The 57,671-nt window shown below is 44.4% G+C and carries 47 protein-coding genes and 2 CRISPR repeat arrays (1 of these 49 running past the window's edge); of the genes, 31 read left to right on the plus strand and 16 right to left on the minus strand.

What is annotated here, in order from left to right; translation table 11 throughout:
- The 4 genes from ACZ5QV_RS01890 to ACZ5QV_RS01905 form a co-directional block, all read right to left on the minus strand.
- Nucleotides 1–909, minus strand: the 5' portion of a protein-coding gene (locus ACZ5QV_RS01890; protein ID WP_464600973.1) for an S-layer protein domain-containing protein. The gene continues 174 nt to the left of window position 1, outside the view; 909 of the gene's 1,083 nt are visible here — the first part of the coding sequence; it begins with the start codon at nt 907–909; its stop codon lies beyond the left edge, outside the window.
- Between the two features lie 726 nt (nt 910–1,635).
- Nucleotides 1,636–2,052: a 5-(carboxyamino)imidazole ribonucleotide mutase gene (locus tag ACZ5QV_RS01895; RefSeq protein WP_464600974.1), complete on the minus strand. Its 417-nt coding sequence runs from the start codon at nt 2,050–2,052 to the stop codon at nt 1,636–1,638.
- Nucleotides 2,053–2,069: 17 nt separating this feature from the next.
- A complete protein-coding gene (locus ACZ5QV_RS01900) occupies nt 2,070–2,357 on the minus strand; it encodes a chorismate mutase (RefSeq protein ID WP_464600975.1) in 288 nt (95 codons plus the stop codon).
- A complete protein-coding gene (locus ACZ5QV_RS01905) occupies nt 2,354–3,235 on the minus strand; it encodes a shikimate kinase (RefSeq protein ID WP_464600976.1) in 882 nt (293 codons plus the stop codon). Before ACZ5QV_RS01905 ends, ACZ5QV_RS01900 begins: the two co-directional genes overlap by 4 nt.
- A 613-nt stretch (nt 3,236–3,848) precedes the next feature.
- Between ACZ5QV_RS01905 and ACZ5QV_RS01910 the strand changes: the two genes are divergently transcribed.
- The 8 genes from ACZ5QV_RS01910 to ACZ5QV_RS01945 all read left to right on the plus strand — a co-directional run bounded on the left by ACZ5QV_RS01910 (nt 3,849) and on the right by ACZ5QV_RS01945 (nt 10,944).
- The gene (locus ACZ5QV_RS01910) at nt 3,849–4,490 is read left to right on the plus strand and encodes an Era-like GTP-binding protein (RefSeq protein WP_464600977.1); all 642 of its coding nucleotides are present in this window, start codon (nt 3,849–3,851) and stop codon (nt 4,488–4,490) included.
- Between the two features lie 5 nt (nt 4,491–4,495).
- Complete coding sequence (locus tag ACZ5QV_RS01915) at nt 4,496–4,855, plus strand: DUF2073 domain-containing protein (protein WP_464600978.1); 360 nt, start codon at nt 4,496–4,498, stop codon at nt 4,853–4,855.
- Between the two features lie 539 nt (nt 4,856–5,394).
- A complete protein-coding gene (locus tag ACZ5QV_RS01920) occupies nt 5,395–5,880 on the plus strand; it encodes a hypothetical protein (protein ID WP_464600979.1) in 486 nt (161 codons plus the stop codon).
- Between the two features lie 492 nt (nt 5,881–6,372).
- Nucleotides 6,373–6,996 carry a 6-phospho-3-hexuloisomerase gene (gene hxlB / locus ACZ5QV_RS01925; RefSeq protein WP_464600980.1) on the plus strand — a complete coding sequence of 208 codons (624 nt, stop codon included), beginning with the start codon at nt 6,373–6,375 and terminating at the stop codon, nt 6,994–6,996.
- Between the two features lie 208 nt (nt 6,997–7,204).
- Complete coding sequence (locus ACZ5QV_RS01930; RefSeq protein ID WP_464600981.1) at nt 7,205–7,384, plus strand: RRXRR domain-containing protein; 180 nt, start codon at nt 7,205–7,207, stop codon at nt 7,382–7,384.
- Nucleotides 7,385–7,490: 106 nt separating this feature from the next.
- Nucleotides 7,491–8,606: a pyridoxal phosphate-dependent aminotransferase gene (locus ACZ5QV_RS01935; protein WP_464600982.1), complete on the plus strand. Its 1,116-nt coding sequence runs from the start codon at nt 7,491–7,493 to the stop codon at nt 8,604–8,606.
- A gap of 759 nt (nt 8,607–9,365) precedes the next feature.
- Complete coding sequence (locus ACZ5QV_RS01940; RefSeq protein WP_464600983.1) at nt 9,366–9,755, plus strand: hypothetical protein; 390 nt, start codon at nt 9,366–9,368, stop codon at nt 9,753–9,755.
- Nucleotides 9,718–10,944, plus strand: a complete 1,227-nt coding sequence (locus ACZ5QV_RS01945) for a cytochrome c biogenesis CcdA family protein (protein ID WP_464600984.1) — start codon at nt 9,718–9,720, stop codon at nt 10,942–10,944. Before ACZ5QV_RS01940 ends, ACZ5QV_RS01945 begins: the two co-directional genes overlap by 38 nt.
- A gap of 505 nt (nt 10,945–11,449) precedes the next feature.
- Here ACZ5QV_RS01945 and ACZ5QV_RS01950 read toward each other — a convergent pair.
- The gene (locus tag ACZ5QV_RS01950; RefSeq protein WP_464600985.1) at nt 11,450–12,466 is read right to left on the minus strand and encodes an NOG1 family protein; all 1,017 of its coding nucleotides are present in this window, start codon (nt 12,464–12,466) and stop codon (nt 11,450–11,452) included.
- Nucleotides 12,467–13,071: 605 nt separating this feature from the next.
- Between ACZ5QV_RS01950 and ACZ5QV_RS01955 the strand changes: the two genes are divergently transcribed.
- Entirely contained in the window at nt 13,072–13,947 is an 876-nt protein-coding gene (locus tag ACZ5QV_RS01955; RefSeq protein WP_464600986.1) for a CBS domain-containing protein, read from the plus strand.
- A 217-nt stretch (nt 13,948–14,164) separates the two neighbouring features.
- Here the strand turns inward: ACZ5QV_RS01955 and hisE are convergent, their stop codons facing one another.
- From hisE to ACZ5QV_RS01970, 3 genes are all read right to left on the minus strand, one after another.
- The gene (hisE, locus tag ACZ5QV_RS01960) at nt 14,165–14,476 is read right to left on the minus strand and encodes a phosphoribosyl-ATP diphosphatase (protein ID WP_464600987.1); all 312 of its coding nucleotides are present in this window, start codon (nt 14,474–14,476) and stop codon (nt 14,165–14,167) included.
- 38 nt (nt 14,477–14,514) lie between these two features.
- Complete coding sequence (locus tag ACZ5QV_RS01965) at nt 14,515–15,777, minus strand: 3-isopropylmalate dehydratase large subunit (RefSeq protein ID WP_464602146.1); 1,263 nt, start codon at nt 15,775–15,777, stop codon at nt 14,515–14,517.
- Between the two features lie 331 nt (nt 15,778–16,108).
- On the minus strand, nt 16,109–16,612 hold the full coding sequence (locus tag ACZ5QV_RS01970; RefSeq protein ID WP_464600988.1) for an amino acid-binding protein: 504 nt from the start codon (nt 16,610–16,612) through the stop codon (nt 16,109–16,111).
- A gap of 523 nt (nt 16,613–17,135) precedes the next feature.
- Between ACZ5QV_RS01970 and cas6 the strand changes: the two genes are divergently transcribed.
- Genes cas6 through ACZ5QV_RS02025 form a run of 11 tightly spaced genes read left to right on the plus strand, consistent with a single transcriptional unit; the run spans nt 17,136 to nt 28,215 of the window.
- Nucleotides 17,136–17,933 carry a CRISPR system precrRNA processing endoribonuclease RAMP protein Cas6 gene (cas6, locus tag ACZ5QV_RS01975; RefSeq protein WP_464600989.1) on the plus strand — a complete coding sequence of 266 codons (798 nt, stop codon included), beginning with the start codon at nt 17,136–17,138 and terminating at the stop codon, nt 17,931–17,933.
- Nucleotides 17,926–20,262: a Cas10/Cmr2 second palm domain-containing protein gene (locus ACZ5QV_RS01980; protein ID WP_464600990.1), complete on the plus strand. Its 2,337-nt coding sequence runs from the start codon at nt 17,926–17,928 to the stop codon at nt 20,260–20,262. The genes cas6 and ACZ5QV_RS01980 overlap by 8 nt, the downstream gene beginning before the upstream one ends.
- 3 nt (nt 20,263–20,265) lie before the next feature.
- The gene (locus ACZ5QV_RS01985) at nt 20,266–20,952 is read left to right on the plus strand and encodes an RAMP superfamily CRISPR-associated protein (protein WP_464600991.1); all 687 of its coding nucleotides are present in this window, start codon (nt 20,266–20,268) and stop codon (nt 20,950–20,952) included.
- Nucleotides 20,949–22,043 carry an RAMP superfamily CRISPR-associated protein gene (locus ACZ5QV_RS01990; protein WP_464600992.1) on the plus strand — a complete coding sequence of 365 codons (1,095 nt, stop codon included), beginning with the start codon at nt 20,949–20,951 and terminating at the stop codon, nt 22,041–22,043. Before ACZ5QV_RS01985 ends, ACZ5QV_RS01990 begins: the two co-directional genes overlap by 4 nt.
- Complete coding sequence (locus ACZ5QV_RS01995; RefSeq protein ID WP_464600993.1) at nt 22,040–22,540, plus strand: hypothetical protein; 501 nt, start codon at nt 22,040–22,042, stop codon at nt 22,538–22,540. The genes ACZ5QV_RS01990 and ACZ5QV_RS01995 overlap by 4 nt, the downstream gene beginning before the upstream one ends.
- Nucleotides 22,537–23,058 carry a hypothetical protein gene (locus ACZ5QV_RS02000; protein WP_464600994.1) on the plus strand — a complete coding sequence of 174 codons (522 nt, stop codon included), beginning with the start codon at nt 22,537–22,539 and terminating at the stop codon, nt 23,056–23,058. The genes ACZ5QV_RS01995 and ACZ5QV_RS02000 overlap by 4 nt, the downstream gene beginning before the upstream one ends.
- Before the next feature lies 1 nt (nt 23,059).
- Nucleotides 23,060–23,815 carry an RAMP superfamily CRISPR-associated protein gene (locus ACZ5QV_RS02005; protein ID WP_464600995.1) on the plus strand — a complete coding sequence of 252 codons (756 nt, stop codon included), beginning with the start codon at nt 23,060–23,062 and terminating at the stop codon, nt 23,813–23,815.
- Complete coding sequence (locus tag ACZ5QV_RS02010; RefSeq protein WP_464600996.1) at nt 23,802–25,154, plus strand: RAMP superfamily CRISPR-associated protein; 1,353 nt, start codon at nt 23,802–23,804, stop codon at nt 25,152–25,154. Before ACZ5QV_RS02005 ends, ACZ5QV_RS02010 begins: the two co-directional genes overlap by 14 nt.
- Before the next feature lie 12 nt (nt 25,155–25,166).
- Nucleotides 25,167–25,658 (plus strand): hypothetical protein, encoded by a 492-nt coding sequence (locus ACZ5QV_RS02015; RefSeq protein WP_464600997.1) that lies wholly within the window; start codon nt 25,167–25,169, stop codon nt 25,656–25,658.
- A gap of 14 nt (nt 25,659–25,672) precedes the next feature.
- Nucleotides 25,673–26,725: a PIN domain-containing protein gene (locus ACZ5QV_RS02020; protein WP_464600998.1), complete on the plus strand. Its 1,053-nt coding sequence runs from the start codon at nt 25,673–25,675 to the stop codon at nt 26,723–26,725.
- Nucleotides 26,722–28,215 carry a TIGR02710 family CRISPR-associated CARF protein gene (locus ACZ5QV_RS02025; RefSeq protein WP_464600999.1) on the plus strand — a complete coding sequence of 498 codons (1,494 nt, stop codon included), beginning with the start codon at nt 26,722–26,724 and terminating at the stop codon, nt 28,213–28,215. Before ACZ5QV_RS02020 ends, ACZ5QV_RS02025 begins: the two co-directional genes overlap by 4 nt.
- A 160-nt stretch (nt 28,216–28,375) precedes the next feature.
- Nucleotides 28,376–29,509: direct repeats of the CRISPR family, unit length 37 nt; unit sequence GTCGAAGAGCAACCCGAGAAGAAAAGGGGATAGCAAC.
- Between the two features lie 712 nt (nt 29,510–30,221).
- Here ACZ5QV_RS02025 and ACZ5QV_RS02030 read toward each other — a convergent pair.
- Entirely contained in the window at nt 30,222–31,886 is a 1,665-nt protein-coding gene (locus ACZ5QV_RS02030; RefSeq protein ID WP_464599431.1) for an IS1634 family transposase, read from the minus strand.
- A 183-nt stretch (nt 31,887–32,069) separates the two neighbouring features.
- A CRISPR array of direct repeats spans nt 32,070–32,474; the repeat unit is 37 nt.
- Between the two features lie 2,247 nt (nt 32,475–34,721).
- Nucleotides 34,722–35,276 carry a hypothetical protein gene (locus tag ACZ5QV_RS02035; RefSeq protein ID WP_464601000.1) on the minus strand — a complete coding sequence of 185 codons (555 nt, stop codon included), beginning with the start codon at nt 35,274–35,276 and terminating at the stop codon, nt 34,722–34,724.
- A 151-nt stretch (nt 35,277–35,427) separates the two neighbouring features.
- On the opposite strand from ACZ5QV_RS02035, the gene ACZ5QV_RS02040 reads away from it, so the two are divergent.
- Both ACZ5QV_RS02040 and ACZ5QV_RS02045 read left to right on the plus strand, forming a co-directional pair.
- A complete protein-coding gene (locus ACZ5QV_RS02040; RefSeq protein ID WP_464601001.1) occupies nt 35,428–37,005 on the plus strand; it encodes an aminoacyl-histidine dipeptidase in 1,578 nt (525 codons plus the stop codon).
- A 134-nt stretch (nt 37,006–37,139) separates the two neighbouring features.
- Entirely contained in the window at nt 37,140–37,424 is a 285-nt protein-coding gene (locus tag ACZ5QV_RS02045) for an acylphosphatase (RefSeq protein ID WP_464601002.1), read from the plus strand.
- Between the two features lie 790 nt (nt 37,425–38,214).
- Here ACZ5QV_RS02045 and ACZ5QV_RS02050 read toward each other — a convergent pair.
- Complete coding sequence (locus tag ACZ5QV_RS02050; protein ID WP_464601003.1) at nt 38,215–39,744, minus strand: alkaline phosphatase family protein; 1,530 nt, start codon at nt 39,742–39,744, stop codon at nt 38,215–38,217.
- A gap of 712 nt (nt 39,745–40,456) precedes the next feature.
- On the opposite strand from ACZ5QV_RS02050, the gene ACZ5QV_RS02055 reads away from it, so the two are divergent.
- From ACZ5QV_RS02055 to ACZ5QV_RS02090, 8 genes are all read left to right on the plus strand, one after another.
- A complete protein-coding gene (locus tag ACZ5QV_RS02055) occupies nt 40,457–41,338 on the plus strand; it encodes a damage-control phosphatase ARMT1 family protein (protein ID WP_464601004.1) in 882 nt (293 codons plus the stop codon).
- A gap of 150 nt (nt 41,339–41,488) precedes the next feature.
- On the plus strand, nt 41,489–41,692 hold the full coding sequence (locus ACZ5QV_RS02060; protein WP_464601005.1) for a CooT family nickel-binding protein: 204 nt from the start codon (nt 41,489–41,491) through the stop codon (nt 41,690–41,692).
- Between the two features lie 247 nt (nt 41,693–41,939).
- On the plus strand, nt 41,940–43,250 hold the full coding sequence (gene iscB, locus ACZ5QV_RS02065; protein WP_464601006.1) for an RNA-guided endonuclease IscB: 1,311 nt from the start codon (nt 41,940–41,942) through the stop codon (nt 43,248–43,250).
- Nucleotides 43,251–43,659: 409 nt separating this feature from the next.
- Nucleotides 43,660–44,664, plus strand: coding sequence for a type II glyceraldehyde-3-phosphate dehydrogenase (locus tag ACZ5QV_RS02070; RefSeq protein ID WP_464601007.1), 1,005 nt, complete (start codon nt 43,660–43,662; stop codon nt 44,662–44,664).
- 162 nt (nt 44,665–44,826) lie between these two features.
- Nucleotides 44,827–45,633 carry a bifunctional fructose-bisphosphatase/inositol-phosphate phosphatase gene (locus tag ACZ5QV_RS02075; RefSeq protein ID WP_464601008.1) on the plus strand — a complete coding sequence of 269 codons (807 nt, stop codon included), beginning with the start codon at nt 44,827–44,829 and terminating at the stop codon, nt 45,631–45,633.
- 1 nt (nt 45,634) lies between these two features.
- The gene (locus ACZ5QV_RS02080; RefSeq protein ID WP_464601009.1) at nt 45,635–46,462 is read left to right on the plus strand and encodes an NAD(+)/NADH kinase; all 828 of its coding nucleotides are present in this window, start codon (nt 45,635–45,637) and stop codon (nt 46,460–46,462) included.
- Nucleotides 46,463–47,006: 544 nt separating this feature from the next.
- Nucleotides 47,007–48,233, plus strand: coding sequence for a homocitrate synthase family protein (locus ACZ5QV_RS02085; RefSeq protein ID WP_464601010.1), 1,227 nt, complete (start codon nt 47,007–47,009; stop codon nt 48,231–48,233).
- A gap of 905 nt (nt 48,234–49,138) precedes the next feature.
- Nucleotides 49,139–50,047, plus strand: coding sequence for a TIGR00269 family protein (locus tag ACZ5QV_RS02090; RefSeq protein WP_464601011.1), 909 nt, complete (start codon nt 49,139–49,141; stop codon nt 50,045–50,047).
- A 102-nt stretch (nt 50,048–50,149) separates the two neighbouring features.
- Here ACZ5QV_RS02090 and ACZ5QV_RS02095 read toward each other — a convergent pair whose 3' ends face one another.
- Nucleotides 50,150–50,566, minus strand: coding sequence for a hypothetical protein (locus ACZ5QV_RS02095; RefSeq protein ID WP_464601012.1), 417 nt, complete (start codon nt 50,564–50,566; stop codon nt 50,150–50,152).
- Nucleotides 50,567–50,651: 85 nt separating this feature from the next.
- The gene (locus ACZ5QV_RS02100) at nt 50,652–51,569 is read right to left on the minus strand and encodes a DUF7847 domain-containing protein (protein ID WP_464601013.1); all 918 of its coding nucleotides are present in this window, start codon (nt 51,567–51,569) and stop codon (nt 50,652–50,654) included.
- A gap of 527 nt (nt 51,570–52,096) precedes the next feature.
- Here ACZ5QV_RS02100 and ACZ5QV_RS02105 point away from each other — a divergent pair.
- Nucleotides 52,097–52,636, plus strand: a complete 540-nt coding sequence (locus ACZ5QV_RS02105) for a hypothetical protein (RefSeq protein WP_464601014.1) — start codon at nt 52,097–52,099, stop codon at nt 52,634–52,636.
- Between the two features lie 1,770 nt (nt 52,637–54,406).
- Here ACZ5QV_RS02105 and ACZ5QV_RS02110 read toward each other — a convergent pair.
- The 3 genes from ACZ5QV_RS02110 to mobA form a co-directional block, all read right to left on the minus strand.
- Nucleotides 54,407–54,700: a hypothetical protein gene (locus ACZ5QV_RS02110; protein ID WP_464602003.1), complete on the minus strand. Its 294-nt coding sequence runs from the start codon at nt 54,698–54,700 to the stop codon at nt 54,407–54,409.
- 116 nt (nt 54,701–54,816) lie between these two features.
- Nucleotides 54,817–55,992 carry an RNA-guided endonuclease TnpB family protein gene (locus ACZ5QV_RS02115; protein ID WP_464601015.1) on the minus strand — a complete coding sequence of 392 codons (1,176 nt, stop codon included), beginning with the start codon at nt 55,990–55,992 and terminating at the stop codon, nt 54,817–54,819.
- Between the two features lie 573 nt (nt 55,993–56,565).
- Nucleotides 56,566–57,198, minus strand: a complete 633-nt coding sequence (gene mobA, locus ACZ5QV_RS02120; RefSeq protein ID WP_464601016.1) for a molybdenum cofactor guanylyltransferase — start codon at nt 57,196–57,198, stop codon at nt 56,566–56,568.
- Between the last annotated feature and the right edge of the window lie 473 nt (nt 57,199–57,671).

Consider the following 57,671-nt stretch of genomic DNA (forward strand, 5'->3'; position numbering starts at 1 on the left):
CCAGGCGGGAGCGAACCTGAGGGTCTCGGAATCGGCCACTTTAAGCCGGAGGCTGCCCATTATGTCAATGGTGCTTCCTTTATCAAGGAATATGTCGTCCTCATTTTTCAGCTTCATTCCGGTCGAGCTGATTGATTTCACTTCCATTTTCCCGAAGGTATCTCCATTTTCGATTTCTATATAATAGTTTGAAATCTGGAAAATCCCTTCAACAAATACTGCACTGGTCTCCTGTCCTGCAAAGACGGTCCCGAAATGGATGATGATGATGGGTACATCTTCAGAGTTTCCCAGGTCAGTCTCATAGACAAAATCGTCCCCTGAGGAAAGGAACTGGTCCTCCACAACGTCTCCATCCTTTTCAAGCTGGACCCAGACAGTATCTCCGTTTACGTCAACTTCCACGATGTTCAGAGAATAACCTTTCTCAAGAACCAGAGATGAGCCTGTGTATACGGATTCTTTATTGTCGCTGTCCATGAGGACTTCGGCAAGTATGCATTCTTCGATAAGGCTGATATCGGTATCCAGGAGCTCTGTGGAATCTGCCTCGTAGCCTGCAAAGTAACTCTCTCCCATAAAACCGATTAGCTGGTAAGATCCCCAGTTACTGTATTCAAAATCAGATTCAACAGGTGTTGAGACATATTCGAGATCCCCTTCGTCTATGTTTCTACCTATATTTTTGATGGTCAATTTTTCCGAGAAATCCCCTGTGTCAAGGTCGTAGTAAAACCCCGAAAAGCTCAGAGCGTTCCAGGTATAGGTCGTATTAAGCCCCAGATCCTCATCCCAGACCAGGTTGCCTGTTGAAGAGTTAACTGTTGCATTTGCAGTTCCAGGCAGTAATACTGTTAAAAATAATATAGTTCCAATAATTAGTACATTTTCAGAATACCTTAATTTCATCAAATTCTCCCCCCCTCCTGTAAAAAATTTCTAGATGACACTGTTTGTGTCATAAATATTAAAATGTTTCTAAAAATAGGGGTGCGTTCAAAATTATAAAAGTATACGATTAATAATTATAAAATGTAACCCCCTTTAAACTCCAGGAATTTCAGAGGATTTTGTAACGGATTACTTAAGAATTCCTTATCATGGGAACTGGTTTAGGATCTTGCCGAACCTTGTTCACATCGTTTTTATAAGAACGCAGCAGAAAACCCCTGAGTCCTTAGCTCAGGGGATGAATGCACCCACTTCCCCACATTATCTTATTATTGATCCTGTAAAATTATATTCATATTGCAATTAATATACATTATTGGTGATTAAAAGGGCATTCAATATAAGAAGGCTCTTCGCTATTTTGTAGGGGTTGCAAATAATTTATTAGTTACAAAGTTGACATGTTAGAGAGATAAACATCGGTCTTGAGTGTGGTTTTGCACAATAAATGTTTTTAAATTTTAGATATGTCCCTCTCACATTTAGGAAGTGAATATAACTTACCAACTCGAAACAGCGAAGAGCCCACATTATATATTTGAGTCCAAATTCCAAAACCGCAATCAATGAACATCAGAAATTTGTGGAAACATGGATATGCGCTTAAAAGTTGGGAACTAAGGTTTCAAGGGGAAAAAGTAGAGCCTGAAAATAAAAAAAAGAAGGGTAAAAACCTGTTTTTCTTCAGGCTTCTTTCAGGTTTCTTTCAGGCTCCTCAAACAGATCAAGGATGCGGAGCGCAAGATGGGCTCCATTTGCCCCGTTATCGATTCCCACGCTTGCCACGGGAACGCCCGGAGGCATCTGGGCAATGGAAAGGAGAGCGTCAAGGCCTCCGAGTTTTGCGCTGACGGGGACTCCTATTACCGGTTTTTTTGTCCTGGATGCAACCACTCCGGGCAGGGCTGCCGAAAGGCCTGCGATTGTGATAAAGACCTTTGCGTCACAGGTGGAAATGTAATCGTCAAGTTCGGTGGGGTTGCGGTGGGCCGAGATTACCCTGACCTCGTAGGAATATTTACTTTTATCCAGGACTGCGGTCGCCCTGTTCGCAATTGCCCGGTCAGACTCGGAACCCATTATCAAAGAAATGTCTACCATTGTTTACACTCCAAAGCTTAAGGGAACTTGCTCCTGCCGCTTAGTTCTTCCTGCCGTTCGATACTCATTATTATAAGGGTTTCGAAGATCGCTTTTATAGATCCAGGGTCCAGGTTAAGCTCGGTTGCGGCTTTTACGGCGCGGTCAATTACTACATGGTTTTGCCCCGGGTCCAGGATAGGGGCTCCGCTTATTTTTTTGGATTCAAGGACCTTTCCTGCAAGCTCGATGCGCCTGTCAATGAGGGAAAGGATTTCCCGGTCTATTTTTTCAATTTCCCTTCTAACAGCTTCAAGTTCGCTCAATTGGATACCTCTTTGCTTAAAGTTATTGCGTCTTTGTTATTAATACTGGTCTCTATTATATGGCCTTCGTGCCCGCAGGCTTCCCAGGCATCTCTCAAGACTCCGGCCTGTTCGGCGTTTACCAGGGCAGCATAGGAGGGGCCGGTTCCCGAAAGGCTTACTCCGCCTACCCCGCATTCCAGGGCCTGCAGCAGGTACTCGGTATCAAAACCAAGCGCCCCGCAGTAAAGAAAACCGTTTAAAGTCATGGCCTTTTCGTATTCCCCGGCCAGGGCGAGTTCATACGCCAGGTCCACATAGGGGGCAATCAGGCGGGAGCGCCCTATATTGGTCTGGGAACTGAAAACTTTTTTATCCGGGACAAAGATCAGGACCTTTGATTCATACTCCTCTCTTCTAACGAGCTGCATTTCCCGGTTATCCGTGAGCACGATTCCTCCGAAAAACGAAGCGCAGGCGTCATCTAAAGCCCCGGTTACCGTGACTCCCACCTCTTTTGCGGCCCGGACCCCGAGCTTTACGGCCTCAAAGGGGGGCAGGGTCTCATCAATTGCCCGGAGGGTTGCAAGCACGGAGGCGTTTGCAGCGGCGCTGCTGCTTTTAAGCCCGCCTGCAAGGGGAATCTCACTGCCTGTCCGGACAGTGCCCCCGAGGGAAAGCCCGAAATGATCGAGTACCAGTTCAACACAGCGTTCAATTAACCGGGTGTCTCCTTCCGGCATGTCCTCAATCGAGCCGCACACCTTTTCTTTACTCTTGCTGAGGCAGACCTCGGCAGAGGTCTTCAGGCCTATCCCGAATGCGGCCCCTTTCAAGGTAGCAATTGCATTGATTATGGTGCCCGCTCCGAAAGCGCAGGCATACCCTTCGTATCTCATTACGCCCCAAAAGGGGCTGCCCTTTAATATTCTTTATCACTGTTTTTCCGAACTCAGGATAAAAATAGATAGGAAAGGGAGAATAAACAATCATCTTAAAAATGGACAGGGTTGAGAAATTAATTGGGTGAGCTGAGACACAGTATTTAAAAGAGTTAAATGCATCAAAGGGGAACGCCTGGTGGAAAATAGTAAATAAGCCAGTGGATAGCAAAAATATCATATACATCTAATTCATTAATTTGGGAGTTAATAGTAGTATTCAGGAATTTTTAAAGTGTCACCAATTGATACACCAATTTATTAATACTCTGATTGATATAATTTTAATTCGTAAAGTTATTTTATTAAGAATTCAATAAGTTTTTCAATTAACCAGACTTTTAATATTTCGTAGCATGTCCTGAAATTTGCTCCGAAGTATTTTGTAGTAAGCCTAGGATCCCCCGCCTCCCGCAACAAATGAAAATTATTTATACCCCCGGTTTAATAAGCAGAAGAAATACAATCTTGACATAGAAAAAATATATGAAAAACACATGCTTTACTTGTAAAAAATCGCACTTGGAGTATCCCTAAAAGAACATTATACTTTTTCCCAGGGAGGGAACTTATGAGTATGATAAAACGATTTAAATCGAGTTTTTCAAAGATCTTTGCAAAATTGTTTAAGAAAAAAGGTGCATGTATCGGAATTTATGGTCCTCCCAACGCCGGCAAGACGACCCTCAGCAACCGAATTCTCAGGGACTGGGTGGGAAATGAAGAGACCATGGGTTCGATATCCCATATCGCACACGAGACGAGGCATGCAAAACGCAGAAACAGTATATCCATTGAGGCCAGGGGCCATTTCATAAACCTCGATATCGTGGACACCCCGGGGCTTGCCACAAAAATCGATTTCCATGATTTCATGGAAGAGGGTATGAGTGATGCCGAATCTAAAAAAAGGTCAAAGGAAGCCACTGAAGGTGTGATTGAAGCCGTAAAATGGCTGGAAGATCTGGACGGAGTCATCCTTGTGATGGATTCCACCGATAATCCCTACACACAGGTCAATGTAACGGTAATCGGAAATATGGAAGCCAGGAGCCTCCCGCTTTTAATCGTTGCAAACAAGGTTGACCTGCCGAACGCAGACCCCGGTGTTATAAAAGAGGCATTCCCCCAGCACCCCATGGTTCCTATCTCAGCCCTCGAAGGTGTGGGAATGGATTCTTTTTATGAAGCACTGGCAAAGCAGTTTGGGTGATCTATATGCAGGGAATTCAAATGGACCTGATATCCGAAGCCAAAATGTCTCAGATGGCTTCGACGGAAAAAGTCCGATACATTATTGATGAAGTCAGGAGAGGCAAAATCCTGGTGCTCGAAAAAGGCCTGAACCCGATGGAAGAGGCAAAACTGATTGAGATGACAATGTCAATAATCCAGCCGGAAGTGTTCTCTGGAATAGAGATGCAGAGCTACCCCTCCGGGGATGATCACTCAATCCTGGGAAAAATATTCAAAAAACAGATAACCAAACGGCTCACCGTGATCGGGCCTGCAAACCAGCTAAAAACACTTAAAAAAGATAGGAACCTTATCAGCGCACTTGTTTCCGCAAGTAAATAAGTCAACTACCCCTCCCTAAAATCTTAGCCCTCAGGCTAAGATTTTAGAGTATTGCTATCTGCTGCAAGGACGGGCAAACGGTAAAGTTGGATAATACGGTTTATCACAAAAAACACGTTTCTGCCGGGGACTTCCAGTAAACCAAAGGTGCTAAATCAGAAAAGAAGATTCCAACCGGTAAAATATATAGAATTAGAAAATTTGATCATGTAAAAACAGTTAAGATGGAAGGATTTGTAAAAGGCAAACGAGCAACCGGCTTCTTTGCCATTCAAGATATTTTTGGTAATGTAATATCAAACAGTGTCAATGTAAAGAAAAACTGTACTTGCCTAAGTGCGAGAACTACAACTTTAATCCAGGCGGTGAATGTTTGAACACATTCCTCCCCCCACCTGCCAGTTCCGCCAAAGCCGGAACTGTCGTGTTAAACCCTTAGGTTTAACAGGAGTTTCTAATTTTCAATTAGAAACATCGAGGAAGGAGTCTCCTGCTGTCTGAGATGAGTGAATTCAAGGTGTACGCAAAAAATCCTTGACATGGAAAAAATAAAAATCACATCTCCGCAGTCCATCAATTCTCTGGAAATGGGGAAAGAAGACGTTCATGTGGTTTGTACCTACGGAAAGATCGCCGTGTGGTTCGGGAGAAAAGTTCCTGACTACGTGATAGCTCAGGTGATCATAGGGATTTCAAAAGTGGACTCTTCAGCCGTAAATGAATTCGAGATCATCTGTGACTTCGATGATATCACGGAATATGAAAGTAAAGGTTACACCCTGGTCTCTTACGGAAAAACCACTGGCGGATACCGTGTCAACTACAGCATCCCTTTTTCAAGTAAAAAAGCCCTCTTTCACCTTTCAAAGAACATTCTTCAGGAACTCGGGCTTGGAGATGTGAGGAAAGATATATATTGGAACGGGAACGATTCAGACATCCACAGACTGTACACGGAACTCAGCAATAACATTGAAAACTGGAAGCTGAAAGCCGTTAATTATAAAGAAGGGACTGCAAATTAAGTCAATTTCAGTTAAATAAATTCATGATATCTAAATCCAGATTAACTAAACCCCGGTTAAGTCAACTACCCCTCCCTAAAACCTTCGCCTAATGGCTCAGGTTTTAGAGTAAGGGGCTTGCTTCGGTAAGCCCTAGTTGAATAGCCTTTCGTTATACTGGTCATGATATTCGAGGATACTCCACACGTTCTCGGAGATTTCGATTTGGATTAAACATCCCTGAGAGGTAGGGGAAGTGTTCAGGTCATTAACAAGCCAGTATAACAGTGGCGACGTGGACCCACTCCTGCAAAGGAGGACAGAACATAAGGTCACTGTCAAACAACATTAAGGTCCCCTGTTAAACAAAAAATGGGGGCCTTAGTCTCGACGCATTAATCTCCCACCTGCCAGTTCCTCCAAAGTCGGAACTGTCGAGGAAGGAGTCTTCTGCTGTCTGAGATAAATTCATGTTAACTATTTTGATTCAAAATATTCATTTGGAGAACTTTTATGTTTAAAGGCCAGATAACCGACTGTGAAGACGTTTTACTCTCAATGAGATTAATAGTAGAACAGTTAAATGACGTGATGAAGAAGCTGAACGAAGATGACATAAAAGACATGATCCAGAAAATCCTTGACGCTGAAAGGATCTACGTGATGGGAGCTGGACGCTCGGGACTTGTAGGTAAGGCCTTTGCCATGAGACTCATGCACCTCGGGTTTACCGTCTACGTGGTAGGTGAAACCACGACTCCAGCCGTGAAAGAAGAAGATATCGTTATTGCGATATCGGGTTCAGGAGAGACACGTTCCATATCAAACCTTGGAAAAATAGTGACGGATATAGGTTCTACCCTTATTACGGTGACTTCAAAGAAAAACTCAACCCTCGGCAAGCTTGCCAACACATCCGTGATCCTCCCGAGCAAGACCAAGGCGGACCCATTCCAGGACAGCGGAGGCGACCTTGAAAGAAACATGCGTGGGGATTATACAAGAAACCTGCCCCCTCTCGGAACATCCTTCGAGATCACGGCCCTTGTCTTCCTTGATTCTATTATCGCCCAGCTTATAGCCCTTACCGGAGCTTCGGAAGCTGAACTTAAGTCCAGGCACACGAATGTGGAATAAGCTTTTTGTGAAGTGAAGGGCTTGCTTTGGTAAACTTTGCTTAAATAGCCTTTAGTTATGCTGGTCATAATATTCGTTGATACTCCACACGTTCACGATTTTGACCTGGATTAAACATCTCTGGGAGATAGGAGAAGTGTTCAGCCCATTGACAGGCCAGCATAACAGTGGCGATGTGGACCAACTCCTAAAAAGGAGGACAAAACAATTGAAAGTATTTGTCATAAGTGTTAACGATAAAACATTAATGCCAACAACCCCGAGAAAAGCAAGAAAATTGCTCGAATCGGGCAGGGCAGAAATGGTAAAGAGAGACCCATTCACAATTAAGTTACTTTACCCTTCGGGAACTTCCACTCAGGACCTGCCTCTCGATATTGATTCCTGATGCCTTAACAGGTAGTTGGATCAATCACTTACGGAAAGTATTTAAGACTCAAAAATCCGGAAAAAATAAGGGAACAAAAAGAGAAATAATTTCAGGAGGGCATTACTTGGAATTTACTAAATTTTCAGAAAGAGTATCTCGCATTGATATCTCAGGGATCCGTAAGATTTTCGAGGCTGCCGGTTCGGACGCCATAAACCTGGGCCTGGGCCAGCCGGACTTTGACACGCCGGAACACATCAAGGAGGCCGCAATCGAGGCCATCCGGGAAGGCTTTACAGGTTATACAGTTGGCTCGGGCATCCCGGAGTTAAGGGAAGCCCTGAGTAAAAAGTTCGAAGAGGAAAACAATTTCCAGGCCGCGCCCGGGGAAATTATCGTGACCTCCGGGGCCTCGGAAGCTCTGACAATTTCTCTTGCAGCCCTCCTGAACCCGGGCGACGAGGTCCTGATCTCAAATCCGGGTTTTGTTTCCTACAATGCTCTGGTGGAAATCCTGGGTGGAAAAGCGATAAGTGTACCCCTCGCAGAGGACCTTACCGTAAAACCCGAGGCAGTTCTTGAGAAACTGGGCCCGAAGACAAAGGCTCTCATTCTGAATTCCCCTTCTAACCCGACCGGAACCGTGGCTGATAAAGCCGATATCAAAGCCCTTGCGGAAATTGCCGATGACCACAACATCACAATAATCTCGGACGAGGTCTACGAGTACTTCGTATATGAAGGAGAACACGTAAGCCCTGCCTGCTACTCGGACAACGTCATCACTGTAAACGCAACCTCCAAGAGCTACGCAATGACCGGCTGGAGGCTCGGCTATGTTGCAGCCTCAAAAGAGTACACCGGGCAGATGATCAAAGTGCACCAGTACATCCAGGCCTGCGCAAATTCCATAGCCCAAAAAGCCGCATATGCAGCTGTTTCCGGCCCGAAAGATTCGGTTATCACGATGCGGGACGAGTTCCGAAAAAGAAGAGACGTGCTTGTAAAGGGTCTGAATGACCTCGGAATGGAATGCGCTCTTCCTAAAGGGGCCTTCTACGCTTTCCCGAAAGTCGAAAACGCCGCGGAAGTTGCGGGCAAACTGATCTCAAACGGGGTCGTCGTGGTCCCTGGAATCGCTTTTGGAAGCGAAGGGGCGGATTATATAAGGATCTCCTACGCGGCCTCCATGGATAATATAAAGCGGGCCCTTGAGATCATGGAACGTGTTCTGCAATAACGAATTTTGTTCAGGTTTCCTCCCTGTTCGGAGAAATGGGAGGGTTCTGTCCAAATATTTTTTTTTGATTTTATACAGTCTTGCAGGCGATTATTCAGCGTTTTCGGACAGTTACTGAATCAGGAAAAGTCAACTACCCCTGAGCTAAAGACTCAGGGGTTTCCTGCTGCGTTCTTATGAACGTTTTAAAAATAAACGGATTTATAATTGCGGGGTTTTATAATAAATTCGATAAAGTTATAACGGGACCTGTTAATAATTAAGGAATGAGTCAAATATAATATCAAGTATTTTTGTTTACCATTCCTTAACCACGGAAAAGCACGGAAGGACACGGAAACCGGCCTGATGGCCGGTGAGTAAGTTGGATATTTATGTAATAGGATTCAAAAAATGCCCTGGATTCCCCGAGTTTCGCTTCGGGATCGCAGTAAATCAAAGATTTACTGGGAGTTGCACTGCAAGTGCAACAGCACGAGGTCCGTTTCGCTCGCTTTGCGAGCTCAAGCGGACTAAAAAACGCCAGAACAACCATAAATATCGTCTTCCTGCCGTCTTTTTCCGTGTCTTCCGTGTGTTCCGTGATTTGAATGCACACACACCAAACACCCCCTCACACAAAAACACAACATGTATGAGTATGAAGCAACTCCCAAAATAAAACATGAAGTTATATTTTCACCATTCCTAAGCATGAAGCAGACCCTATTTTGTACTATTTTTGCAGTAATTTCCGGGATTGGGGTCCTTATTGGGGAGATGTATTTTGCAGATTGTTTCAAGGCCCGGGAAAAAGGGGCAATGACCCTGTCGGTTAACGCTTCAAATGCCATCAAAATCGTTGCCAAGGATTCAAATGTTTCCAGTTATATATCGGACAATTACGAGATGCCGGACTGGAAGGTCGTCAGGGCCACTCTTATTTATGAGAGTGTGTATGAGCTCAATGGCAGTAAGGTTCTGGATGGGGAAAATATCCGGAAAGTCGAAATCCTGGAAAGGACCTGTGCCTGTTCAAGTGTAAGTGAGCTCTATGTCGTGGAAGGGTATGTATCTGCAAGTACGGGCGAAATTCTGGGGATAGAAAAGAAGCTTGTTTCAGAGAAAAATTATGAAAACGCAACATTCTCAAGCACGGTATGCCACTGAAGGAACGTTAAAACCATTTCTGTCAATTAATTATCTATTAATCCTTTTTTTCTTTTTTCTGCTAAGCCCCACCCCCACTCTAGCAGTCGAAGCCATAACAGGAGCAAGCATAGCTCAGGAAAACTATTCCGAAATTTCGGTGGAATTTTTCTATGAGGATGGCTGCCTGAAATGCGAGCAAGCCCGGCCCCTGATAATCAAAGTTGTTGCAGAGTATCCCGAACTCAATTACTCGGAACAGGAAATAATGATATCCTATGTCCGGATGAAGGATTACGGGATTGGCACGGTCCCGACAGTTATGGTTAACGGGAACACGGCCATAACATATTCGGACTACGAAGGCAACGGCACAAGGCTTGTAGCCCTGCTAATGGAAACTATTGAAAACGCCCCTGGCCTTTCAGCGAGAGGAGTCTCCAAAAAAGAAATATCAGATGATGGAAGCGAAAGTGGAAGTGGAAGTGGAAGTGGAAATGAAATTAACAGTGATAATAAAACACAGTATGGGATAAGCCCCCTTATCATCCTGGTAGCGGGCCTGCTTGCGGGTTTCAACCCCTGCCTGCTTGCCGTGATGGCCTTTTTAGCTTCGGTCACCCTCTCCTCGGGGGGGAATAAAAAAGAGATGCTGAAAATCAGTGCAGGTTTTTCCGCAGGGATTTTTGTCACATACATGCTTGCAGGGTTAAGCATCCTTGGTACGCTCAGATTCCTGCCTGAAAGCCAGGGAAGCCTCACTTCTTTCCTGGTGGGGATAACCTTTTTTCTGGGCCTCTGGCATATCTATGACGCATACCTTCTGAAAATTAGGTTAAAGTCAAGCTTCAAAACCCCCTCTGTGCTAAAAAAATTTATGAGTGAAATGAATGGCAAAAATCTTCTTTCCCTTTCCTTCGTGGCAGGAGCAATTTTTTCCCTTGTAAAAGCCCCCTGTGTGGGGGCTGTCTATATCTCCATCCTGAACCTGCTGGTCACAAAAACCAGCGTTTTTGAGGGAGCCGGCTACCTGGCTCTTTACAATTTCGGGCTGGTGTTGCCCGTAGTCCTTCTCGGGGCTCTGCTGGCCTTTGGGCTGGACCCCGAAACGGTTACGAAGTTCCGGAAAAAAAAGAGGGCGGAAATCCGGCTAGTGACAGGGCTCACCCTGATTGCACTGGCTCTGCTCCTCCACCTCAAGCTTATTTGAAACTTATTTGAAGCTTAGAAATGGCTGAAAAATAACTGGCTCTTCGCTGTTTCGAGTTGGTAAGTTATATTCACTTCCTAAATGTGAGAGGGACATATCTAAAATTTAAAAACATTTATTGTGCAAAACCACACTCAAGACCGATGTTTATCTCTCTAACATGTCAACTTTGTAACTAATAAATTATTTGCAACCCCTACAAAATAGCGAAGAGCCAAATAACTTCATATTTTCAGTCAGGAAATCATTTTATACCCACACAGGTTGTATTTTTGTTGATTGATACATTTGGTGTGTGCATCCAAACCACGGAAAAGCACGGAAAAGCACGGAAAAAGAATGCAGGAAGACGATATTTAAGGTTGTTCCGGCTTTTTTTGTCCTCTTGAGGGGGCGTAGCTCCCGAAAAGGACCCCGTGCTCCCGAAGCGGAATTCGGGTGGTTAAGAAATGGTAAACAAAAATACTTGATGTTATATTTGACTCATTCCTTATTCGAAATTTGTTTATTGATAACCCTGATCGGTTTCAGACTGTGAAAAGGTATCAGCTTCATCGACCACTACTTTGGGTTCGGGGATCAGCTCAATCAGTTTCTCAATAACCTCTTCTATACCTTCTCCTGTTATGGTTGAGATGTTCATTTCCACACCTTCCAGTTTCTTAAACTCAGGCCTGTCGGCCTTGTTAGAAACCACCAGAATGGGCATGTTGAAATGCTCTTTGATCTCTTCTAAGAGGTTTAGCTGGTCCTTGAGTTCATACCCACAGCTTTCACTGGGATCCATAATGAGCAGGAGGGCCGCGTCCAGGTGGTTGATAGCGGTTATTGCCTGGAGTTCAATAGCGTTTCTCTCCGACATGGGCCTATCCAGGAGCCCGGGGGTGTCCATGACCTGGTAGCGGACGTCGTCCCTGAAGAAATGCCCGATCGTAACCCCTTTCGTGGTGAAGGGATAGGCTGCAACTTCCGGACTTGCCCCTGTAATTTTTGAGACAAAGCTGGACTTGCCCACGTTAGGATAACCCGCGACAATGATTGTGGGTTCTTCCCCGACTTCGGGGAGTTTACGCAGGATATTCCTGGCCTTGTTCAGGAAGATCAGGTCCTTATCGAGGGACTTGATAATAGAGGCAATCCTCCCGAAAGCCTCTTTTCGGACGGAGTCCGGGTTATCGGTTGCCCGCATTTTTCCGACATACTCTCTCCCGACATCGTGGATTTTGCGGCTTGCCCAGTCCAAGGAACCCAGGGCCATCTTCAGTTCCTCGACTCCAACCAGGATATCCGTGAGTTCGTAATAAAAAGGGGAGAGGTTGCCGAAACTCGGAAAACGGCGGACGACATTTGACAGATTGTCGGTGAAAATGTTTGCGGCGGTCAGGAGCATGGACTCATTGGCACTGAGCCGGGTATCTTTTCCGGTAATGGTCTTTCCGGACATTGCCCGGGAGGCTCGTTTGAAGGCTTTGTTGATTAGTTCCTCGGAAGTGGGAACAGTGTGAATTTTCTCAAATATCATGATTTTCAGACCTTTTTAAAACTCCGGTAAATTTCATAAAACCTCAACAGGAAACCCCTGAGTTTTTAGCTCAGGGGTAGTTGACTTGAATCCTTTATTTTTGCCAGAAAAATAATCCTTTGTCCTCTACTTAAATTATCGGCTAAATTGTGCAGGTACATCCAAAATAGCCGGTGATGAATGGTGCTGGAGTGAGGAACCCACACCGAGAAAAGGCCGGTATTGGTAGCTGTGTTCTGCCCTTAATTAGTGAACTATCCCCCCCTGCCAGCCTTCGGCTGTCGTGTTAAACCATAGGTTTAACAGGAGTTTCTAATTTTCAATTAGAAACATCGAGGAAGGGTCTTCCCGCCTGAAGAGATAAATTGTAGTATGACCGGCCTTCTTTAAGATTTGTAATGACAGATTTATAATTTGACACATAAAAAAATTTACAACTTTGACCCCTGGAGTCAGATGAAATGATAGGGAGACCGGACTCTATTTATATTTGTAATTGTAATGTATGATATTAATTTGTAATCATTAATTATGCTAAATAGCAACGGTGCTGTAATGAGATATACAACATCAAATTATAGGTATATGAAATTGATGGTGGTTATATGGAACTTACTTCGATTCAAAAAGACATTATTATTACGTTAATCAATTTACAGAGGCAAAAAGACAGGGCAATCAAGGGAGAGGAAATTGCCGAGGTAATCCAGCGGAACCCCGGGACAATACGCAATCAGATGCAGCTTTTAAAAGCCCTCAGCCTTGTTGAAGGAGTACCCGGCCCGAAAGGGGGATACAAACCAACGGGAGCCGCCTACGACGCTTTACGTATCCAGCAGTTAAAAAACGAGTCTGTTGTACCGATCTACAGGAACAACGTAATCTTAAACGGGGCCACAGCCGCGGAAATCAGTTTTACGACGGTCCGGAGTCCTGAGATGTGTAACGGGACAATCAAGGTACTCGGAAACATCAAGAACTTTGCGATGGACGACAAGATCCAGATCGGCCCGACTCCGGTAAACCGGCTTATCATCCGGGGAGAAGTTACAGGCAGGGATGATACCAACAATTCCATCCTTTTCGACATCAATGAAATGGTTTCCCTTCCTAAAAAACATGTCAAGCATTACATGAAATACCCCCCAGTGCTTGTCAATGTCAACGCCAGCATCCAGGAAGCCACAAGGGTACTGATCCGCAACAATATCCACGGGACCCCTGTGGAGGATAAGGGAAAGATCGTCGGGATAGTGACATATACTGACATAGGCCATGCGATTGCCCAGGGAAAGATGAACCTCAAGGTCAGAGATCTCATGACAAAGGAACTGATAACCGTGGACGGGGACATGCAGCTCTACGACGTTGTCAAGCTCTTCCATAAATACAACGTGAGCCGCCTCATCGTAACGATCAACGGGGTCGCTAAAGGTACACTCTCAAAGACCGATGTCCTGAACGAGCTTGCAGTTTACTGATTTTAAAGAATTAATCAGAAAATTCAGAAAAACTTGAAGAATTAATAAGAAAGTTCAGGAAAAACTTGAAGAATTAATAAGAAAGTTCAGGAAAAACTTGAAGAATTAATAAGAAAGTTCAGGAAAAACTTGAAGAGTTAATAAGAAAAAAAAGTGTGGGGAAAGGAAAAAACCCGACCCACTTCTGTCTCTTTAGTCTCTTTAGTCTTTTCATCGATTATCTTTTCATTTTCTCATGGCGGGCGCTGAGTTCGGCTGCGATTTCCTCAAGAGTAATATCATTTGCGGCCAGCATCACCAGAAGATGGAAGATCAGGTCCGAAGTCTCGTATACGATTTCGTCGTGGTCTTCGTTTCTTACGGCGAGGATCGTTTCAGTGGCTTCCTCCCCTACTTTTTCAAGAATTTTGTTTACACCTTTCCGGTGGTTCAAAAGTTTGCATACGTATGAATTTTCATCAAAGTTCTCTTTTCGATCCAGGATAATGTCATACACCTGGTTTAAAATGGATAGATCAGTATCTGCCATGTTAAAACACCTTTTTAAAAAAGGAAAAGGAAAGGTTTTCAGACCTTCCTCGGGTCGGTGATTTCTCCTGTCAGGGCCGAAGCTCCAGCGGTTGCCGGGGAAGAAAGATAAACGAAAGACTCGGCGCTTCCTTCCCTGCCCTTGAAGTTTCGGTTAGAGGTTGCAAGCCCCACCTCGCCTGCTCCGAGCAGCCCGAAGGAGCCGCCCATACAGGGTCCGCAGCAGGCCGATTCCACGATTGCTCCGGCATTCATCAGCTTTTCAATGTAGCCTGCTTTCATGAGTTTCATGTACTCGGTCCTTGAGGCCGGAACCACCAGCAGGCGGACACCTTTTGCAACGGGTTCGTCGCCCATGATGTCGGCCAGGATCTTGATGTCCTCAAACCTGCCGTTCGTGCAGGAACCCATGAAGATCTGGTCGAGCTTTGTACCCTCGACTTCGCTTACGGGTTTCACGTTGTCCACGTTGTGTGGACAGGCGATCTGGGGTTCGAGGTCCGAGACGTCGTAGTGCCTGACCTCGGTATAGCTGGAATCCTCGTCGGATTTCCAGTAGGAATCGAATTCGTAGCCCGGAACGCGCTCTTTGAGGTATTCTGCGGTAACGTCATCTGCTTCGATGATTCCGGCTTTTCCCCCCATCTCAATGCCCATGTTGGACATGGTCATGCGCTGGGAAATGGAAAGGTTTCGCACGGTCGAGCCCGCAAACTCGGCGGCCATGTACCTGGCCCCTTCGACTCCGACGTCTCCTATCAGGTGGAGAATGAGGTCTTTTGAATAGACCTGGTCAGGCAGTTTGCCTTCGACCTCGAAGCGCAGGGTTTCCGGAACTCTGAACCAGAGTTTCCCCGTGGCAAAGACTGCGGCCATGTCGGTCGAACCTACGCCGGTAGAAAAGGCCCCCAGTGCCCCGTAGGCGCAGGTGTGGGAGTCCGAACCCACAACAAGGTCTCCGGGCAGTACGTGCCCTTTCTCGGGCAGGACCTGGTGGCAGACCCCTTCGTAAACGTCATAGTTTAAAATGTCCTGCTCTTTTGCGAACTTCCTCAGCATGATGTGGTTTTCTGCGGCATGGATGGAGTCCGCAGGGACCTGGTGATCAAATATGATCACAATTTTTTTAGGGTCCCAGACTTTTTTCTCATCCTGCTCATTCATAATCTCATAAAAGCCCTGAACAGCCAGCGGACCTGTAATGTCATGAGTCATTGCCAGGTCTATGTCTGCCAGCACGAAATCCCCTGCTTTTACAGGCTTTCCGGAGGCTTTCGAAAATATCTTCTCCGAAACGGTCATCGGATGCTCGTCTCTACCGGGCATTTCGGTCATGGGGATTAACTCACCTTTATAATAAATAAACTTAATTGACGACCCGAAATATGTAAAATTAAATGAGCTTATCTGCAAACGGCCCGATACAGCCAAAAATAAAGAAAAACAGGGCAATAACGGGGCAATAACGAGACTCCTGAATCCTGTCCAATCCCTCTCTCCAGCTCTCCGGATATTCCATAAGAAACCCGACACTCCCCAAAAAGCCCCGCAAAAGTCCCGCAAAAGTCCCTAAAAAGTCCCTAAAAAATCCCAGAGAACTCCGGGAAAATCTTCAGGAGATTTTAACAAAAATTCAGTAGATGCTTACCCCTTTCACGGAAGATAGTTTCAAAATATCGTCCACGAGATCACCCGGAATTTTCTGGTCCGTGATAATGGTAAGCCTAGCTTCATCCGTAAAGCAGGGGTCGTCCGAGACGGCCTGCCGGATACTCAGGTCGTGTTCTGAAACGAGGGCTGCAACCTCAGCCAGGATGCCCACGTCTGCGGCAGCATTCGGGATGATTATAATTACACCAAGCCCGAGAGAAGGGGCCACATCCCTCAGGAAGGGGATAGAATGAACATTCTTAAAAATTGTACTCAGGAGTTCATCGGAAACGATGGTCTTCGTGGTGGAATCCACGACTCTCCGGTCAACCCCGACTTCCTTCGCAAGCTGGGTATGCGCAATCTCAATGCTGCCAGAGGTCACTTTTCCTTCTTCGTTTATCTGAAACCCGCGTTCGAAGAGTAATTTCAGCACCTTTGCCTGGGCCGGGTATTTTTCAAATTTCTTCAGTAACATCTGCCACATATAAACTAAAGTTTAACCCATCAGCGGGATATAAAACTTCTGATGCGGCCGTCATTCGAGTTCCGCTTCAGGATCCTAAAAATCTTTAATTTTTCATTTAGTTGCGACGAAATCGCAATGGCACGAGGTCCGTGATTCTGTTTTTTGAAATTTTTGATAATTGAAGGCCCGAACTATCTCATACAAATGAAAAAACGGACTTTCGGACAATATATAGATATTGACCTGAGAAAAACGAGATTTAGGTTTTGGGCCTGTTGAGGTCCTTAAATAATGGGGGGCGAAGTCTGTAAAAAATAACGGTTTTCAGAACGCTGGATGCGGCAGGTTCAGGCAGTTTGTGATTTTTTGTGGACCTGTTAATACATTTTAAAAATATTAAGACCTAGTATTATGAAACGAATACTCAAATGTTGAGCTCAAAAAACACCAGATTCTTTCAAACCCTGAATTATTTCGTATTTTATGGACCTTCAAACAGAATAAACTATATACGCATGACTTTACTTAATACTACAATAAAATGTTATCATCAGTTATACAAATAGACCTTCAAACTGAGGGAGAATTGAATTCAAATTTCGTAGGAAGTATTTTCCGTGGCTGGTTAGGTTTTGTTTTAAAATGTGACCCTCAGGCTTCATGTTCTGGATGCGATGAACACTCAAAATGTCCATATTTTATGGTATTTAAAGAAAATAATTCGATCAAGCCTTATTCCTTACTCGTTTTCAAAGACAAAAGCAACATACGATGTTTTATAAAAGTATACGGAGACAGACGAAAATTTGTGCCTCGGATGCTCTCCGATATCGAAAGTAAAAAAAGTAAAACTCATTTTGGGGGCCTGAAATATAAAATTGAGTCAATTAAGGCCAAAAACATAGAATTTAGAGCTCTTGAGCTGGGAGATAAAACAAAAATTGTAACTACGTCACCCCTACACATTATAAGAAATAATAGGTTTGAGGTTATCCCTTCACTTAATACAATTCTAAGGTCCTGCGTCCGAGCATATAACAGGGTAACAAAATATTACGATTCTGAAAACTATCCATATCATGTTCCCGAAGGTACAATGGATTTTGATACTGAGATTCTTGATTTTGATGTGCGTACCGTTGAATATGATCACATCAACATGTATAAAAAATGTATAAAACTCAAGGGCATTGAAGGCTGGATTGAGTACGACACCTCGAATATTCCCAAAGAAACCGGATATATTCTTGGCATGGGTGAAGCTCTGCAGATTGGAAAACGCACTACATATGGTTTGGGGGGTTTTATGACAGTTGGGAAGGTGGAGAATAATGAGTGAAATAAGTGTAGTAGACTGGTTCACAAAAAAAAGAAGTAATATAGAATACCCTGTGGAGAGTGATGAATTTCTGGACGAACTTATTACAAAAATTGTTCAGACATTCAACGAATCTTCAAAATTAAGTAAGGTCGCAGACCACCTGTTTGAAACATATCAAGAAAACGAACTGCTAAAAAGTATCAGTTCAGATTCAAGACTTCCAATTTGTTCCCTTTTTCATCACCTGAAAAACACATCCGGAATAGCTGTATGCCTCGCATTACAGAATATGGAAAAAGATCCTGATTTTATTAAGAAGTCCATAACTGATTATGGTATTTCTAAAGAGTACCAGAAACAGGATTTTGTAGCCCTTGTAAGAATTGCAGCTCTTCTCCATGATATAGGAAAGCCAAGGTCTTATAGTTCTTCAAGGAAAGGACAACCATTTTACGACCAAACAAAACAAACTGAAGAGATCCTTGAAGATGTCCTATCAAGAACAAGCTCGGAACTTATTAAGAAATTTGAGCTTAAAAAAATACTTCCTCTCCTAGCATCACGACATCACAGCAGATACACCCAAACTTTCCTCGAAAAGATGCTCGGTTTGGCTGATACGGTAGCGTCAGCCGCAGACAGGATCTATGAAGTTGAAGGTAAACTGGTTGAAGGAAAAATTGAAGTCAGCTCGAAAGACAGGATATTTCCTCATGAAGTTGATTTCGATGCAGGAGACTTAAAGTGCCTCGAACCTACCCATATAGAAATTCTTGGAAAAGGTTCCACAATAAGAAAAAATGTTCAGCTAAAAACTGAAGAAAATAGCATTCAACTTTTTAAAGATTACATAGTACAGGGAGGACCTATCAAGTACCTTGGCAATGCCGGAAAACTTTCGGGAAAAATAGGCATTTTTTCACTTGATATTATGGGGATTCAGAGCTTCATTAATGAAGCCGATGAACTGAAAATGCTTCGTGGAGGCAGTTTCATTGTCGATGACACTCTTAATAAAGTCAAAGATATCATTTCAAAAGAAGTCTGTGAGGAAGCTGTACTTTTTGCGGGAGGAGGAAACCTCCTGGCTTTTGTCCCCGCCGACGAAGCTGTAAAAGAAAGGCTGGAACGTAAAGTAAAGCAGGAAATAAAAGAAATCTCCAAAAATGGGATGCAAGCGGCCGTAATACACTTTGAGGAATCCCTATCTACGGTTGCCGAAAATTTTGATGTTGTGCTGCAAAGATCACAGGACCTCCTTGAAGCCAGGAAAAACGAGAGCCGTTTAAAGGATATTCCTAAAAATTCCGGCAAAATCTGCAAACATTGTTCCAAAAGGCCAGGTAATATTAAAGGAATATGCGAAGTCTGCACAAAAAAAGAGGACACTGGCCAGGAGCAGAGAGCTTACACAGGAAGGAATTTCATCGATAAAACATATGGAATGAAGCTTCCGGGCCAGGTCAGTGAGATTGGGGATTCGATTGCGGTGCTTGCGTTTGATGGAAACATGATGGGGAGAATGTTCCAGCAGACCATGACCCCTGCCGAATACACTTACAAGAGTGAGATTTTCGGGGAACAGTTTGAGCAGATCCTCAAAAACACGATCAGTGAATTCCTTGAGGATGAAGAGAAAAGGAAGCTTTTGATCCAGAGAGTAGAGGGGAAAGACTTCCTGGGAATTGACATTCTGTACGCAGGCGGCGACGACATCCTGATGATAATGAATGCAAGGGGGGCTCTTCAGTTTGCACAGGAGCTGACCGGCAATATTGCCGAAAGTTTTGCATTTGAAAAGCAGTTCCATGATAAAACAGTATTCAAAAACTATATTGTTACAACCTCCTGTGGAATTGCAATTGCGGATTACAAATTCCCTATCTACTTCCTGCTGGAAGCGGCGAGAGAAATGGAGTCAAAGGCAAAAAGAGCTTTCAGGAAAAGAGCTGAACCAAATAAGTTTGGAATTATACAGCTTCCAAAAGGATCGATAGCAATAACCGCCATAAGTTCTGCAATGCCAGGCAACGATTACAGTTGTTTTGTGCTTGAGAATGGTTCAGAAAATCCGGATACCGCAAACCTCGATAAACTCAATCATATTATTGATTTTGCACTTTCAGATAAAGACCGGGCAATGGTTTCAGATATAATTACCTGTGGGACTTCAGACCTGGAAAAACTGAACCTCGTGAAGTACATGTATGCATCCCTTTCGCGAAAAAAGGACAGGGTTGGGCTTGATGAATGTGAGTGGATGGCAGATATCTTGCTGAATTCTGAAGTTCTGAATGCAGCAAAAATGCTCATACCTCATCTCAGAAAGGAAGCTGGGGAGGTCTAAAGAATGAAAATATGGAAAATTACACTTCTTGCGGATTCCGATTTTCACACTTATGGGGATTCAAAGGGTTCTACTCTTGATTACCTGAAAGATGCGGAAGGTTTTCCCTACATTCCAGGCACCCATATAAAAGGAGTGATGCGGACGGAGGCTGAACGGATACTCCGCAGCACAGAGGGAATAGACTGCTGGATTACGGGGGACCTTGACATGGAGGGGGCATCCGATGAGAATAAAAGGAAAATAAAGACCTGTGAAGCCCTTGAGAGAGGAGAATATGGCTGTGATGTCTGCAGGGTGTTTGGCGTTCCAAATATTGAAGGAGGCAAAGCATACCGGGAAGGGAAAATCAGAGTAACTGACTTCAGAGCAGACAAAAAGCCTGTAACCGTTTCAAGGATGCATGTTTCAATTGATCGGGGTATGCTTTCAAACAAGAGCGGGGGCCTGCATAGAATTCAGCTTGTTCCCACAGGCACTGAGTTTACGGGGTATATTGTAACGAAAAAACTTGCTGAAAGTGAAGAAAAACTCCTGAAGGCAAGCCTTCACTCCATGATCCATTACGGGCTTGGGGGAAAACGTTCGAGGGGGCTTGGCAGTTTTGAACTTAAAACCGTAGAGGAAATGTCATACGAAGAGTTCGTGAATTCTTATGAAGATTTTGTAAAAGGATGTGGTTGCCTGTGATTGAACTCAAAGCTGTAATGACGGCACTTACCCCCCTTCACCTGGGCACAGGCAGGAAAAGAGGGACTTTTTTCAGGACCCTTGACTATGTGCCCGGAAGAACTCTTCGGGGAATGCTCGGATATTACCTTTTCAACAATAACAAGGAGTTGTTTGAAAAACTTGCTATCAATGAAGATATCGATATGAGTAAAGCTAATATCTTTGTCAAGGAAGCACACCCACTGGCAGATAATAAATTTACAATTGCTTCTCCTGTAGCTCTTCGCTGGTGTAAAGGTTGTGAAAGCCTGATGGGGTACAAAGTAACAGAGTGCAGTGACTCCAAATGCCTTCAGGAAGGTAAGAAGATATCCGGATTTATTACAGAGGCCTCCTTAAAGACCGGAAAACTCGAAAAGGGGAGTGTAAACACCCAGATCGAAACAAAGTGTCCCATTACAAGAAAAGGGCACACGAGTCCCGGCTCGGACTTTGAACTATCTCCTTATCATGTAGAAAGCATCACAGCAAAAACAAAGTTTGGCTTCCGGGCAGTGCTTGAAGATGAGTATGTAGACGAGGTAAAGGCGGCCCTTCTGGAAGCCGGTGTTTTTTCGGGGCTTGGGGGGTTCAGGTCAAGGGGTTATGGAAGTATTGCGTTCACAGATTTTAAGGAAACCCCGGTTTCCGAACTGGTCGAAAAAAGAGCTTCCGAAATAGCAGAGATTCCGGATAAGCTGCTGGTTACAAATTCTTCTCTGATTCTCAGGCAGGAAAATAGCTCCTTCATCGGGTTTGGAGCTTCGGGAGAGGATCTGTTTACCGATGCTGTCAGAAAGACTCTTGCACAGAGGCAAATTGTAGGTTCCCTTGCGGTTAAAACAGAGAATGGAAACCCGAAGCAAAGAATTACCGAGAGCATTGCCGGGGGTTGGTCCATTAAGTACAGGAACAGTGCCACGGACTTGATTCCGTGTACAGGGTCGGGGAGCTGTGTTGAAATCGAGGCCGATAAGCCAGAAGCCCTTGCGGCGCTTGAAGTATACGGAATCGGGGAAATGACAAACCGCGGGTATGGAGACGTTTATTTCATCGGAGGCAGGGTATGAACGAGCTAGCGGAGATAAACCAGAAGTCCTGGGAACTGGCTGCAAGCGCGATGACTCTGAGAAAGGGAAAGCTTGAAGCTTATTCCACAAGCCAGGTCCGGAAGATTATGAGTGCTGCGGGTTCGGAGAACTTTTTAGAGGAAATACTGAGAATTGTCCGAAATTACAAACCTGCTCCCCCCCAGGGCCTGAACCCCAGCCAGGCACAGTGGCAAATTCGTGAAAAAGTGCAAAAGAACAGGGATTTTGGAAACAGACTTGCCGAGATAATCAAAAATCAGGATTTTTATTATGTACAGAAACTGCTTCGATACACCCTCTGGAATATCAAAATAATCGAAAACAGTGAAACGGGCTTGAATAAAATCAAATTAATTATTGATTGTGAAGGTGTGGATGACAAGAAAGAAATTGTTGGTATGATAAAGCCAATATTTGAAGCAAGTGAAGCTAAAAATGACGGAAGTAGGCGGTTTAACAAGAATTTCAGGAGATGAAAGAGATGGCTGTAGAGTTCAAAAGAGATGAATTGAGGGAACTGGTGCTCGATTCTTATGACCTTATGTTAAGCATACCAGGCCCTTCTAAAAGAGGCGGTTATGAAATTAAATCGAGAGGAAAGTTGAAGAACTTACCTGAAGCTTTAAGGGAGTTTGAAGATCCTCAGTCATCAATTACTCATTTCATCAAGAGTGCATCCTACTTCCTGCCCCGTTCAGACAGTGAACTATCCGGTTTTCTGGATGCGCTGCTAGAAAAAGTCCTGAAAATCCAGGAAACTGAAAGCGATCCGGAAAAGATTAGAGAAAAAATTCGCTATCTTATTGGTTACAATAACTGGGGAATGGATGCTGTTTGCTACATTTTTAAAAATGCGGAAACTGACGACGAAATGAAGAACAGGCTTCAAAAAATGATCGGAGCAGAAATGAAGGCTGTTGGAGCTGAAGAGAAAGCCGGGGAGCTCATTGGAAAAATCATGAAATGGAAAAATGAGGGAAAGAGGAGGTGGTAAGATGTTTGAAAAGCTTGAAAACCGAGTCCTCCTTGAGTACACCATCACCACAAGATCTGATTTACATGTCGGGGGGCACAGTACTATTGAACCAGCAGAAGTTGATAACCCTGTGATCAAAAATTCTGACGGCTACCCAATAATTCCCGGTAGCAGTCTGAAAGGAGTGCTCAGGACGGAAACTGAAAGGCTCCTTCGTGGGCTTGACATTGATGTGTGTGATATCTTTGACCGGAGTAACAGAGGAGGCTGCAATAAATGCCCTGTATGCAAACTCTTTGGAGGAAAAGACCTTGCTTCTTCCACCCGGATAAAAGACAGCACAACTACCCAAAAAAAGACCTTTATTCGGGATGGGGTTGCAATAGACCGCCAGAAAAGAAAAGCAAAACAGGGTGGGAAATTTGATATTGAAGTTGTTCCCAAGGGAACTCTATTTTCAGGCAAACTTACTATAGAAAATACCGGGCTTGAGGAATATGAATATGCAAAACTCGGAGCGGTGTTGAGTCTGTTTGACTTTTTCAATTCCTGTTCCGGAAGCATAGGACATGCTACCTCCCGTGGATTTGGAGAGGTTGAACTGAACGTGGGAAGGTTCAGTGTAATTTCTGCTGAAGACTATCTTAAGGGAAATTATGAGGGAACCGTCTACTCAGAAGGGAAAGCTGAGTATGAAACTATGAAAAAGGGCGCGGTTTCTGACTGGGCAGGCTATGTTGAAGCATACAAGAGTGGTAAATATGGAAAGCAGTGATTTCAGGGTTTTTCAAAACCAGTGGGAAATTTCTGCAAAACTGAATTTTATCACACCTTTTCGTATAGGAGGGGGGCAGAATGCAGGAGAGTATTCTCTTTCCCAGACTCCTGTACTGCTTTCCTACGATGCCAGTACCCAGCAGGCCCTGCCTTATATCCCGGGAAGTAGTCTAAAGGGGGTTTTAAGAAGCAATGTGGAACGCCTCATACGCACATTTAATGAAAATGAAGCTTGCATTGCCGTGGCGGGTAAAGGTGCCAGAAGGGAGACAAAGGTTCTGTGTGGAAATTGTGCTGCCTGTTCAATTTTTGGCTCAATGGAAGCAGGGCCTAAAATTCATGTGCGGGACTCCTGGCTTCTTACAGACACAAACCTTGGAGGAATGGTTGAAGAACGTCCTCACTGTGCAACGGTTTTCAAAGAAAATTTTGGCATTTATGAAAAGCAGTATGACAGGAAGAACAGGCCAAAGACCTTTATGCGCAGTGCAGAGCTGGTGGCTGCAAACACCTCTTTTGAGGTGAAGATTGTGCTCGACAATGCAGGTGAAGATGAGGTAGGGTTAATCCTGCTTGCACTTGATGAGTTCAACCACAAACGCTCCTATATAGGAGGAAGCGTCTCACGAGGAAACGGTTTTGCGGATGTGGTAGACGTAAAAGTGGTCGAAAAGACGCTTCAAAAGGATATCGAGTCTTTTTTCAATATAAAGGAACAAAAGTGGGATCGGGCAGACCTTCAGGAAACCGCAAAGGCTTACCTGAAAAAGATAGATGACGGGAAAGAAGTCAATCGAAAGGACTTTGATGTGTATTACCATGCATATGCTCCATCTCCTTTTGAAGGAAACCTCGTAATCAAGTATAAAGTCGAAACCCTATCGGATTTTCAGATGCCGGGAGTTGATGAGGCAACGGTTACGAATATGGGAGTGCCTGTAATTCCGGGTTCCACGATTAAGGGTTTTTTGAGGCATGAGTTTATCAAAAGGCAGATCACGGAAGATTATGATGCCGAAAAAATAGATGAGATCTTCGGGTCCACGAGTGGGAAAAGCCACCGTTCAAGGATCATTGTTTCGGACGCTTACCCTGACACGGATTTCGAAGGAGCTGACCTCATCCCCAAAGGTACAAAACTGACAATGTGGATTGCCTTTGATAATGTTGATGAGAAGACATTTAACAAAATAAGTGAAATTCTGGGAAAGAAACCCTTGATAACAGGAAAGACGGTTGCAGGAGGAAATAAGATAGATCCTTCTTCTCTCAAAAACAGAGTGAAGTTTTCTATTAAAACGATGAGCCAGTTCACACGGGCTTTTTACCTGAAATAATTCTGATCCTATATGAAAGCCTGGATAAGCATAATTGGTTCAAGCCCATTTGCCGTGATCAACACTATGTGGGCTGCCTGCAAACTTGATAACTACGTCCCTGAGAGGGTCCTGTTTATAGTCAACCGGAACCTCGATGGAAAAGATATTAAAACCGTTTACCGCTGGACAGAAAACCTGCTAAAGGAATACGGAGTTGAAAACCCAATTTTTGAGGAAAAAATAGTAGAAGAAGACGATTTTGGGGATATAGAGGACGTTTTTCGGCATAATATCTCAAGCCTTAAGCAGGAAGGGGCTGTTGCGGTTGACATCACTCCCGGAAGGAAGTATATGTCCGCTATTGCAATGCACTGCGGGCTTGCGGGAGGGGCTTCACATGTGTATTACCTCCACCTGAAAGACTTTGATTACCAGGACTCACCGTTTCCTTTGATCCCGATTCAAAAGCAGCAGCTTATTGACATGAAAGAAACCGGAACCTGCTGTGATATTGTTGAGTAAAAGGAGGTGAAGGGATGATTGTACCAAAGAAATATATTTATTCTATCCTGAATGAACTCGCCGGGGTTTCCGATACTATTGAGGTAAAATATCCCCCAATTGGAAAGCTTTTTTCATTGAGTTTCGGGGAAAAATGTGCACTTGAGCTTCTGCCGGAAGCCGAGTATGATAAAATTAGAAGGGGCTTTTTAAGGTATGAAGGGAAGGGATCGCTTCCCGACCGGGAGGTTCCTTCAGGGAGCGATTTCAGGACCTGCTTTTATGCTTCGGGGGTAATTCAGTCCGAGAGCCAGGGCGAACTTGAGGATATTATTTCTGAGGGCATGGAGAGAAATCTTCTGAAAGGAAAAAAGCCTCTTTTCATAGCTTATGACACAAACGCCCTGAGCAACCGGATAAACAGGACCGTGGAAGAGCTAATCTCCCAAAAAAACCGGAAAAATAGGCCTCAGATCGGTTACTGCCTGAGCGAAGGGGTAGGAGATGAGCTTCAGGCAATTCTTGACGTGAAGTACAAAACTCCAGATATTGAAAAACTAAAGCTCTCATGCATGGACTTTACCTGGAATTTTTTGAACCAGCTCCCAAAGAGATCCAGGATGGCCTATCTGGGGGCCGTGGAGTTTAAAAAGATACTCGCAACCCCCAACTGCGAGCTAATTGACGCGGAAAGAAGAGGAGATGAAGCGATTGTTAACTCCTATAAGGAGTATGAAAAAAACCATGATGTGGAACTGCTGCTGCTTACCGGGGACAACAATTTCACGTCCAGGGCCCAGAGCAAACGTATCCGTACCCTCTGCATGAAAATGCCAGGAGCCCTGCGGAGTTCGGAACCCATTGATTGCGAATATAAAAACCTCAGTGAGCTGATTTTCTGCACTGCCGTCACTTTCGGATATATTGAGCTTGGAGGCATTGAGATTTACGGGGTCTGGAGAGGGAAGTCCACGGAAGACTGGAACTCTGAGAGGGTGAGTATTGAAATTAAGGATGCCGGAATTAAGAAAAAAGTGATGAGAGACTTGCAGATCATTGAAGCTGCCGAAAAGGAGCTGGTGGAATGAATGACGATTATAAGGAGCTAGAAAAACGGGTGAGCAGTGAGTCGGACAGGCAGTTTATCCTTGAAAAGCTGAAGACCTTCAGGGAGTCTTCGGATAGAGGAGAACTCAACCGCATCGCTGCGGACCTGTTTCCTTACGAAAAGAAGTACATGAAAAAGCATGGGAAGGGGTGCAGTGTCCTGATTATAACGGTCGGGATGCGGGAAGCTCCCATTATTTTTTCATTCCTGGCCCTCCGTCCGAAAAAAGGAATCCTTCTCCACACCTCCCAGTCAGAAATGATTGCGGATAAGGTCATCAGTGACCATAATATTGCAGACCTGGGGATTAAATTTGAGAAGGTAGAAATTGATGAAATCGATGCAGCCAAAAATTTCCAGATTTTAAAAGATTCTGTTTTGAGCAGGATAAAGCACGCAAATAAGAATGCAAACGGCGTTTTGGTGGACCCCACCGGAGGAAGAAAGGTTATGGGAGCCTCAATCGCAACTTTCGCGTTTTTTTATAGGATTCCCATGGTCTACCTGCACGCCGAGGAACAGCTCTCAGTCCCCGTACCATTTACGGGCCAGATCAAGGAGATTGCAAACCCCTACGAACATTACGGGGACATTGAACTCTCCATGCTGAAGAGGCATTTCGAACGCTACGATTTCGGGGCGGCCCTTGGACTCTGCAAGGAACTTGAAGGCACCGTCAATGACCAGAGCCTCTATTTAAAATTGCAGCAGATCGAAAAACTGATTGAGATCTACAGGGATTGGGACTCCTTTCTGCACAGCACGCACTTCCAAAAACCTCCTTCAAAGGAAGCAAAAGCAAGCATCAGGCTGGCTGACAGGCTGGAAACTCTTTACCGGAAAGAAATGAAACGTTTCGGCTACAACTTTATAAACGAAAAGGACCTCGAAGCCAACCTCGAATTTCTGCAAAAACTGCAAGAAACCTGGGACAGCAAAAAGAACCTCTGCGACCCCTACCGTCTGGTAGACCTCTACGCAAACGCCTGCCGCCGGGCCGAACAGGGAAAGTACGATGACGCCACAGCAAGGCTCTACCGCTGCCTTGAGATGTGTGCAAACATTTCCCTTGAAAATGCAGGAATAGGGGACCTCCGAAACCCGGACTATGAGGCCTTTGCCAGCCAGAACAAAATAGACCTCGAAACCCTCATGGAAAAGTTCCGCGAAATCTCCGGCTTTGGCAGCCCCCGAAACCCCCCGGGCCTGGACGACCAGATGTTCCTCCTGGAAATAGCCGGTTTCAAAGCAGCCCAACTATATTCCAAAATGAAACAATTCGAAGAAGACGGCGAAAGCCTCCGGGACAAAAGAAACCGCTCAATCCTCGCTCACGGAACAAGCCCCATAACGAATAATGATTACGAGGCCCTGGCCTCCTGGACCACCAAAATAATTTCCAGCACCCTTGGAAAAAAAGAATTCAACCAGCTTGCAGGCCAGGTAATTTTCCCTGAATTAAATATTTAAACACAAATTTTATAAAGTAAAAACATAATCTATTAAGAATACTCTACCATTTTTTTCTTGCCTTTATAAATGCCCTGATAAATTTCCAGCAAGAAAATAAGGCCCGAAAAAGAAGCATTTATAGGCCTTCTTTCGGCCAAAACAGGGAAAAATTGGTAGTGTCGAAGAGCAACCCGAGAAGAAAAGGGGATAGCAACACGGATTCCCGGACCTCTACCGGGCTAGATATGGGGGGTCGAAGAGCAACCCGAGAAGAAAAGGGGATAGCAACTTCCCATAATCATCTCTTCCAAAGTTTTGAACTTGTCGAAGAGCAACCCGAGAAGAAAAGGGGATAGCAACCCGTCCTCAGCGGAGATCCCGGCCATATACGATGCTGTCGAAGAGCAACCCGAGAAGAAAAGGGGATAGCAACAACATCGCTCCTTGTGGGTAAGTTTCGGTTTAGTAGTCGAAGAGCAACCCGAGAAGAAAAGGGGATAGCAACTTTGTCTTTTCATGTATGCCAAACAACAAATCAAGAAGTCGAAGAGCAACCCGAGAAGAAAAGGGGATAGCAACTTTGTCTTTTCATGTATGCCAAACAACAAATCAAGAAGTCGAAGAGCAACCCGAGAGGAAAAGGGGATAGCAACTGGACTGCAGCTTCGGAGTTCCATACCTGTATCGATGTCGAAGAGTAACCCGAGACGAAAAGGGGATAGCAACATATTTGTTACGGTACTCTCGTTGTCGGTTTGGTGGTGTCGAAGAACAAACCGAGAGGAAAAGGGGATAGCAACAAAATTGTTACCGTGGCGGTTCTGAGTGGCTGTTGGTCGAAGAACAAACCGAGAGGAAAAGGGGATAGCAACTCGCTTGCTGTGTCGTAAATCTCAGCCTTCGAGTATGTGTCGAAGAGCAACCCGAGAAGAAAAGGGGATAGCAACCCGAACTTGGCTATGATATCTGCTTCGGTATATGGTCGAAGAGCAAACCGAGAGGAAAAGGGGATAGCAACACAAAAAGCCGAGAACGAAAAGAAGGAAGCCGAGGAAGTCGAAGAGCAAACCGAGAGGAAAAGGGGATAGCAACAAAGAACTACTCGATGAGTTACTTACAAACCCTAAGTCGAAGAGCAAACCGAGAGGAAAAGGGGATAGCAACTCATGGAGTTCCTGTATGTGTCTTTCTGGAAGGATGTCGAAGAGTAACCCGCGAGAAAAAGGGGATAGCAACGAGTTCTGAGGGTGCGGAATGTATTTTCTATCATCCATGTCGAAGAGCAACCCGAGAAGAAAAGGGGATAGCAACTCATCATGTACTGAGATTTCCCAGTTGTATTCTTTGTTGAAAACGGGCCCCGTAAAAAAAGGGGATTGCAACAATATTTTCCAATTGAATCCGTTCCATTTAACTTCAGTTGATTACTTCAGTTGAAGAGCAACCCGAGACGAAAAGGGGATAGCAACAAAAGCTCCTGCCCTTCTCCGTCTGCGGTAAGGTCGTCGAAGAGTAACCCGTGATGAAAAGGGGATAGCAACTAGATGATCTTGAAGTCTACCGGGACGTGGTAGATGTCGAAGAGCAACCCGAGAGGAAAAGGGGATAACAACTTTCTTCTTGTTCCCCTTCACCGTTGACAGCCGTTGTGTCGAAGAGCAAACCGAGAGGAAAAGGGGATAGCAACACCCACACCTCAGCCGTGGAGAAATCGGTATGAGAGTCGAAGAGCAACCCGAGAAGAAAAGGGGATAGCAACATCCTTATTGTGTGCCCATCCATTGCATCCGTAAGTGGTCGAAGAGCAACCCGCGAGGAAAAGAGGATAGCAACTTGGTCATGTCGATCTTTGGCTCTTCTGCGAAGAGTCGAAGAGTAACCCGTGATGAAAAGGGGATAGCAACTCCATTCTATAACCGTCTAATGTTGCGTCTAACTTTACTTTCAAAGATGCATGTTTTTCCGTTATCAAGCGGCTTTGTTTGTGTGGGCCTAAGGAATGAATAATCCTACTGATGACGTTTTTATTGGGGTGGCAGGTAATTACCCAAGTTCAAGAAAGAAAATAATGATGCTTGCTTTGTACTCATCTCTTCCAGAATAATATTACACTTATTTGATTCTTTATCCTGGATAACTGCCAGCCTAATTTCGGACAAATTTTCAATTAGTCTTCTCATAGAAAGACCATATCTCTTTGTCTCCCAGGCTAAATATCTGTAGAAAAGTAAGCCAATTATAGACAGAAATACGTGAACTTTGATATTTTCATCTTTGTGGTGGTACACCGGTCCCACAGGGACAAGCAGGTGATCATTCAATAGCTTAAAATCATCCTCTATAGCGCCTTTATTGTTGTATGTTTGCACAATTTTTTTAGTGTGCCAACGGTGCTTATCTGTAAATAGTATATTTTTTCCTAATGAATTTTCGCGCTTATTTTTATTCTCTTCGTCAATCCAGAACTTTAACTGAGGTTTTTTCTTACCTTCAGGAGCATCAGTAATTTCATATTTCACCATACTTCTGTATTTTTTGATAATAATGTCTGCAACCTCTTTTTCTACACTGCTCCTGTTTCTTGCTTTTCCTCTGTTGCTTTCCAGTCTCCTCTGTAGGTCTTCCAGATTCTCAGTTATTTTTGACATATTTGACTCACAAGTTCTTTTTTGAAGTTTGTGAGTTCCTTCATTGAAAGTAATTACTGTTGTAAATTCTGTCCCGTAAAACTGATGCTTTGTCCGATAGCCATAAATTTTGTGGCCTTCTGAGCTTTCATATAAAAATTGATATTTAGATAATGGCACTTCAAGAAGATCATCTGCCTGATTTGCTTTTACAGCCCCTACAAAATTCATCTTTGAAGTTGCTTTTTCAATGTTGTCCTTTGAATTGTTTCCCTTATCAAAAACAAGAACAAGGTCTTCCGAACAAATATTCAATTCGGTTAGACGGTTTACTATTTTGTCAACCAGACCTGAAAATTCCTCTGAATCATGCACATTTCCTGGATATGTCTCGTGAATAAAAGGTAAGTTGTAATCATTAGCAGCCAGCGCTACAGATACCTGATTTTTGTCTTTACGATGCTTTTTGTTATACCCTTTATGAAGCAATTCACTTTTTTCATCATAATTGGTAGCATAAGTGAACCAGTTTGATTCATCCACAAACAGTACTGAAGGGGTTAGTCCTTTTTCGATGAGAACTCGGCACAAATCGTCTTCAATATTTTTCATTGTGTCGGAATCAATGTAATTCATATGATTCAAAAAATTCTGACAATTTAATTTATGAGGGAATTTCCACTTAAAAGATAAGGCCGATTTTTTGAACCATTCCCCAATACCGTTTTCACTTAAAACTCCATGAGATTTCCCCACTATATCAAGTAAAAGATACTCTCCGACACTTAAACCATCGATTGATTTTTTCATAGTGTGCTTGTTCACTATGTCAACGAATCCAAGCTCTTCATTCACATGAAGAAGTGCGGCAAGTTTGCCGTACTCAAAAGATTTCAGTTTCATGTAGGGCAATGATTCACTCTGTTTTTTCATTTCAAATATTTTTTCGGCATTGCCTAAATATATCTGAAATATAGTTTTCACTTTTCCATCAATTCTGCCAGTTTTAATAATATACCAGTATTTTTTACCGTTGATTATTTTCTGTTTTAAAAAAACCATGATATAAATTTAGGTTCTACGTATATAAAGATATTTCTTCAAAAAACAGATACAATAGGCTTTTTAAATGTAATTTAGAACTTAGGCCTTACAAATATTTTTTTTAACGGATCTTCCTTGCCACTGATTTTTGTGGCAAATCAAGGCAAAAATAGCTCTTCTTTGAAAGCTGAGTCTAATTCTGTCGAAGAGCAACCCGCGATCAAAAGGGGATAGCAACACCGTACACTTTTCATTAACGAATGCCTGGATCGGGTCGAAGAGCAAACCGCGATGAAAAGGGGATAGCAACAGGAATGGCTTCAACAAAGAATCTATGCAGTTGAAAATGTCGAAGAGCAACCCGCGATGAAAAGGGGATAGCAACTTTTTCTTCGCAAACTCTTCAGCGAGTAGCCCGTTAATGTCGAAGAGCAACCCGTGAGGAAAAGGGGATAGCAACTCGATTATTGTAAGGATTTTGTCAAAGAATTTGAAAGTCGAAGAGCAACCCGAGAAGAAAAGGGGATAGCAACTAAGCAACCATGAGAAGACGGCCGTTATTCTTGTCGTCGAAGAGCAACCCGTGAGGAAAAGGGGATAGCAACAAAATAGTCCGGGGCTTTGGTTCGTAGATCTGTTTTGGTCAAAGAGTAACGAGAGGAAAAGGGGATAGCAACTTGAAAGTCTCGATCTCTTCATCTGTGATGAAATTTGTCGAAGAGCAACCCGCGATCAAAAGGGGATAGCAACAAGAAGTCAGCGAGCTTACCACAAACTTTCATTGTGGTCGAAGAGCAACCCGAGAGGAAAAGGGGATAGCAACCAGACCTGTACTTTTCTAGTGGTATCTGCGGTGTTATGTCGAAGAGCAACCCGAGAGGAAAAGGGGATAGCAACTCAAAAATCACTATGTCACTGTTTGTGATTGTTGCAGTCGAAGAGCAAACCGAGACGAAAAGGGGATAGCAACGTATCAACTGCTATATATTGATCACCTACTTTTGGGTCGAAGAGTAACCCGAGACGAAAAGGGGATAGCAACGACAAGGCCCGTCCCATGATCTCGTTTACCTCGTCGTCATCTTCGTCGAAGGGCAACCCGTGAAGAATAGGGGATAGCAACATTATTCCTGTGTCTTGGGTCTGACCTGATTTGATGAGTCGAAGAGCAATCCGCGATGAAAAGGGGATAGCAACAAGAAGTCAGCGAGCTTACCACAAACTTTCATTGTGGTCGAAGAGCAACCCGAGAGGAAAAGGGGATAGCAACTTTTCAGTACCCAACGCTTGCATAATGTCATCCAGTGTTGAAGAGCAACCCGCGAGGAAAAGGGGATAGCAACGCTAATTCATAACTTTCAAACATTCCGGCAATAGTATAAGTTATGTCGAAGAGCAACCCGCGATCAAAAGGGGATAGCAACTCCATTATCTGTTCTGTTGCCGGTTTGTCAAAAGTCGAAGAAGCAACCCGAGACGAAAAGGGGATAGCAACTCCCCCAGCTTGATAACCTGCTTTGCACTGACTGGTCGAAGAGCAACCCGAAAGGAAAAGGGAATAGCAACTCGAAGAACTTAAAGATAAATCCGATTACAGCCAGTCGAAGAGCAACCCGAAACGAAAAGGGGATAGCAACACACTCCGTATATTTTCGATGCAAAAATCACCGAAAGTCGAAGAGCAATCCGAGACGAAAAGGGGATAGCAACCAATTATGTCTTCAGGCATTGGTAAATTAAATCTGTCGAAGAGCAACCCGCGAGGAAAAGGGGATAGCAACCCGTAATACAGGTATATTTTTTTATCATTGGCCGGGAGTCGAAGAGCAACCCGAGACGAAAAGGGGATAGAAACTTCCAGTACGGGCTTTTGCATTTAGGGCAAACCCTGTCGAAGAGCAACCCGAGAGGAAAAGGGGATAGCAACTCACAGGCATATTCCAAACTATCAACAATAAGTTTGTCGAAGAGCAACCCGCGATCAAAAGGGGATAGCAACGTGTTCCCTACTCTGTTCTTTGTTTGTACTGCTGCGTCGAAGAGCAACCCGAGAGGAAAAGGGGATAGCAACAGTGCCGATACAAGCTGTGCAATTGTAGGTCTTGTGATGTCGAAGAGCAACCCGCGATCAAAAGGGGATAGCAACACACTCCGTATATTTTCGATGCAAAAATCACCGAAAGTCGAAGAGCAATCCGAGACGAAAAGGGGATAGCAACCAATTATGTCTTCAGGCATTGGTAAATTAAATCTGTCGAAGAGCAACCCGCGAGGAAAAGGGGATAGCAACCCGTAATACAGGTATATTTTTTTATCATTGGCCGGGAGTCGAAGAGCAACCCGAGACGAAAAGGGGATAGAAACTTCCAGTACGGGCTTTTGCATTTAGGGCAAACCCTGTCGAAGAGCAACCCGCGATCAAAAGGGGATAGCAACAGGATAAATTCTTTTGATCTGTCGGCAAACAATATGTCGAAGAGCAACCCGAGAGGAAAAGGGGATAGCAACGGGATTTTGTCATCCATATTCGTAAATCCTACGATAGGTCGAAGAGCAACCCGAGAAGAAAAGGGGATAGCAACTCTCTCCCTCGTAATCATGTATAAATTGTATCCGTAAGTCGAAGAGCAACCCGAGACGAAAAGGGGATAGCAACTCAATTACGCAAGCCGTAGGGACACCATCAGAAATGTCGAAGAGCAAACCGCGAAGAAAAATGGATAGCTACAGCTATAAATTTCCTGTTTGTTTGCTTTTTATGCAGTTGAAAACAGGGTACGTGAAAAGAAAGAGAAATGAAGGCATCTTTAATTAAAAATAACTATAGTTTAAAATGTACAATAAGAATTTCATTTATCTGAAAAGCAGATATAAAACAGCACCTGTAAGAACTAAAAGCAGGATCGTTAGCCAGTTCGAACTTTTGTGATTAATGTTTACATTTACATTTCCTACACTGGCGGCCCCAATTTGCGACCTCTGGATCACGTTGTCGTTTAAATCCAGATTGGTGGTGTTATTTTGTTTTTCGATTTCCACTCCACCTGTTGTTTTGGGGAAATTATTTTTTTCGGGAGCTTTTGCGGAGGCATTATCGATTTTGTGTTCTGGTTTTGCCGTTTTTGTTTTTGGAGGAGTACTATCCGGGATATATTCAATTCCTGCATCATTACAGAATGTTTTTGAGAGAAGGGCGAAACTTCCGTCGGGAAGTTTTACTATGTCTTTTATGTGGGTTGTTCCTTTGTTTTTCCGGCCCTTGTATGGGCTTCCGTTTAATGAAATGGGTTTCGAACAGCTTACGGCAGCCTCGTAACTTTTGAAGATACTGTGATTATCAAGACCATAACTTGTTTTTCTAATCAATGGTTTGATTAGACGATATTCTTCCTGAGTTAATTCTCTCATATTAACACCGAAAAGAAATATCATAACTTAAGATAAAAAGTTATTGAATATATCTCTGAGCTGCTAATAATAGAGCTTCGATTATGCCTGCCCTGAAAACCCTGCCTCCTAAACGACTTATATAAATGAGAATAGACATAATCGGTCTTTCATGCACCCAAAAACTCAGGAAATCCTGAAAACCTTTGAGGAAATCAACAAAATTCCGCGCTGCTCAAAGCATGAAGAAAAGCTCTCAAACTGGCTCAGAAACTGGGCCGAAGCCCGAAATTTCCAGGTTAAAACCGACGCCGTAAAGAACGTCCTGATCAAAGTCCCGGCAAGTCCCGGCCATGAATCCTCCCCGACAATCGTGCTCCAGGGCCACATGGACATGGTCTGTGAAAAGGCCCCGGGCTCCCGACATGATTTTTCTAAAGACCCTATCCGCTCTGTGCGCGAAGGGGACTGGCTAAAGGCTGAAGAAACAAGCCTCGGGGCCGACAACGGAATTGCCCTGGCCCTTGCACTCGTGCTTGCGGAAAGCAAAGAAGCCGAACACCCGCCTCTCGAACTCCTTTTCACGGTGGACGAAGAAACCGGCCTTACCGGGGCAAACGCTCTTGAGCCCGGCTTTTTTGAGGGGAAGATTCTCCTGAACCTCGACTCGGAGGAAGAGGGAGTCTTTACGGCTGGTTGTGCCGGGGGACAGAACACGAAAATATCCCTGCCCCTCGAATACGAAAATTTTGATTACGGAACAGAGTTCGGACTTTTCAAGCTCACTGTTGAGGGCCTCAAAGGTGGGCATTCTGGTGTTGAAATCCACAAACAACGGGCAAATGCCATCCAGGTGCTGGCCCGGGGACTGTCTTTCCTCCTGAAGGAAACGGAAAAAACGGAAAAAACGGAAAAAACGAAAGAAACGGAAGAAACGGAAGAATCGAAAAAAACAGGAAATGAAAAAGTAAAGCAGGTCTTCCTGAACGGAGGCAGTGCCCATAATTCCATCCCGTACTTTGCCGAGGGCTTTCTTGCGCTGGATAGGGGAATAGTGGAAGAATCCGGAAAACTCCTGTCAAGATTCGAAGAAATTCTGCGGACGGAATACGCCAGAACAGACCCCGACCTCGGACTGAAGTTTGAAGAACTCAGGGAAATCGAAGGGGTCCGGGTATTCGAAAGCTCCGAAGGGGTTGTCTCGGAAAAGAAGGCCCCGGCCGACAGGGTCATGACTTCGGCCTCTGCGGAAAAAATCGTCGGGCTCCTGCTTTCCCTCCCGCACGGGGTTTACAGGATGTCGGACGAGGTTGAGGGGCTCGTGGAGACCTCGAACAACCTGGCAACGGTCCGGACGGGCGATGGGGAAATAGAAATATTTTCTAGCCAGAGGAGTTCATTCAGATCCAGACGGGACGAAATCACAGGAAAAATCGAGGCCGTGGCAAAACTGGCAGGAGCCAACGTCAGGCACGAAAACGGTTATCCGGCCTGGGAGCCGGATATGGGATCCGACCTGCTGGCCCGCTGCACCGCCGTCTACGAAACAATTTTCGGGGAAAAGGCCGAAATCGAAGTCGTACACGCGGGGCTAGAATGCGGAGTTATAGGCTCGAAGTATCCGGGCATGGAAATGGTCTCACTCGGACCCACAATAGAAGCTCCGCATTCCCCTCAGGAAAAGCTCCACATCCCTTCGCTTGAACGGGCCTGGAATTTTCTGCTCGCCCTGTTGAAGAGCTACTGCTGAAAAGATATTGGTGGACGGAAAAGAGCGCTCGGAAAGTCGGCCTGAGGGCCTGAGATGGCTGGCCCGATATTCTTAAGAGACCGGGGGCAGATAAGGAGAAGAAAGAGGAAAGGAAAAAGAAGAAATGGAAAAAAATGAACGGTGAAAATGTGCGTGCAGAAATCCGCGTTTCAGGCAGGGTGCAGCATGTAGGTTTCCGGAATTTTGCGAAAAAATCGGCCAATCGGCTGGGTGTAAAAGGTTATGTAAAAAACCTTTCGGACGGTCAGGTCTTCGTGCTTGCGGAAGGGGGGCTGGACGCCGTACAGCTCCTTGTAGAGTATCTGAAAGAAGGGCCTCTTTTTGCCGAGGTTGTGCATGTAGATACCGTATTCAAGCGACCCACCGGCGAGTTTAAAGACTTTTCTACACAGTTCTGATGATATATTTCATTGTTATCTTTTTAAGATGGGTGGAGGATTTTGGAATCCACGGCAGGGCTTCAGTGAATTAGACTTTTTGCTGCGACTGCGGGGGTAGACGGCCGGTAACCTGATGAAAAGAGGAAAAATATATTGGCCCGGTCATAGATGACAGCTTTTTTCCGGGATGTCTGGCCCGGTTTTTAGAATTATTCGGAGCTTTTTGTTTTACCGGTTCAGGGTTGATTGCTACATCTCAGAAAAGCGGGCCCTCAACGGCCGACACAGGAGGCCGGCCTTTTCGAAAAGGATGGGAAATGGATGCATCTCTCCCCACAGCCGTTTTTTAGAAAGGAAAAAAGAATTTTGGAAATGGATACAGGGTTTCTGTGATTCAAGTTTTTTTTAAACCGGCGGCGGGGAGGAAGGGCCAGTAACCCTAAGAGAATTAAAAACAGATATTGGCCCGGCCATACAGAAAAACTTATTTACAGAGGCCAGGCCCGGATTGTTGAAAGAATTTTGAGTGCCACAAATAACGCCGGTTTTTGCGACTTATCGATTTTTTCTCCTTGTATTCTCAAGAAAAGGCCGGTCGCATGGCGACCGGTGAAAACCCTGTCTCCCTCTGGAAAAAAATCTTGTTCTACTACAATGATTCCAATATATTGCCATAAATCTGGACTTTGAAATAGGCCTGCATGGCAACGTAAAGAACCACGGATGAACACAGATGGACACAGATTTCGGTCATCCGTGTTTATCTGTGTCCATCCGTGGTTTATTCACAGACTTTGGAATCGATATACTACTCCTCATTACCCTTCAAGATCCTGGCAATTATCAGGAGCCCCCCAAGGTTGATCAGCCCGATCAGAAGATAGCCCACAAAGCGCTTGAAACCCAATCCCGAAACCGGAGCCTGAGAAGAGGGTACAGCCCCATTTCCAGTGGGCTCCCGACCCTGGGAAGCTTCGGGGACCATTACCGCAAGATCGAGAATCGTATCGTCTTCCAGGAATACTTCCTTTTCAATCGCCGCCCCTCCCCCGGAGACTACGAGTTTATAGTTACGACCCGGCTCAAGCCCGAGGAAAAGGAACTCGTCGTCGGCCCCGGAAGAGGCAAGCTCTTTCCAGTTCCCACTTCCACTTCCACTTCCGCCATCCAGAAGTTTAACAGAACCTGTTTCCTGCAGTATCACCTTAAGGTTCGCGTAATCTTTTTCGAAAATCACCTCGCCGTCCGAAAAGCGGGGCCTTTCGGGGATGTTCAGGAGGCTCAGGAGGGTGGGGGCAATGTCTTCCTGCCCGTATTTGCCGCCCAGGACCCCGGTTTCCACACCCGGGGCATGAACTATAAGGGGGACCATCTGGGCCTCGTCCGAAACGGTGTACTTATCGGCCTGGTGTCCGCCATTACTCTCGGGCGTTGGAAAAGCCATGCCGTGGTCAGCGGTCAGTATAAAGGCCAGGTTCTGCTTTTTGCAGAGGGCATAGAGAGGGGGAAGGTCCGCATCCAGGCTCTCTATGCAGTCGATGTACCCGTAGTTTTTGCGGCGGTGCCCGCTAGAGTCTACGGCCCCCACGTTGACCGTAAGGAGATATTTCTGGCCGGGGCAGTTTTCGGCCATATACTCTACGACTTCACAGGTAGTCTCGATCCCCCAGCGGTTGTAGCCGGAATACCTGTCCCTGGTCTCCTTTGACGTGGTGTAGCCGGGGGCCCGGGCCGCGGCTTCGTTCATGAGTTTAACAAGTCCGGGCGGGACATTTACATTATCAGGAGAGTGTTCGTATTCCTCAAGAGTAATTTTCATCTTTGTGACTGAATTGTTTTTGTCCCTGAGAATGGCATCGTGTTCGGCACAGACTGCCCAGGAGTCACCTCTTTCCATCACTCCGAGGCAGAGATAGCCGTTTTTGTGGGCGGCATCAAAAATGCTTGCGTCCCTGAAACTCACCAGCTCACTGTCAGCTTTCCTGTTTCCGGTGGCCAGGGTCGAATGTCCCCCTTCGGTAAAGGTCTGGGGGGCCCGGATATCCAGGACCCTCGCACTCTCCCCGGCAATTTCGGGCAGGGTCTCGACCAGGGCTTTTTCAAGCGGGCTGCCGTCAAGAGCTCTGGGGGTCAGTTCCGGGTAGATAAAAGGGGCACTGAGTCCATCCACTATTAAGAGCACTGCACCGTCCGGGGAAGGGACAGGATTTACCTCGACTTCCGTGAGAGCTCCGGCAGGAGCTGAAAGAGATAGAAAAAAGAAGGAAGCCAGAAGGAACAGGACTGAGAAAATGCGTCCCGGGATTTTGGGGACCGGATTCCGGACTCGACGTGTCATTGCAAATAATTTTTAAGTAAAAGTATAAAGAAGTTTGCCCTGCACTTCTCCATGCCCTGATTGCACCAGCCGAATTCCGCTTCATGATTAGAAAAATCTTTGATTTTTCTGTATCTATTCAGCGTACCAAAAAGCAGCCGATTGATACTGATTATCATGTTTCAAAGGTATCGAATTACCAACTTACGTAAAACCGAAAAACGCAATCAATAGCCAACAATTTCATAATATGAGATATGATGATTTTGGTCGTTTCATATTTAAGAAGATGCCTATTGATATTGTTTTTCTTACGCTGAATAGTTACATTTTTCTTAATTTAAGAATTTTGCTACCTGACCCGAATTTAAGGGTTTTCGGTAGCATCCGGACCATGATTGTAAACATCTCATAAATATTAACACAATAGATAAATATAGTTAGTAGTTAATTATAATGGTATCTCTGGTAATCAAACCACCCAACACAACCCACAAACTTACTTCTTTCAAACTTACTTTGTACATAATATTAGATAATTAGATGAGGACCTTTTTCTTTTTTTATATATCGGGTCCACAATTTTAATTATTTCAATCGCGCCACCTTTAAAGAGAAATGTGGAGTGTCAACAGGGTAAACCTGTTATATCTTCTGGAAATGCTCCTTTACATCCCAAATCTCTTTATTCAGGTAATACCAACTACCCCAAGCAAAAAAAGGATGAAAACCCATGAAAATGAACCCATGCTGTGCTTATTGCTTACTTTCAAGAGTGCATTTTCAGTCAAAACTTTCTACTGATGATGACGAGCTGATAAATCGGACCCTTCATGAATGCCTGAAAGTGATATCCGAAAACTACAGTCCTGAGGTAGTTTCCGCATCCGTTGCAACAATGGTCCACAGGAAATGTTACGAAACCTTAAAGGATAAAGACCCCTACCGGGTGACGAAAAAGCTCAGCAACGAAGCTGCTCAGAAAGTCCTGCCCTTTGCGAGGAAGAAGATCTACGAAGGTAATCCTGAAGATGCCGAGATTTTCCGGAGAGCCGTCCTTGCATCCATTATCGGGAATTACTTTGACTTCGGGATTATGGGCTTTGACGCAAGCGAGGACCGCTTCGAAGGAGCTTTCAGAGAACTCTTCGAACGCGGGCTTGACGTGGACGAGACCCCTTATATGTTAGGAATGCTTAATAATGTGGTCTACATCGCGGACAACTGCGGAGAGATCCTCTTTGATATGATTCTCTTTGAGGTTATCAAAAAGTTAGGCGGAAAGGTCACCCTTGTGGTCAGGGGAGGCCCTATACTTACCGACGCTACTATGGACGATGTCCGGGAATTCGGGATTGACAGTATGGTTGACAAAGTCCTGACCACGGGCTCAAACGCTGTAGGTGTTTCCGTGGAAGAGGCCCCTGATGAACTGCTCACGGTCATGAAAGAAGCAAGCCTGATCATCAGCAAGGGTATGGCGAATTACGAGACCCTTTCGGAACACAACTTCGGGCCCATTGCCTACCTCCTGCTGACAAAGTGCGAGTGTGTGGCCGAGGATATGGGGCTTAAGAAGGACCTTACAGTTGCAAAAATGATGAATTGTCCTTAACAAAATTTACCTGAAACAAAATTTTCTTTGAAAAGGGAAAAAATCGCTAACTTTTTAAGGCGTTGGACTGAGATGACATATATTTGTTGAAAATGTCGGCCCGGATAAAAGGCGAAAAAGCAAACGTGATAACAAACGGAGGTCTGAAAGATGTGTGAATTGAACGTCGTGATGCTGCGCGGAAAAGAGCGCGAGAAGATTATGGAATCTGTGGCAAGGATCGTCGTGGAAGGAGACTCAATAGAACTTACAGGCATCCTCGGAGAAAGGAAGACGGTTTTGGGTTCGATAAAAGAGATTAGCTTTTCAAAAGGAGAGGCCCTGCTCCTCGAGGTGTCAACTACCCCACGCTGAAGCAGTGGGGCTTGTATAAGCCCTGGTTGACCAGCCTAAGTCTTAATTGACTACGTTAGAAATGTCATGATACCTGCAAATGCTTCCTCAGTTTGCAGCTCTATCGTGTAGTATTAAAAGTCCTGGGAGGTAGGGACGGTGTACTACGCCTGACAAGCATTTCCAACATTGGCGAGGGGAGACAATTTAAAAATTGCGTTACCTGCCGCGGAAATTCGTTTCCAAAGCAGAGCGGAGAAATCCAAATATGACATTCGTACTAAACAAGAACAAAGAGCCTTTAAGTCCCTGCCACGAAGCAGTTGCAAGAAAACTGCTTAAAGCGGGAAAAGCGGTTATTCACAAAAAATATCCCTTTACAATCCGACTCAAAGAGCTGAAAGAGTCTAAGGACAATTCAGAATTTCGGCTCAAAATAGATTACGGAAGCCGACATACTGGCCTTGCTATCCTGAACGGTTCAACGGTAGTCTGGACGGCCCAACTGCATCACAGGACAGGAATTAAAACGAAACTTGATGACAGAAGAGCAATGAGAAAAACCCGAAGAAACCGCAAAACCAGATACAGAAAACCGAGGTTCATGAATCGGAAAAGAAGGGAAGGCTGGCTGCCTCCATCCCTGCAAAGCCGTGTAGATAATATAGGAAATTGGGCCGATAGGCTCAGGAAACTATGCCCACTGACACATATTTCCTATGAAAACTGCAAGTTTGATACTCAACTCATGCAAAACCCTGAGATAAGTGGAATTGAGTATCAGCAGGGAGAGCTGCAAGGTTATGAGATCCGGGAATACCTGCTTGAAAAATTTGGTAGAAAATGTGTGTACTGCGGAGCTGAAAACGTTCCTTTGCAAATTGAGCATATTATTCCTAAAAGTAGAGACGGCTCAAGCAGGATTTCTAACCTAACTTTAGCTTGCAGAGAATGCAACCAGAAGAAAGGAAACAGAACGGCGGAAGAATTCGGACATCCGGAAGTACACGAACTGGTCAAAAAACCGCTTAAAGATGCCGCGATTGTAACTGCTACCAGATGGAAGGTTTTTGAAGTCTTGACGAGAACGGGCCTTCCTGTAGAATGCGGTACAGGCGCAAGAACAAAAATGAACCGGATCAAAGCAGGAATTCAAAAGGATCACCATTTTGATGCTGTTTTTGTAGGCGAATCCACACCAGAAACAATCAAGTTTGCAACAAACAGCGTACTGCACATCAAAACAAAGGGAAGAGGGCAATATAAAAGAACAAATCTCGATAAGTACGGTTTTCCACGGTCATACTTGCCCCGGCAAAAAACCTTTTTCGGATTTCAAACTGGCGATACAATCAAAGCCGTTGTACCCAGAGGGAAGTATAAAGGAATCTGGTTTGGCTCCATTGCTTGTAGGAAATCGGGCAGTTTTGACATTAAGAACAAAGAAGGAAAAAGAATTGCACAGGGAATTAATAAAAAATACTTCAAAGTGGTACAGAGAGGAGATGGCTACGAATATTCGGCAGAGGAGTACGGCATTCCTCCCGGCGCTAAAGCAACCGGGCTTCCTGCCTGTTGATCCGTGAACAACGTCCCGGTTTTCCTGTTTTTCCTATTTTTCCTGTTTTCCCTTTTCTGTCCTTTCTTCTGTTTTACGGCATTTCTTGTTTTTTTATTTCTCTTTTTTTGCCGGACGCTTGCCCAGTCTCCTCATTAAATAGAAAAGAGAGACGTATTCAGGCCCCGGTAGTTTTTCAAAACCGAAAAATTAATCTCATTTGCGAGGTTCCCGGAATAAAAAAGGTATTTTTGGATTCTCCGAAAAAATCAGGAATTCTGCTTCAAGAACCTATTTAATCGTTTGACTATATCATAGCAAAAACGGGTAATAAAACGATTGATATAAAAGATGGAAAATCGTTTATAATACTTATAAATCCATTATAACACTTACAAATAACTTAAATTTGGGTAGGACAGGATAACAGATGGTAAAAGCAAAAATCGCAGTAAACGGATACGGAACAATAGGGAAAAGAGTTGCAGACGCCGTGCAAGCCCAAGACGACATGGAGATTATCGGGATCGCAAAAACCAGGCCTAACTATGAGGCAGCGGTCGCCCACCAGCTTGGGTATGACATTTATACCCTCTCCGACAGGTTAGAAGCCTTTAAGGAAGCCGGGATTCCCGCTGCCGGAACCCTTGAGGAAATGGTGGAAAAGGTGGATCTTGTCGTGGACTGTACCCCCGGAGGAATCGGGGAAAAGAACAAGGAAATGTATGAAAAGGCAGGCGTGAAGGCCATCTGGCAGGGCGGGGAAGCCCACGAACTTACAGGTTTTTCCTTCAATGCGGTTTCCAACTACGAAGGAGCTATCGGCCGGGACTTTGTGAGGGTTGTCTCCTGCAACACAACCGGACTCTGCCGGGTTATATACCCCATTGATAAAAAATTTGGAGTCAAGAAAGCCAGGGCCACCCTTGTAAGGAGGGCCACCGACCCCAATGACGCGAAAAAAGGGCCTATTAACGCCATTGTCCCTACCATCAAAATGCCTTCCCATCACGGGCCCGATGTAAAGACCGTGATCCCGCACATCAATATCACCACCGCGGCGATGAAGGTCCCGACGACCCTCATGCACCTGCACACCGTAAATCTGGAGCTTGAAAAGGAATGCAGTGCTGAAGACATCATAGAACTGTTCAAAACCCAGTCCAGGATCCGGCTTATCGGGCAGGGAATCACCTCAACGGCTGAGATCATTGAAGTCGCCAGGGATCTGAAGAGGCCAAGAAGCGACATGTGGGAAAACTGCATCTGGGAAGAATCCATCACCATTCACGATGGGGAACTCTACTTCTTCCAGGCAATCCACCAAGAATCCGACGTTGTGCCTGAAAACGTGGACGCTATCCGGGCCATGATGGAATTGGAAAGCGACGCCGAAAAGTCCATTGAGAAAACAAACAGGGCGCTCGGGCTCTGAAACCTGCATGGGTTTTGAGGCCTGAAAAAAACCGGACCACAGAATTGCAGAAACACAAAACAAAAAAACAAAAAACAAAAACAAAAACAAAAACAAAAACAAAAACAAAAACAAAAACAAAAAACCAGAAAAACACAACAAAACTGGAAAAGCTGACTAAAAATGACCCCCAATTTTAATTTTTTAGACCTGTGCAGGGAAGCCAGTAAAGCCGCCTCGGATGCTATAGTTGACCTTGCGGGAAACTCTCGGGAAGCCGGAGAAATCATGGGGATGGGGGCTGACGGGACCCCCACCGCAAAGATTGACCTCGTGGCCGAAGATGCGATTATGGAGGTCCTGAAAACCGACGGCCGGTCTGTAAGGGTCATCAGCGAGGAACTCGGGGAAAAAGTGCTCGGAGATTCTCCCGAGTTTTCCCTTATCCTTGACCCTCTGGACGGGACCTACAACGCGGTTGTCGGGATTCCTTTTTACAACGTATCCATTGCCGTCGCTTCTCCAGACCTTTCAAAAATATGTTTCGGGTACGTGCGCAACCTGGCGATGGAAGAAGAATACTTTGCAGAAGCCGGAAAAGGCGCGTACCTGAACGGAAAAGCTATCGAGCCGACCCGGAACGCGGACCTTCATACGCTCTGCATCAGCGCTTACGGGTATCGGAAAAACGCTGCAAGGAGCCAAAAACTCCAGAGCAATATCCGGAGGATAAGGGTCCTGGGAAGCGTGGCGCTTGAACTCTGTTACGTGGCTTCCGGAAAACTGGACGCTTATGTGGACGTGAGAAACGCTCTCAGGGTAACCGATATAGCCGCAGGCCAGCTCATCCTTACGGAAGCCGGGGGGACTGTTACGGACAGTTTAGGCAAACCTTTAAATCTTCCTGCAAATGTTGTGCACAGGGTGGAAATGGTCGCTTCAAACGGCCATGTGCACGAAAAACTCTTACAACTGCTCTCAGGGGAATAACTTGTCTATCAAAAAAATCGGGATTGCTTCCCGCTGTGACCGGCGGGAGGTTCTGGAGCTGGTAAAAGCCATCCTCGACCGTTTCAGTTCAGAGGTGGAAATTTTTGTATCCACCTCCACCGCGGACGTGCTCGGCCTTCCGGGGACTTCCGTGGAAATGATGCGGGACGCCGGAGTTGAACTCATAATCAGCGTTGGGGGAGACGGGACAGTCCTCCGAAACATCTCCAGGATGAAAGACCCACTCCCAATCCTCGGGATTAATATGGGGACTCTGGGTTTTCTTGTGGACGTTGAGCCCGAAGATGCCATTGAGACCATTGAAGAGGTGCTCTACGGCTATTCCTATATCGAAAGGATGCGTGTGGACGTTTTCCTGAACGGGGAAGTCCTCGATACCGCAACTAACGAAGTGGCGGTGATGTCCGCCAAACCCGCGAAGATCATACAGTTCGAGGTCCAGATTAACGAATGTCTGCTTGACAGGATAAGGGCGGACGGCGTGGTCTTTGCGACTCCCACGGGCTCCACGGCCTATGCCATGAGCGCCGGAGGCCCAATCGTAAACCCGAGGGTCAATGCGGTCCTGATCGTGCCGGTTGCCCCTTTCAAGCTCTCCTCAAGGCCCTGGGTTATCCCCTCGGACAGCATCATCAAAATCAGGCTGCTCGACCCCAAGAAAGAGGCTGTAGTTGCAATCGACGGGCAAAAGTCCTACAGCATCCAGCCGGGTGATGAGGTCAAACTTAAGAAGTCGAAGTATCCGGCCCGTTTTGTGAAGGTTTCTGATGCCTGCTTTTATGAAAGAGTGCAGCGAAAACTCACCTGAAAGTTATAATAATTAAGAAACTTCCCGGGCGACGTACATAGTATAAAAAGAGTATATGATCTTTTATATATCATGTTATTTATATAGAAATTTGTATATAAAAACGGAGACATAATTGCTTGTTAGATAATAAAATATGTTTACCCTTTTAATCCCCCTTCAGGAAGTCGTAAATATTTATATATCAGAACCTTATATCAGTCGGCTAGATGCCGGTAATGCCTTTCCGCAGAGCACAACCTTTATACCTGTGCAAGTAAAGCTATTCTTAATCTGGTTAAAATATTATCAATATATTATCAATATACCAGTTGAACATCATAAATATATATCCAAAAGATATTTAAATGATGTGTAAATTATATCTAAAATACATCTCAAAGATCACATTTTCTGGCTTTCAAAGCCTTTCTAAACCTTTTAATAATTTACACCATTTGGGCCCTGGTAGAGTCGAGTCCCCGATCTATCATTATAAATAATCATAGATCTGCCGGGAAAAGAAAAATCGCTCAAAAACCCTGATTATAAGGAAGCAACTACCATGTCTGAGAACGAGCAGTATTCCAAAAATGAGCTGATGCAATTTATTAACATTAGGCCCCTGGACATAGAGATTTGCGATGTTACCCTTCGCGACGGGGAACAGACACCGGGGGTTGTATTTACCAGCAAACATAAACTTGAGATTGCCCGTGAACTCGATTCCATAGGTGTAGAGGTAATCGAAGCCGGTTTTCCGGTCGTGTCCGCAAACGAGAAACAAACTGTTAAAGATATTGCAAACGAAGGGCTTAGCTCAAGGATCTGCTGTCTCTCCAGATCCGTAAAGGGAGACGTGGATGCTGCTCTTGACTGTGATGTGGATATAGTAAGTATTTTCATTGCCATGTCCGACATGCACCTCAAGTACAAGTATCACAGAAGCCTTGAGGAAATGATTAACTGCGCAAAAGAGACCATCGAGTACGCGAAAGACCACGGGGTAGGGGTCAGATTCGCGGCCGAAGATGCAAGCAGGACTCCTGTGGACCGGCTCAAGAAGGTTTTCCTGGAAGTTGAAAAGGATTATAAAATTGACTACGTGAGCCTTGCCGACACCGTGGGCATCCTCAACCCCAGGACGACTAACTACCTGGTAAGTGAAATCTACAATGTGGTGCACACCCCGATTTGCATGCACTGCCACGACGACATAGGCCTTGCGACCGCAAACACCCTTGCCGCCGCTGAAGCCGGGGCAAAGCAGCTACATACCACGGTAAACGGTATAGGAGAACGAGCCGGAAACGCCGCTCTTGAAGAGATACTCGTGGCCCTCAGAGTCCAGTACGGAATCGACCGCTACGACACCACAAAACTGACGGCCCTTTCCCGCCTGGTCGAGGACTATTCGGGAATTGTCCCGGCCGTTACCAAGTCCGTAGTCGGGAGAAACGCCTTTACCCACGAATCGGGAATTCACGTTGCAGCAATCCTGGAAGACCCCAGGACCTACGAGGTCTTCCTCCCCGAAATGGTGGGCGGAAAAAGAAACCTGGTAGTTGGCAAACACACCGGCACAAAGGCCCTCAAAGGCATTATCGAAAGTATAGGTTGCTGTCTTGAGCGGGACGAACTCTGTTCCCTGATAGAAAAAGTCAAGGTCTGCACGGAAGAGAAGCACAAGAGCATCCCGAGAGAATACCTTGAAAAGATGATCCTGGAAGTAAAAAGGGAACAAAAACTTAAGGAAGGATTGGAGCAGGGGAAAAAGGGTTTTAAGGCCTGAAACCTCTCTTTTTTTCCACAGCTACTTTTTGGCCATCGCTGGTTTTTTATATTTCCGTCACTTTTTCCCACAGTCTCGCTCTTTTACGCTCTTTTTTTGAGAAGTTGCCTGTTCCCAAAGCCGTGGTTTATTTTCTAATTTTGCAATCGATACACTAATTGGAACGGTATGGATTACAAAAGATTTATATAACTATGCCCATATATTTTTGCCAGATCGACCGGCCCACAGTCAGGAAGGATTAAATGATTCAAATATAATATCAAGGATTTTTGTTAACAAGAATGATTATTTGGGAAAATGGAATTATACTCACTCAATTTTAAAATACGGAATTTTTGCACAAAATGCAAGGCAATAACCCAATATAATTCTGAAAACCAAACTATTATATCGATTCCAAAGTCTGTGAATAAACCACGGATGGACACAGATAAACACGGATGACCGAAATCTGTGTCCATCTGTGTTCATCCGTGGTTCTTTACGTTGCCATGCAGGCCTATTTCAAAGTCCAGATTTATGGCAATATATTGGAATCATTGTACTTGTATGGCTATATCTGCATCGTTTGAAGTTCTCGATCCAGAATCGCTGGAAATAGAACTTTCAACCACGGAACACACGGAAAGACACGGAAACCGGCCTGACGGCCGGTGAGTAAGCCGGGACTTAAAATAATCGATTCAAAAATTCACTGTGGACAAAACGCCAGAGCAACCGTAAATGTCATCCTCCCGGCATTCTTTTTTCCGTGCTTTTCCGTGCCTTTCCGTGGTTTGAATGCACATACCAAACGCTTCCACCAGCAAAAACATCATTCCCGTATTCCAAACAGTCAGGCCCGACAGGGTTTTTCTTATTTTCCAAAAATATTTCGGGAAACCGTCAAAAAAGGACTGAACATGACCATAAAATGCAAGAAATGTAACGGTGAAGCCATCATTTTCCAGAAATACTCCGGGCTTCACCTTTGCAAAAAACACTTCATAGCTGACGTCGAACGCAAGATCAAACTGACCATCCGGAAATATTACGGTATCCAGAAAAATGACGTGATAGCCGTGGCCTTGAGCGGTGGTAAGGACAGTGCTGTTGCCCTTTATATCCTGAAAAAGATCGTAGGGGACCGGCCCGATATCGAGCTTGTGGCGATAACCGTGGACGAGGGGATCGAAAGCCACAGGACCTCTTCCATCGAAGCCGCAAAAGAGCTTACGGAAAGGCTTGGGGTCAGGCACATCATCAAATCCTTCCGGGAAGAACATGGGATCACGATGGACGAAATCGCCGCAAAAGACCGGGAAAAAGGTACATGCAGTTACTGTGGTGTCCTCCGGAAAAATATACTGAACAGGGTAGCCCTTGATATAGGAGCAACAAAACTTGTCACGGGCCATAACCTCGATGACGAGGCCCAGACGATTATGCTCAACCACTTAAGGGGAGACATGGAACGTATGGTTAGACTAAGACCAACTGCGGCCATCGAAGGCCTGGTCCTCCGTTCAAAGCCCCTCAGGAACGTGCCGGAAAAGGAAGTCGCTCTCTATGCCCTCCTCCACGACCTGCCTGCGGATTTCAGCAAATGTCCCTATGTGGGAGAGGCCATGAGAAGAGAAATCAGGGTCATGCTCAACGAGTTTGAAGTAAAACATCCGGGCACGAAATATTCCCTCCTCAGGGGCTTTGACAAGCTTGTCGGGGCTCTCGCAAAAGAGATGCCTCCGGCAGTGCTCTCAAAGTGCCGGGTCTGCGGGGAAACCTGTTCCGAAGACCTCTGCCAGACCTGCAAATTGCTTGGAAAAGGTTAAAAATATAAAAAAAGTAAATAAAATAAAAACAGTAACAAAGATTGAAAATGTAAAAAAGTAAAAAAGTAAGAAGGGAAGAATCCTGCTTCTTCCTTTTCTCGATTATTTATCTACTTCCCTTTTCTCAAAGTTCAGGAATGGTGAAAATATAACTTCAGGTTTTATTTTGGGAGTTGCTTCATACTCAGACATGTTGTGTTTTTTTGTGAGGGGGTGTTTGGTGTGTGCATTCAAACCACGGAACACACGGAATACACGGAAAAAGACGGCAGGAAGACGATATTTAAGGTTGTTCTGGTGTTTTTTAGTCCTCTTGAGGGAGCGTAGCTCCCGAAAAGGACACCGTGCTGTTGCGATTTCATCGCAACTCCCAGGAAATCTTCGATTTCCTGTGATCCCGAAGCGGAACTCGGGGAAGACGGCAATGAAGGTTGCTCTGGTGTTTTTTAGTCCGCTTTCAAGAATCCAGAGTTGTTTTTGAATCAAATTATATAAATGTCCAAAGTACTCACCGGCCATCAGGCCGGTTTCCGTGTCTTTCTGTGCTTTTCCGTGGTTAAGGAATGGTAAACAAAAATACTTGATATTATATTTGACTCATTTCTCAATAGGATTTAATGAAGTCATGGGAATCATTCAGGAGTTCGAAGTGGTCATAGAGCTTTTTCCCTGTCCGGTCCAGGTAGAACCGGGTCCACCAGACGGTTGTGAGCGGGAGAATGACGAAAAGTGAAATGATGCTCGTCAGGAAGGAGAATAACAGACTTTCCGCCCCAAGGTACTGCTGGGCAAGCCCGAGTACCATTGACAGGCTCATGGAAATTCCCCAGAGGAAGAAAACACTCAGTTTGTTGTCCATGAAGAACCTGAGGCCTGTACTCAGAGCTTCGATGGGGTCGAGATCATCGAGGACGAGGGCGAAGGGGACCACGGAGAGGAGCAGGTTTATAAAAAGGGCATAGAACGTCCAGACCACCATTCCAATTCCCATAAGCCCCATTGTCTCAAGCGAGCTTTCCGGGTTTTCCAGAAAAAGGCTCAGGTCATCCACCGCCAGGGCTCCAGGCACGATAAATACGATGCCTACGAGCATAAGGAGCCCCATAAGAACCGTGACCAGAAAAAGCCGAAAAGCGTTTTTTGAGCCGTACCGGATCATGTCCGAAAATACGGCATCTCCACGTTCGCTTGCTTCCTTTGCCATCCCTATAGCCCCGGCCCTGAAAAAGACCTGAATGAAGCTTATCAGCAGGAAAAACACGAAGAGGCTCACAACCGTTATCCCTACATTATCCATGAGCGCCGAACCGAACATGCTTATCAGTTCTTCGGGGGAGAGGGCTTCAAGGTCCATTCCACTTTCGATTTGTGAGGCAAAAAGCAGAACTGCCATCAGGCCGAAGAAAACAGCAGAAATTATTCCCTCGGCAATCGAGTTCAGAAGAAAGGGAATGAAGATGTTAAGATTTCTAACCCAGGTACTGATTCCTTTATTGATTATTGTTCCAATGTCTTCTTGCATGTGATAGATCCTTCCGGGTAGGGAATGCGTTATTACTGTGATACTGAAGAAATACTGTGAGATACTAAAGAATAATGATATTGAGATGGATACAGATGAATCATGATACTAATTAAGATACTGTGCTTTCTGCGGTCAACTGACTGCAAAATTACAGGAATTATTTTCTGGTAATACGTAGAACGTCATTATATAATCTGTTATTCAAGGTAAGGATCTACTATTTGGAACCCCTCACGTTCTCAATTTTTGAGACCGGATTTGCTCTCCGACCCCTCAATTTTGATTTCCAAAACTTCAAACAGGGACCAGATTTTTTGAATTATGCTTCCTCAAAAAACGCGGAACTCAACGGCCGCCGGAGGCGGACGGCCTTTTCGAAAATTAATTGAAAAAGATACTCCAGCAAAACCCCTGACATGATACCGATTCGTAGAAAAAAAAACAATCAGAAAAACAGGCCATCCACATAAAATCCAGAAAAATGTGGCAAAAGATTATGTGCAAAAAGCTGATGATGTTTAAACATGAGCAAAACAGAAGTTCCCGAAGATTCCGCAATTCCGGCCACCCCTTCCAAATCAACCAAAATTCCTGAATACGGCAAAACCGGCGAAGAAGCCAAAGAAGTTCTGGTAGTCGGCCACTGTCTTTTAAACCCCCTTGCCCGAGTCAAAGGCGTAAAACCCGCCACCCCCTTTGACCCAAAAGGCAGAAACGTTATTCAGCTCCCCTGTCCTGAAGCCATGTACCTCGGAATGCAGCGCCGGGAAATTACGAAAGACCAGCTCGACCACCCCGGATACAGGCGTTTTTGCCGGGAAGTTTTCAGGCCCTTTGCCGATTTGATAGAGGAACTGGCAACCGACGGCGTGAAAATAAGGATTCTCGGTGTCCCTAAAAGTCCGTCCTGCGGCGTGGAAATTACGAGTGTGGGAGGAGAACCGGGAAAAGTAAAGGAGTTTCACCATTTCCATGCTCCGGGGCCGGGTGTCTTTATGGAAGAAATAAAAAGGGAGCTTGAAAGCCGGAATGTGGAATTTGAGATAACGGATGCCGGGAATTGATTTTTTTGGGTTGAATTTTTGGCCCCGTTTTTTGTTTTGAGCTTTTTTGATCGTCGATCGTCCAGTGCTGCATGGTTGATCTTTTCATGGTCAAATATCCAATGTGGCTTATGCTTGTGTTTTTGGACCTAAGATGCAGGTTTATTCCGGGAGCAACAAAAAATGGAAAAAAGGAGCTAAGGCTCTATTCTAATGATTTAAAATAATATCAACCGAATATAAATGGACCACCAAAAATTGGGTCGTCCCGTGCTTCATGGTTGATGTTTCCACGGTTTAATATCCAATGTTTCTTTTGCTTGTGTTTTTGGCCACCGTGTGCAGGTTGATTCCGGCCACAGCAAAAAATGGAAAAAATGAGCTGAAGACCTTTCTAAAAAAGAAGCTTGTAGTTAAATGGGATTAGTGAAAAAACCTTTTACAGAATAAAAAAAAGAGTAGAAGAAAGCAGAGAAGCCCAGGTAATCAGGGAAGCCCAGGGAATTAACCAGGACTCCCGATGAATAAGGAAAAGAAAAACTATAAAAGTGAACTTTATATAGAGGACTAACACATTAAAAATAATGAAAGGTCAATCAAAGGAGCCGGATCTATTTACAAATATAATATATTTAATAATGTTCTTACTTATAATATATGTTGGTTACGTGGCTTTACCCCTATTATAAGAGATGATAATGTGATATACTGAATATATAAAGGGTTAACAATTGGAGTCTGCAAAGTTGCACCGTCCTACTATGTTTTTCTTAACTCAATCATTCCGCATCATATAGGAATATGCAACATCCCACCGATAGAAGGCCGGGGTATGAAACAGCTTTTTTTATGTAGAAACACATAGCACACCCTAAAAACGATAGCCGGAGACTTGATTTAACCGACACTGTTTTTATTAAAATAATGTGCAATAAATAGAGATCTAAATCCTGAATAAAGTAGGTGGTCCATTTGTATTCAGTTGACATTATTTTAAATAATCAGAATTATTGCTTTTGTACTATCTTCTGGACCATACATTTGGATAATTTATAATCCGTTATGTTATATCTCATTTTTGATTTTACCGAATGAAAAAAGGGTCAAAATGTAAATGCAACATAAGATACATTTTGTTGCATTTTTGATAAATGTTAAAGGACTTGGTATAAAACCTTCTGAATTGTTGAAATTATACGAAGATAAACTTGCCGAAATTGAAACCCAAAAAGATAATGAAAATGGGTATCTATTCAGCGTACCAAAAAGCAGCCGATTGATACTGATTATCATGTTTCAAAGGTATCGAATTACCAACTTACGTAAAACCGAAAAACGCAATCAATAGCCAACAATTTCATAATATGAGATATGATGATTTTGGTCGTTTCATATTTAAGAAGATGCCTATTGATATTGTTTTTCTTACGCTGAATAGTTACTCATTAGGATTAGAAAAATAGACAGCCGGTCCGGTCCGTGATATATGAAATTCCGCAAGAGTTAAAAAACAATATTCAAATCTTTTCATTTTGTTCACCACAAATACATAAAAAGATTCATTATTACTTGGAATCCCTCATATAAATAATAAACAGATCTTCAAATATTTGGGTTTAAATAATCATATAATTTTAGGTCGTCCCGTGCTTCATGGTTGATGTTTTCATGGTGAAATATCCAATTTGTCTTTTGCCTGTGTTTTTGGACTCCGGGGGCAGGTTGGTTCCGGTCGCAGCAAAAAATGGAAAAAAGGAGCTTAAAGCTCCATCATGATTATTTAAAATAATATCAACCGAATACAAAAGGACCACCCCCATCTTCCAGCGACTTAAAATAGTTGACAACTGCCTCTCTGCCCTGCTTTACAATCTCTACAGGAGGATTTTCAAAAGGGTTTCCATTCAAGTAAATTGTATTTGATTTCTGTACAAAATACCCTCTATCATCCCATTCAATTTCTAAATTTAATTCAAAAATTTCCTTTGGCAGAGCCGTCAGTTGATTTCCAGATATGTTGAGTTCAGTAAGATTTTTCAACTCTTGAATTTCCTTTGGCAGAGCCTTCAATTGATTTGCAGATATGTCAAGAGAAGTGAACTACCCCACGCTAAAAGCAGTGGAGCTTCCTGCTTCATCCCCCGGAGCAGTCTCCACGGGTCCACAGGCTCTTCCCGCCGTTCCGGCGGTGTCTCTTTAATTTAGATCGCAAGTGCAAACTTTTTAATATTTATAGCTGCGTTTATGTCTCTATCGTGTTCTGTTTCACATTCTGGACATTTCCAGCTTCTAACATCTAATGTTATTTCCTTATTGTGGAACCCACATACACTACAATTTTTAGTAGACGGTTCCCACTGGCCTATACGGATTACTGTTTTCCCTATCTTTTTGGCCTTGTACTCCAACTTACTCACAAAACCCCCCCACGCAGCGTCACTTATAGCCTGTGCAAGTTTATGGTTCTTCTTCATACCAGCAATGTTTAACGATTCTACAGCGACCGCTTGGTTCTCGCTTATAAGGTCATTACTAACCTTGTGCTGAAAATCGTTTCTTTGATTGCTTATCTTTTCATGAATTTTTGCAAGTTTTTGTACTGCTTTCCTTCGGTTCTTTGAACCTTTTACCTTCCTGCTTACTCTTCTTTGAAGGGTTTTGAGCCTTTTAAGAGAGTTTTTAAGAAATCTTGGGTTCTCTATCTTTTCCCCGGTGGAAGTTATTGCAAAATCTTTTAGCCCTACATCTACGCCTATTGTGGTACTTTCAGAATATTCTTGAACTTCTGGATACTCTTCTCCGTCCTCGGTTAAGATGCTGACGTAGTACTTACCAGTGGGCGTTCTTCGGACTGTTGCCGTTTTAAAAAACTTCGAATTTAAGTTCTGTTCTATTATGGTTTCCCCATTGACTAGCGTTTTTTCAATGAGGTTATCCATAATTTCAGGACTTAATAGTTCCCGATGGATTTTAATTTTCATCCATCCAATTCCGGGAAAAAAGATCTCTGAGGAAGTGAGATTAATCTTATACCGTTGGGGCACCTTGAATGATTGTTTAGTGTCTTTTTTTGATTTCCTTTGTGGGAATCCGTTTTGGCCTTTGAAAAATCTGGTATATGCGTCCTGAAGGTTCCTTCTGGCCTGCTGCAATGACTGTGAATTGACTTCTTTAAGCCACGGATATATTTCTTTGAGAACAGGAATGTATTTTTCAAGTTCTGTCAAAGATATATTTATTCTAAATTTATCATAAAAAAGTTGTTTGTACTCCAAAAGCTTGTTATAGATAAATCTGGAACACCCTATATGCTTTTCAATTAGCGTTCTTTGTTCATCATTTTCCGGATAAATCCGGTACACAAGCCCCTGTTTCATGCAAACTACTATATATCATTAATATTATATAATCACACTCTTTTACAGTTAAATGTATTTTGATCGGCCCCTGTAGGCTCGACGCATTCATCCCCACGCTAAACAAGCTGTCCGACAATTATTATCAGTAATATCTGAAACCCTTCTTTTTCGATTTAAAGGCTTTATATGCCTTATTTTTCACCTGTTTTTACCTTGAAATTGAATTTTCGGACAGCTTCTAAAGCCTTGGGGCTTTCTGCTGCGTCTCTGTAAGATTTTTCAACTCTATAATTTTCGGTAGCAGGAACTTTAGGCCTTGAGAAGACAAATTTAATACAGTACTTTTGCTTCTTTGAGCCTTTTCAATAAGATTATAAGCTTCATTTACTCCCATATGAAATCCCTTCATTATTGATCTTCAAGTTCAGGTACATGAATAATAAAATAATGCAAAATATGTGATATGTAATTAACTCTGCATAGAGAGATTCAAAAAATATAGAATGTTGTCTACTAAATAACTTTCGATTTTTTTAAAAAAGAGAAAAGGCCACACAAGGTTTAGAAAAACTCAAAAAACCCTGAAAAAGTTTAGCTCTCCCCCACTATCCTCTCAATATCCTCAACAGTATTAATATTAGCAAAAGTCAGTAACTCAGGGTCAATTTCCCTGATCTCCGAAACATCAACGTAAACCACATCCTCCAGCTCAAAAACCGGGGCCAGCACAAATCGATCACCTCTTCCCAGAGCCTTTTCGATTTCAGGGATTAGCTTTTTCGAGTAAACTGCATGAAGAGACTCAAACATTCTGGCGTTATGCCTGGGGAGGGCCACGTCATGACCTCTGGCTTTTTCAAAAAGGAGGTCAACGACCTTCCGGTTTACAAAAGGCATGTCGCAGGCGCAGACGAAGGCGTAGTTGTGGCTGGCTTCAAGCAGGCCTGCCCGGATGCCTTCGAGGGGACCGACGTCATCAAGGGTGTCGAAACAAAAACGGATTTTGCGGGCCGGGTATTTTTTGAGGATGGGGTTCAGAACTTCCTGCTGGGTTTTGTCCCTGACCGAGAGGATGATTTCATCCACGGAGAGGAAGAGGGTATCAAGAAGGCGTTCGAGCAGGGTCTTTCCTTCGAATACCAGCAGGGCTTTTTCAACTTTCCCCAGACGGCGGCCTTTTCCTCCGGTAAGGATGATTGCGCTTCTGGGGGTTTTCGTTTCCATTTTTTTCTCTCCGATTTTATAGTCAGGTAGCAAAGTTCTTTAACTAATTTCGAATGAAAATTTAAATTACAGAAGTTTGGTTCACTTGAGCAAGCAAATCGAGCTAAACATAACCCGTGATCTCGAAGCGAAATTTGGGGAAAGAAAATTTAAACCACGGAAGACACGGAAAAGCACGGAAAAAAGAATGCCGGGAGGACGGCATTTACGGTTGCTCTGGCGTTTTTCAGTCCGCTTGAGCGAGCGTAGCGAGTGAAACGGACACCGTGCTGTTGCGATTTCATCGCAACTCCCAGTAAATCTTCGATTTACTGCGATCCCGAAGCGAAACTCGGGTGCCGAAGCGAAACTCGGGTACGATTGCTCTGGCATTTTATTCAGAGTGATTTATAAATCGATTATTTTAGTGCCCGGCGTACTCACCGGCCGACAGGCCGGTTTCCGTGTCCTTCCGTGCTTTTCCGTGGTTAAGA

The sequence above is a fragment of the Methanosarcina baltica genome (genome assembly GCF_055394095.1).

Coding starts and splice junctions, on each gene's coding strand:
- ACZ5QV_RS02085 (WP_464601010.1), top strand. CDS start 47,007: ATGTCTGAGAACGAGCAGTATTCCAAAAATGAGCTGATGCAATTTATT.
- ACZ5QV_RS02075 (WP_464601008.1), top strand. CDS start 44,827: ATGACCCCCAATTTTAATTTTTTAGACCTGTGCAGGGAAGCCAGTAAA.
- ACZ5QV_RS02045 (WP_464601002.1), top strand. CDS start 37,140: ATGAACGGTGAAAATGTGCGTGCAGAAATCCGCGTTTCAGGCAGGGTG.
- ACZ5QV_RS01910 (WP_464600977.1), top strand. CDS start 3,849: ATGAGTATGATAAAACGATTTAAATCGAGTTTTTCAAAGATCTTTGCA.
- ACZ5QV_RS01955 (WP_464600986.1), top strand. CDS start 13,072: ATGGAACTTACTTCGATTCAAAAAGACATTATTATTACGTTAATCAAT.
- ACZ5QV_RS01980 (WP_464600990.1), top strand. CDS start 17,926: ATGAGTGAAATAAGTGTAGTAGACTGGTTCACAAAAAAAAGAAGTAAT.
- ACZ5QV_RS02095 (WP_464601012.1), bottom strand. CDS start 50,566: ATGGCCGGTGAGTACTTTGGACATTTATATAATTTGATTCAAAAACAA.
- ACZ5QV_RS02055 (WP_464601004.1), top strand. CDS start 40,457: ATGAAAATGAACCCATGCTGTGCTTATTGCTTACTTTCAAGAGTGCAT.
- ACZ5QV_RS02015 (WP_464600997.1), top strand. CDS start 25,167: ATGAAAGCCTGGATAAGCATAATTGGTTCAAGCCCATTTGCCGTGATC.
- mobA (WP_464601016.1), bottom strand. CDS start 57,198: ATGGAAACGAAAACCCCCAGAAGCGCAATCATCCTTACCGGAGGAAAA.
- ACZ5QV_RS02115 (WP_464601015.1), bottom strand. CDS start 55,992: ATGAAACAGGGGCTTGTGTACCGGATTTATCCGGAAAATGATGAACAA.
- ACZ5QV_RS02070 (WP_464601007.1), top strand. CDS start 43,660: ATGGTAAAAGCAAAAATCGCAGTAAACGGATACGGAACAATAGGGAAA.
- ACZ5QV_RS01985 (WP_464600991.1), top strand. CDS start 20,266: ATGAAAATATGGAAAATTACACTTCTTGCGGATTCCGATTTTCACACT.
- ACZ5QV_RS02000 (WP_464600994.1), top strand. CDS start 22,537: ATGAAAGAGATGGCTGTAGAGTTCAAAAGAGATGAATTGAGGGAACTG.
- ACZ5QV_RS02100 (WP_464601013.1), bottom strand. CDS start 51,569: ATGCAAGAAGACATTGGAACAATAATCAATAAAGGAATCAGTACCTGG.
- ACZ5QV_RS02040 (WP_464601001.1), top strand. CDS start 35,428: ATGCACCCAAAAACTCAGGAAATCCTGAAAACCTTTGAGGAAATCAAC.
- ACZ5QV_RS01945 (WP_464600984.1), top strand. CDS start 9,718: ATGAAAACGCAACATTCTCAAGCACGGTATGCCACTGAAGGAACGTTA.
- ACZ5QV_RS02030 (WP_464599431.1), bottom strand. CDS start 31,886: ATGGTTTTTTTAAAACAGAAAATAATCAACGGTAAAAAATACTGGTAT.
- cas6 (WP_464600989.1), top strand. CDS start 17,136: ATGTTATCATCAGTTATACAAATAGACCTTCAAACTGAGGGAGAATTG.
- ACZ5QV_RS01965 (WP_464602146.1), bottom strand. CDS start 15,777: ATGACCGTTTCGGAGAAGATATTTTCGAAAGCCTCCGGAAAGCCTGTA.
- ACZ5QV_RS01940 (WP_464600983.1), top strand. CDS start 9,366: ATGTATTTTGCAGATTGTTTCAAGGCCCGGGAAAAAGGGGCAATGACC.
- ACZ5QV_RS01995 (WP_464600993.1), top strand. CDS start 22,040: ATGAACGAGCTAGCGGAGATAAACCAGAAGTCCTGGGAACTGGCTGCA.
- ACZ5QV_RS01915 (WP_464600978.1), top strand. CDS start 4,496: ATGCAGGGAATTCAAATGGACCTGATATCCGAAGCCAAAATGTCTCAG.
- ACZ5QV_RS02060 (WP_464601005.1), top strand. CDS start 41,489: ATGTGTGAATTGAACGTCGTGATGCTGCGCGGAAAAGAGCGCGAGAAG.
- ACZ5QV_RS02035 (WP_464601000.1), bottom strand. CDS start 35,276: ATGAGAGAATTAACTCAGGAAGAATATCGTCTAATCAAACCATTGATT.
- ACZ5QV_RS01950 (WP_464600985.1), bottom strand. CDS start 12,466: ATGATATTTGAGAAAATTCACACTGTTCCCACTTCCGAGGAACTAATC.
- iscB (WP_464601006.1), top strand. CDS start 41,940: ATGACATTCGTACTAAACAAGAACAAAGAGCCTTTAAGTCCCTGCCAC.
- ACZ5QV_RS02005 (WP_464600995.1), top strand. CDS start 23,060: ATGTTTGAAAAGCTTGAAAACCGAGTCCTCCTTGAGTACACCATCACC.
- ACZ5QV_RS02010 (WP_464600996.1), top strand. CDS start 23,802: ATGGAAAGCAGTGATTTCAGGGTTTTTCAAAACCAGTGGGAAATTTCT.
- ACZ5QV_RS01905 (WP_464600976.1), bottom strand. CDS start 3,235: ATGAGATACGAAGGGTATGCCTGCGCTTTCGGAGCGGGCACCATAATC.
- ACZ5QV_RS02090 (WP_464601011.1), top strand. CDS start 49,139: ATGACCATAAAATGCAAGAAATGTAACGGTGAAGCCATCATTTTCCAG.
- ACZ5QV_RS02050 (WP_464601003.1), bottom strand. CDS start 39,744: ATGACACGTCGAGTCCGGAATCCGGTCCCCAAAATCCCGGGACGCATT.
- ACZ5QV_RS01970 (WP_464600988.1), bottom strand. CDS start 16,612: ATGTGGCAGATGTTACTGAAGAAATTTGAAAAATACCCGGCCCAGGCA.
- hisE (WP_464600987.1), bottom strand. CDS start 14,476: ATGGCAGATACTGATCTATCCATTTTAAACCAGGTGTATGACATTATC.
- hxlB (WP_464600980.1), top strand. CDS start 6,373: ATGTTTAAAGGCCAGATAACCGACTGTGAAGACGTTTTACTCTCAATG.
- ACZ5QV_RS01895 (WP_464600974.1), bottom strand. CDS start 2,052: ATGGTAGACATTTCTTTGATAATGGGTTCCGAGTCTGACCGGGCAATT.
- ACZ5QV_RS02025 (WP_464600999.1), top strand. CDS start 26,722: ATGAATGACGATTATAAGGAGCTAGAAAAACGGGTGAGCAGTGAGTCG.
- ACZ5QV_RS01920 (WP_464600979.1), top strand. CDS start 5,395: ATGGAAAAAATAAAAATCACATCTCCGCAGTCCATCAATTCTCTGGAA.
- ACZ5QV_RS02020 (WP_464600998.1), top strand. CDS start 25,673: ATGATTGTACCAAAGAAATATATTTATTCTATCCTGAATGAACTCGCC.
- ACZ5QV_RS02105 (WP_464601014.1), top strand. CDS start 52,097: ATGAGCAAAACAGAAGTTCCCGAAGATTCCGCAATTCCGGCCACCCCT.